Annotated in this window: 58 protein-coding genes and 3 pseudogenes (1 of these 61 only partly in view); 30 read left to right on the plus strand and 31 right to left on the minus strand. The window is 63.5% G+C overall.

The features are described from left to right. The 3 genes and pseudogenes from AC1DYQ_RS17245 to AC1DYQ_RS17255 all read left to right on the plus strand — a co-directional run. Positions 1 to 197, plus strand: a pseudogene (locus AC1DYQ_RS17245) (IS21 family transposase); the annotation flags it as partial. Next, positions 179 to 286, plus strand: a pseudogene (locus tag AC1DYQ_RS17250) (ATP-binding protein); the annotation flags it as partial. The pseudogenes AC1DYQ_RS17245 and AC1DYQ_RS17250, both read left to right, overlap by 19 nt. Positions 287 to 514: 228 nt before the next feature. After that, complete coding sequence (locus AC1DYQ_RS17255) at positions 515 to 1,138, plus strand: DUF938 domain-containing protein (RefSeq protein WP_477687802.1); 624 nt, start codon at positions 515 to 517, stop codon at positions 1,136 to 1,138. 121 nt (positions 1,139 to 1,259) lie between these two features. Here AC1DYQ_RS17255 and AC1DYQ_RS17260 read toward each other — a convergent pair whose 3' ends face one another. Continuing rightward, a complete protein-coding gene (locus AC1DYQ_RS17260) occupies positions 1,260 to 1,982 on the minus strand; it encodes an SOS response-associated peptidase (protein WP_477687803.1) in 723 nt (240 codons plus the stop codon). A 50-nt stretch (positions 1,983 to 2,032) separates the two neighbouring features. On the opposite strand from AC1DYQ_RS17260, the gene AC1DYQ_RS17265 reads away from it, so the two are divergent. Beyond that, entirely contained in the window at positions 2,033 to 2,626 is a 594-nt protein-coding gene (locus AC1DYQ_RS17265) for a pseudouridine synthase (protein WP_477687804.1), read from the plus strand. 30 nt (positions 2,627 to 2,656) lie between these two features. On the opposite strand, the gene AC1DYQ_RS17270 is transcribed toward AC1DYQ_RS17265, so the two are convergent. The 7 genes from AC1DYQ_RS17270 to AC1DYQ_RS17300 all read right to left on the minus strand — a co-directional run bounded on the left by AC1DYQ_RS17270 (position 2,657) and on the right by AC1DYQ_RS17300 (position 5,784). Then, entirely contained in the window at positions 2,657 to 2,983 is a 327-nt protein-coding gene (locus tag AC1DYQ_RS17270) for a DUF2200 domain-containing protein (protein ID WP_477687805.1), read from the minus strand. A gap of 46 nt (positions 2,984 to 3,029) precedes the next feature. Further along, the gene (locus AC1DYQ_RS17275; RefSeq protein WP_457279142.1) at positions 3,030 to 3,356 is read right to left on the minus strand and encodes an ArsR/SmtB family transcription factor; all 327 of its coding nucleotides are present in this window, start codon (positions 3,354 to 3,356) and stop codon (positions 3,030 to 3,032) included. 13 nt (positions 3,357 to 3,369) lie between these two features. Next, positions 3,370 to 3,861, minus strand: coding sequence for an SRPBCC family protein (locus AC1DYQ_RS17280; RefSeq protein WP_477687806.1), 492 nt, complete (start codon positions 3,859 to 3,861; stop codon positions 3,370 to 3,372). A 220-nt stretch (positions 3,862 to 4,081) separates the two neighbouring features. Beyond that, positions 4,082 to 4,489, minus strand: a complete 408-nt coding sequence (locus tag AC1DYQ_RS17285; RefSeq protein ID WP_477687807.1) for a DUF1801 domain-containing protein — start codon at positions 4,487 to 4,489, stop codon at positions 4,082 to 4,084. Between the two features lie 33 nt (positions 4,490 to 4,522). After that, positions 4,523 to 4,987 (minus strand): DUF1801 domain-containing protein, encoded by a 465-nt coding sequence (locus tag AC1DYQ_RS17290; protein WP_477687808.1) that lies wholly within the window; start codon positions 4,985 to 4,987, stop codon positions 4,523 to 4,525. A 30-nt stretch (positions 4,988 to 5,017) separates the two neighbouring features. Beyond that, on the minus strand, positions 5,018 to 5,452 hold the full coding sequence (locus tag AC1DYQ_RS17295) for an SRPBCC family protein (protein WP_477687809.1): 435 nt from the start codon (positions 5,450 to 5,452) through the stop codon (positions 5,018 to 5,020). Beyond that, the gene (locus AC1DYQ_RS17300; protein ID WP_477648908.1) at positions 5,449 to 5,784 is read right to left on the minus strand and encodes an ArsR/SmtB family transcription factor; all 336 of its coding nucleotides are present in this window, start codon (positions 5,782 to 5,784) and stop codon (positions 5,449 to 5,451) included. The genes AC1DYQ_RS17295 and AC1DYQ_RS17300 overlap by 4 nt, the downstream gene beginning before the upstream one ends. Before the next feature lie 257 nt (positions 5,785 to 6,041). On the opposite strand from AC1DYQ_RS17300, the gene AC1DYQ_RS17305 reads away from it, so the two are divergent. Beyond that, positions 6,042 to 6,257, plus strand: a complete 216-nt coding sequence (locus tag AC1DYQ_RS17305) for a hypothetical protein (RefSeq protein ID WP_457279148.1) — start codon at positions 6,042 to 6,044, stop codon at positions 6,255 to 6,257. Here AC1DYQ_RS17305 and AC1DYQ_RS17310 read toward each other — a convergent pair. Further along, positions 6,221 to 6,442: a hypothetical protein gene (locus AC1DYQ_RS17310; protein WP_477687810.1), complete on the minus strand. Its 222-nt coding sequence runs from the start codon at positions 6,440 to 6,442 to the stop codon at positions 6,221 to 6,223. The genes AC1DYQ_RS17305 and AC1DYQ_RS17310 overlap by 37 nt on opposite strands. Here AC1DYQ_RS17310 and AC1DYQ_RS17315 point away from each other — a divergent pair. Next, positions 6,441 to 7,265, plus strand: coding sequence for a peptidoglycan DD-metalloendopeptidase family protein (locus AC1DYQ_RS17315; protein ID WP_477687811.1), 825 nt, complete (start codon positions 6,441 to 6,443; stop codon positions 7,263 to 7,265). The two genes, AC1DYQ_RS17310 and AC1DYQ_RS17315, sit on opposite strands and share 2 nt — an antisense overlap. Before the next feature lie 214 nt (positions 7,266 to 7,479). After that, positions 7,480 to 8,001 (plus strand): hypothetical protein, encoded by a 522-nt coding sequence (locus tag AC1DYQ_RS17320; protein ID WP_457279150.1) that lies wholly within the window; start codon positions 7,480 to 7,482, stop codon positions 7,999 to 8,001. Between the two features lie 157 nt (positions 8,002 to 8,158). Here the strand turns inward: AC1DYQ_RS17320 and AC1DYQ_RS17325 are convergent, their stop codons facing one another. Continuing rightward, the gene (locus AC1DYQ_RS17325) at positions 8,159 to 8,524 is read right to left on the minus strand and encodes an RcnB family protein (protein WP_477687812.1); all 366 of its coding nucleotides are present in this window, start codon (positions 8,522 to 8,524) and stop codon (positions 8,159 to 8,161) included. Between the two features lie 199 nt (positions 8,525 to 8,723). Between AC1DYQ_RS17325 and trxC the strand changes: the two genes are divergently transcribed. Continuing rightward, positions 8,724 to 9,161, plus strand: a complete 438-nt coding sequence (gene trxC / locus AC1DYQ_RS17330) for a thioredoxin TrxC (RefSeq protein ID WP_477687813.1) — start codon at positions 8,724 to 8,726, stop codon at positions 9,159 to 9,161. Positions 9,162 to 9,275: 114 nt separating this feature from the next. On the opposite strand, the gene AC1DYQ_RS17335 is transcribed toward trxC, so the two are convergent. Beyond that, the gene (locus AC1DYQ_RS17335; protein ID WP_477687814.1) at positions 9,276 to 9,830 is read right to left on the minus strand and encodes a DUF2242 domain-containing protein; all 555 of its coding nucleotides are present in this window, start codon (positions 9,828 to 9,830) and stop codon (positions 9,276 to 9,278) included. A 156-nt stretch (positions 9,831 to 9,986) separates the two neighbouring features. Continuing rightward, entirely contained in the window at positions 9,987 to 10,535 is a 549-nt protein-coding gene (locus tag AC1DYQ_RS17340; RefSeq protein WP_477687815.1) for a hypothetical protein, read from the minus strand. A 160-nt stretch (positions 10,536 to 10,695) separates the two neighbouring features. On the opposite strand from AC1DYQ_RS17340, the gene AC1DYQ_RS17345 reads away from it, so the two are divergent. After that, positions 10,696 to 11,364 (plus strand): hypothetical protein, encoded by a 669-nt coding sequence (locus AC1DYQ_RS17345; RefSeq protein ID WP_477687816.1) that lies wholly within the window; start codon positions 10,696 to 10,698, stop codon positions 11,362 to 11,364. 25 nt (positions 11,365 to 11,389) lie between these two features. Here AC1DYQ_RS17345 and AC1DYQ_RS17350 read toward each other — a convergent pair whose 3' ends face one another. After that, positions 11,390 to 12,184, minus strand: a complete 795-nt coding sequence (locus AC1DYQ_RS17350; protein ID WP_477687817.1) for an oxygen-binding di-iron domain-containing protein — start codon at positions 12,182 to 12,184, stop codon at positions 11,390 to 11,392. A gap of 244 nt (positions 12,185 to 12,428) precedes the next feature. Beyond that, the gene (locus AC1DYQ_RS17355) at positions 12,429 to 13,031 is read right to left on the minus strand and encodes a hypothetical protein (protein WP_457279156.1); all 603 of its coding nucleotides are present in this window, start codon (positions 13,029 to 13,031) and stop codon (positions 12,429 to 12,431) included. Between the two features lie 389 nt (positions 13,032 to 13,420). On the opposite strand from AC1DYQ_RS17355, the gene AC1DYQ_RS17360 reads away from it, so the two are divergent. After that, positions 13,421 to 14,077 carry a GDSL-type esterase/lipase family protein gene (locus AC1DYQ_RS17360; RefSeq protein WP_477687818.1) on the plus strand — a complete coding sequence of 219 codons (657 nt, stop codon included), beginning with the start codon at positions 13,421 to 13,423 and terminating at the stop codon, positions 14,075 to 14,077. Between the two features lie 8 nt (positions 14,078 to 14,085). Here the strand turns inward: AC1DYQ_RS17360 and AC1DYQ_RS17365 are convergent, their stop codons facing one another. Next, positions 14,086 to 14,658 (minus strand): CinA family protein, encoded by a 573-nt coding sequence (locus tag AC1DYQ_RS17365; protein ID WP_477687819.1) that lies wholly within the window; start codon positions 14,656 to 14,658, stop codon positions 14,086 to 14,088. A gap of 289 nt (positions 14,659 to 14,947) precedes the next feature. Then, complete coding sequence (locus AC1DYQ_RS17370; RefSeq protein WP_477687968.1) at positions 14,948 to 15,535, minus strand: hemerythrin domain-containing protein; 588 nt, start codon at positions 15,533 to 15,535, stop codon at positions 14,948 to 14,950. Positions 15,536 to 15,788: 253 nt separating this feature from the next. Here AC1DYQ_RS17370 and AC1DYQ_RS17375 point away from each other — a divergent pair, with 253 nt between their 5' ends. Both AC1DYQ_RS17375 and AC1DYQ_RS17380 read left to right on the plus strand, forming a co-directional pair. Continuing rightward, positions 15,789 to 16,226, plus strand: coding sequence for a universal stress protein (locus AC1DYQ_RS17375; protein WP_477687820.1), 438 nt, complete (start codon positions 15,789 to 15,791; stop codon positions 16,224 to 16,226). Positions 16,227 to 16,252: 26 nt separating this feature from the next. Further along, entirely contained in the window at positions 16,253 to 16,453 is a 201-nt protein-coding gene (locus tag AC1DYQ_RS17380) for a YgaP family membrane protein (RefSeq protein ID WP_477687821.1), read from the plus strand. Between the two features lie 21 nt (positions 16,454 to 16,474). On the opposite strand, the gene ylqF is transcribed toward AC1DYQ_RS17380, so the two are convergent. Then, positions 16,475 to 17,449: a ribosome biogenesis GTPase YlqF gene (gene ylqF, locus AC1DYQ_RS17385; protein ID WP_477666347.1), complete on the minus strand. Its 975-nt coding sequence runs from the start codon at positions 17,447 to 17,449 to the stop codon at positions 16,475 to 16,477. A gap of 316 nt (positions 17,450 to 17,765) precedes the next feature. On the opposite strand from ylqF, the gene AC1DYQ_RS17390 reads away from it, so the two are divergent. Further along, entirely contained in the window at positions 17,766 to 18,431 is a 666-nt protein-coding gene (locus tag AC1DYQ_RS17390) for a response regulator transcription factor (protein ID WP_477687822.1), read from the plus strand. Between the two features lie 5 nt (positions 18,432 to 18,436). Next, a complete protein-coding gene (locus tag AC1DYQ_RS17395) occupies positions 18,437 to 19,849 on the plus strand; it encodes an ATP-binding protein (RefSeq protein WP_477687969.1) in 1,413 nt (470 codons plus the stop codon). A 148-nt stretch (positions 19,850 to 19,997) separates the two neighbouring features. On the opposite strand, the gene AC1DYQ_RS17400 is transcribed toward AC1DYQ_RS17395, so the two are convergent. After that, a complete protein-coding gene (locus tag AC1DYQ_RS17400) occupies positions 19,998 to 20,861 on the minus strand; it encodes a MipA/OmpV family protein (RefSeq protein ID WP_477687823.1) in 864 nt (287 codons plus the stop codon). A gap of 270 nt (positions 20,862 to 21,131) precedes the next feature. On the opposite strand from AC1DYQ_RS17400, the gene AC1DYQ_RS17405 reads away from it, so the two are divergent. Continuing rightward, positions 21,132 to 21,407 (plus strand): hypothetical protein, encoded by a 276-nt coding sequence (locus tag AC1DYQ_RS17405; protein ID WP_477648895.1) that lies wholly within the window; start codon positions 21,132 to 21,134, stop codon positions 21,405 to 21,407. Between the two features lie 21 nt (positions 21,408 to 21,428). Beyond that, a complete protein-coding gene (locus AC1DYQ_RS17410) occupies positions 21,429 to 21,653 on the plus strand; it encodes an oxidoreductase-like domain-containing protein (protein ID WP_477687824.1) in 225 nt (74 codons plus the stop codon). 140 nt (positions 21,654 to 21,793) lie between these two features. Here AC1DYQ_RS17410 and gshA read toward each other — a convergent pair whose 3' ends face one another. Then, positions 21,794 to 23,386 (minus strand): glutamate--cysteine ligase, encoded by a 1,593-nt coding sequence (gene gshA, locus AC1DYQ_RS17415; RefSeq protein WP_477687825.1) that lies wholly within the window; start codon positions 23,384 to 23,386, stop codon positions 21,794 to 21,796. Positions 23,387 to 23,743: 357 nt separating this feature from the next. On the opposite strand from gshA, the gene AC1DYQ_RS17420 reads away from it, so the two are divergent. After that, complete coding sequence (locus tag AC1DYQ_RS17420; RefSeq protein WP_477687826.1) at positions 23,744 to 24,481, plus strand: hypothetical protein; 738 nt, start codon at positions 23,744 to 23,746, stop codon at positions 24,479 to 24,481. Between the two features lie 63 nt (positions 24,482 to 24,544). Beyond that, positions 24,545 to 25,834: an MFS transporter gene (locus tag AC1DYQ_RS17425; protein ID WP_477687827.1), complete on the plus strand. Its 1,290-nt coding sequence runs from the start codon at positions 24,545 to 24,547 to the stop codon at positions 25,832 to 25,834. Positions 25,835 to 25,926: 92 nt separating this feature from the next. Here the strand turns inward: AC1DYQ_RS17425 and AC1DYQ_RS17430 are convergent, their stop codons facing one another. Further along, positions 25,927 to 26,589: an alpha/beta hydrolase gene (locus tag AC1DYQ_RS17430; RefSeq protein ID WP_477687828.1), complete on the minus strand. Its 663-nt coding sequence runs from the start codon at positions 26,587 to 26,589 to the stop codon at positions 25,927 to 25,929. A gap of 276 nt (positions 26,590 to 26,865) precedes the next feature. Between AC1DYQ_RS17430 and AC1DYQ_RS17435 the strand changes: the two genes are divergently transcribed. The 8 genes from AC1DYQ_RS17435 to AC1DYQ_RS17470 all read left to right on the plus strand — a co-directional run bounded on the left by AC1DYQ_RS17435 (position 26,866) and on the right by AC1DYQ_RS17470 (position 33,131). Continuing rightward, positions 26,866 to 27,315 (plus strand): peptidase associated/transthyretin-like domain-containing protein, encoded by a 450-nt coding sequence (locus AC1DYQ_RS17435; RefSeq protein ID WP_477687829.1) that lies wholly within the window; start codon positions 26,866 to 26,868, stop codon positions 27,313 to 27,315. A gap of 41 nt (positions 27,316 to 27,356) precedes the next feature. Next, positions 27,357 to 27,974, plus strand: coding sequence for a ubiquinol-cytochrome c reductase iron-sulfur subunit (gene petA, locus AC1DYQ_RS17440; RefSeq protein WP_477687830.1), 618 nt, complete (start codon positions 27,357 to 27,359; stop codon positions 27,972 to 27,974). A 79-nt stretch (positions 27,975 to 28,053) separates the two neighbouring features. Continuing rightward, entirely contained in the window at positions 28,054 to 28,290 is a 237-nt protein-coding gene (locus AC1DYQ_RS17445; RefSeq protein ID WP_477671501.1) for a hypothetical protein, read from the plus strand. 130 nt (positions 28,291 to 28,420) lie between these two features. Then, positions 28,421 to 29,311 carry a PhzF family phenazine biosynthesis protein gene (locus AC1DYQ_RS17450; RefSeq protein ID WP_477687831.1) on the plus strand — a complete coding sequence of 297 codons (891 nt, stop codon included), beginning with the start codon at positions 28,421 to 28,423 and terminating at the stop codon, positions 29,309 to 29,311. An 84-nt stretch (positions 29,312 to 29,395) separates the two neighbouring features. Further along, on the plus strand, positions 29,396 to 29,869 hold the full coding sequence (locus AC1DYQ_RS17455) for a DUF4864 domain-containing protein (RefSeq protein ID WP_477687832.1): 474 nt from the start codon (positions 29,396 to 29,398) through the stop codon (positions 29,867 to 29,869). Positions 29,870 to 30,089: 220 nt separating this feature from the next. Further along, entirely contained in the window at positions 30,090 to 31,139 is a 1,050-nt protein-coding gene (locus AC1DYQ_RS17460) for a class I SAM-dependent methyltransferase (RefSeq protein WP_477687833.1), read from the plus strand. A gap of 147 nt (positions 31,140 to 31,286) precedes the next feature. Beyond that, positions 31,287 to 31,985, plus strand: a complete 699-nt coding sequence (locus AC1DYQ_RS17465; RefSeq protein WP_477687834.1) for a hypothetical protein — start codon at positions 31,287 to 31,289, stop codon at positions 31,983 to 31,985. A gap of 624 nt (positions 31,986 to 32,609) precedes the next feature. Further along, the gene (locus AC1DYQ_RS17470; RefSeq protein ID WP_477687835.1) at positions 32,610 to 33,131 is read left to right on the plus strand and encodes a hypothetical protein; all 522 of its coding nucleotides are present in this window, start codon (positions 32,610 to 32,612) and stop codon (positions 33,129 to 33,131) included. A 63-nt stretch (positions 33,132 to 33,194) separates the two neighbouring features. Here AC1DYQ_RS17470 and AC1DYQ_RS17475 read toward each other — a convergent pair whose 3' ends face one another. Continuing rightward, positions 33,195 to 33,704 (minus strand): DUF1993 domain-containing protein, encoded by a 510-nt coding sequence (locus AC1DYQ_RS17475; protein WP_477687836.1) that lies wholly within the window; start codon positions 33,702 to 33,704, stop codon positions 33,195 to 33,197. Between the two features lie 180 nt (positions 33,705 to 33,884). Between AC1DYQ_RS17475 and argE the strand changes: the two genes are divergently transcribed. Both argE and AC1DYQ_RS17485 read left to right on the plus strand, forming a co-directional pair. Beyond that, positions 33,885 to 35,111, plus strand: a complete 1,227-nt coding sequence (gene argE / locus AC1DYQ_RS17480; protein ID WP_477687837.1) for an acetylornithine deacetylase — start codon at positions 33,885 to 33,887, stop codon at positions 35,109 to 35,111. Between the two features lie 38 nt (positions 35,112 to 35,149). Beyond that, positions 35,150 to 36,109 (plus strand): tripartite tricarboxylate transporter substrate binding protein, encoded by a 960-nt coding sequence (locus AC1DYQ_RS17485; RefSeq protein ID WP_477687838.1) that lies wholly within the window; start codon positions 35,150 to 35,152, stop codon positions 36,107 to 36,109. A gap of 24 nt (positions 36,110 to 36,133) precedes the next feature. On the opposite strand, the gene AC1DYQ_RS17490 is transcribed toward AC1DYQ_RS17485, so the two are convergent. Then, on the minus strand, positions 36,134 to 38,563 hold the full coding sequence (locus AC1DYQ_RS17490; protein ID WP_477687839.1) for a cellulase family glycosylhydrolase: 2,430 nt from the start codon (positions 38,561 to 38,563) through the stop codon (positions 36,134 to 36,136). 296 nt (positions 38,564 to 38,859) lie between these two features. On the opposite strand from AC1DYQ_RS17490, the gene AC1DYQ_RS17495 reads away from it, so the two are divergent. After that, positions 38,860 to 40,062 (plus strand): multidrug effflux MFS transporter, encoded by a 1,203-nt coding sequence (locus AC1DYQ_RS17495; protein ID WP_477687840.1) that lies wholly within the window; start codon positions 38,860 to 38,862, stop codon positions 40,060 to 40,062. A gap of 20 nt (positions 40,063 to 40,082) precedes the next feature. Here the strand turns inward: AC1DYQ_RS17495 and AC1DYQ_RS17500 are convergent, their stop codons facing one another. Next, complete coding sequence (locus AC1DYQ_RS17500; protein WP_477687841.1) at positions 40,083 to 40,943, minus strand: PA4780 family RIO1-like protein kinase; 861 nt, start codon at positions 40,941 to 40,943, stop codon at positions 40,083 to 40,085. A 20-nt stretch (positions 40,944 to 40,963) separates the two neighbouring features. Continuing rightward, positions 40,964 to 42,457, minus strand: coding sequence for a MocR-like pyridoxine biosynthesis transcription factor PdxR (gene pdxR / locus AC1DYQ_RS17505; RefSeq protein ID WP_477687842.1), 1,494 nt, complete (start codon positions 42,455 to 42,457; stop codon positions 40,964 to 40,966). Between the two features lie 128 nt (positions 42,458 to 42,585). Here pdxR and AC1DYQ_RS17510 point away from each other — a divergent pair. Further along, positions 42,586 to 43,287: pseudogene (locus AC1DYQ_RS17510) on the plus strand (GNAT family N-acetyltransferase); the annotation flags it as partial. 86 nt (positions 43,288 to 43,373) lie between these two features. Here AC1DYQ_RS17510 and AC1DYQ_RS17515 read toward each other — a convergent pair. From AC1DYQ_RS17515 to AC1DYQ_RS17545, 7 genes are all read right to left on the minus strand, one after another. Continuing rightward, positions 43,374 to 43,802, minus strand: coding sequence for an RcnB family protein (locus tag AC1DYQ_RS17515; protein WP_477687843.1), 429 nt, complete (start codon positions 43,800 to 43,802; stop codon positions 43,374 to 43,376). A 122-nt stretch (positions 43,803 to 43,924) separates the two neighbouring features. Continuing rightward, positions 43,925 to 44,947: a tRNA dihydrouridine synthase gene (locus AC1DYQ_RS17520; RefSeq protein WP_477687844.1), complete on the minus strand. Its 1,023-nt coding sequence runs from the start codon at positions 44,945 to 44,947 to the stop codon at positions 43,925 to 43,927. Positions 44,948 to 44,959: 12 nt separating this feature from the next. Beyond that, a complete protein-coding gene (locus AC1DYQ_RS17525; protein ID WP_477687845.1) occupies positions 44,960 to 46,207 on the minus strand; it encodes a methyltransferase in 1,248 nt (415 codons plus the stop codon). A 447-nt stretch (positions 46,208 to 46,654) separates the two neighbouring features. Next, complete coding sequence (locus AC1DYQ_RS17530; RefSeq protein ID WP_477687846.1) at positions 46,655 to 48,064, minus strand: efflux transporter outer membrane subunit; 1,410 nt, start codon at positions 48,062 to 48,064, stop codon at positions 46,655 to 46,657. A 30-nt stretch (positions 48,065 to 48,094) separates the two neighbouring features. Beyond that, positions 48,095 to 51,328 (minus strand): efflux RND transporter permease subunit, encoded by a 3,234-nt coding sequence (locus tag AC1DYQ_RS17535; protein WP_477687847.1) that lies wholly within the window; start codon positions 51,326 to 51,328, stop codon positions 48,095 to 48,097. A 32-nt stretch (positions 51,329 to 51,360) separates the two neighbouring features. Continuing rightward, on the minus strand, positions 51,361 to 52,599 hold the full coding sequence (locus tag AC1DYQ_RS17540; protein WP_477687848.1) for an efflux RND transporter periplasmic adaptor subunit: 1,239 nt from the start codon (positions 52,597 to 52,599) through the stop codon (positions 51,361 to 51,363). Between the two features lie 44 nt (positions 52,600 to 52,643). Continuing rightward, positions 52,644 to 53,370 carry the 3' portion of an alpha/beta hydrolase gene (locus AC1DYQ_RS17545; RefSeq protein ID WP_477687849.1) on the minus strand. 134 nt of this gene lie beyond the right edge of the window, so only the last 727 of its 861 coding nucleotides appear in the window; the start codon falls outside the window, past its right edge; it ends in the stop codon at positions 52,644 to 52,646.

The raw sequence follows: 53,370 nt of genomic DNA on the forward strand, positions 1-53,370 counted from the left end.
GTACAGGCCTGGCTCGCAACACCGTGAAGAAGCACCTGCGATCAGAGGAGAGCGAGCCTAAGTACCCAAGACGGGTCAGCTCAAGCAAGCTCGATCCCTACGCCGAGAAGCTGGCCACCTGGCTGGTAATCGAGGCAACAAAATCGCGGAAACAGCGGCGCACTTTGAGGCAGATCCACACAGATGTCATATCCTTGAGACTGGAAACGACAGCTATCGGTTCAAAAACAGCTCTGCAAAGACTCAGCCCAAAAAGGAGAAGATCAAGAACTTATCCACATCGTGAGCACCTTCTGCTCACAAAGAGTGTGGGTCAAGATTCGATGGAAAACTCGGGTCAGACTTCAGTGCAATTCAACAACCTCGAGTTAGTGGGCGTACGTCTGTCAGTAGTTCCACCACCGAGTGGAAAGGTATTTCGTATCCTCTTTCCTTTGCGGACGATGCTTTAGTACAGAAGCACCAACCACGCATAACCACAGCGCGCGATGCTTACTTTGAATTCAGTTCTCCAATGTCTCTTCCCAACTTCAGCCCCGCCGCAGACCGCAACAAGCAGCCCATCCTCGAGGTGCTGCGCGAAGTCTTACCTGCGCATGGCAGCGCACTGGAAATCGCCTCAGGCACTGGCCAGCACGTCACCTGGTTTGCCACTGCCCTTCCGCAATGGACATGGCAGCCCACCGATGCGATGCCTGCCTCGATGGACTCCATTGCAGCCTACATAGCCGAGCGGGGCTTGCGCAATGTGCGCCCTCCCCTAGTGCTCGACGTGATGGCACCCGAGTGGTTGCCGGGCACTGAACAATTCGACCTGATCTACTGCGCCAACATGCTGCACATCTCGCCTTGGGCGACTTGCGCTGCGCTGATGCAGGGCAGCGCACGCCACTTGGCGCCGGGCGGTGTACTGGTGACTTACGGGCCGTATCTGGAAGACGGCGTGCCGACGTCTGAAGGCAACCTCAACTTCGACCAAAGCCTGCGCGCGCAAGACCCGTCCTGGGGCATCAGGCGCAGGGAAGATGTAGAGCAGGAAGCCGCGCGCGCCGGCCTGCAGCTGCAAGCCCGGCACGCCATGCCGGCCAACAACCTGCTGCTGGTCTGGGGAAAATCACAGCAGTCGGCAAAACATTAACTGCGCACTCCTCGGCAGCAAGCTGAGCCCGCTATTATTTTTATAGCTGCTCGCGCTTGTTCATCAAGGGCTGCAGCATCATTTCCGTAAAATTCTCGTTCTAACCCGATTAGCGTGGCGATCAGCGGCTTTTCTCAACCGGGTTGGCGGTCAACCAATTAGCAGGATAGGCCCGCATGAACTCCTTGGCCTTTTCCGTGCGGGCGCTGAGCCAGGCATCGTAGGCGCCCTCGTTCAGGATCGCCAACATGCGTTTTTCGTTGCCGGGCTGTTGGTACCGGCTCATCAGGGCGTGGCTGTTGGCATTCACTGTAAGGAGTGCGTAGCCGACGATGACTTCGCCATCCGCGCCTGTCCAGCTCTCCCACAGGCCCGCCACACCCATGGGTTGGCCATCGACCCGGGCAATGCGGGTGGGCACGGCCTTGCCGCTGCGCCAGTCCTCCTCCATGAAGGCCATCATGGGCACGATGCAGCGCTGCCCGGCCAGCCACGCATCGCGGAAGTTGCTGGACGTGGTGACGGTTTCCGAGCGGGCATTGACCAGCTTGGTCGAACGCAGCTTAGCGTCTGACGCCGACTTGACCCAGCGCGGCACCAGGCCAAACTGCCCGGCCACCAGTTCATGCGAAAGCAGCGCACGCGCGGGCTTTTCAGCGTCTGTGGCCTCTTGAACCTCTTCCGCTTCCTCAGCTTCTTCGGCTTCATCGAGTTTTATCGCGCGGATAAAAACACCCGGCTTGCGCGGCCATACATTGCGTTCCACGGGCGAATCCGGGGCGGCCACGCCGAAGGCATCGGTATAAAGCGTGGCGGTTTTGATGCTCTCGTATTGGGTACTCATGCGGCGATGCTATCGCAGTGGCGCTACCAGGGCATGGTCCAATGACACCCATGCCCAGCCCCAGCTTCACTCTGCCTACCCCAACCGGCATGCCGCCGCGCCTGATCTGCTTCAACAAACCCTACGGCGTGCTGAGCCAGTTCACGCCCGAAGGCCGCTGGCGCGGGCTGAAGGACTTTATTGCCGTGCCGGAGGTGTATGTGGCCGGCCGGCTGGATGCCGACAGCGAGGGCCTGCTCCTGCTGACGAGCGACGGCGCGCTGCAGGCGCGCATCAGTGACCCGCGCTTCAAGATGGAAAAGATTTACTGGGTGCAGGTTGAAGGCGTACCTGACGAAGCTGCGGTGGATGCACTGCGCCAGGGCGTGCAGCTCAACGACGGCATGACGCGGCCCGCCAACGCGCGGCTGATCGACACACCGCTGGGCCTGTGGGAGCGCGAGCCGCCCGTGCGCGTTCGCAAGGCGATTCCGACGGCATGGCTGGAACTTGGCATTCGCGAAGGGCGCAACCGGCAGGTGCGGCGCATGACGGCCGCCGTGGGCTTTCCGACTTTGCGCCTGATTCGCGCTTCCATCGGCCCTTATGCGCTGCAGGGCCTGGCGCAGGGCCTCTGGCGTGAGGTGCAAGAGCAAGCGGAATAGAAGGCGGAATAGGGCAACACGCCGCAGAAGTTACTGCCGCAGGATCTTCTCCATCGCCTTTCCTTTGGCCAGCTCATCAATCAGCTTGTCCAGCCAGCGGATTTTTTGCATCAGCGGGTCTTCTACTTCTTCTACGCGGATGCCGCACACCACGCCCTTGATCAGCGACACGTTCGGATGCATGGCGGGGGCCTGGGCGAAGAAAGTTTCGAAATCGTTTTGCTGTTTGATTTGTTTGTCCAGCCCCTTTTGGTCATAACCGGTCAGCCAGCAGATGATCTGGTCGACTTCTTCTTTGGTGCGGCCTTTGCGTTCGGCTTTTTGAACCAACATCGGGTAGACCTTGGCAAAAGCCATCGTGAAAATCTTGTGCTGGGGCATCGTCATTCCTTCTGCAAACCGGCTATGCCTCTGCCTCGAGCGAGGCCTTCAGCCGGCCCAGGGCCTGGTCCCACTGCTGGGCAATCAGATCGAGTGAGCGGCGGGCTTCGTCGAGCTGCTGTGGGTCAAACTGCCATAGGCGCTCTCGCCCTACTTTGACGTGATGTACCAGCCCCGCGTCGGCCAGCACATGCAGGTGCTTGGTCACGGCCTGGCGGGTGATGTCGGTGGTGGAGGTGAGCTGGGCAATTGACACGGCGCCGCCCACGCAGAGCACCGCCACCAGCCGCAGGCGGGTTTCGTCGCCCAAGGCGGCGAAGACGCCTGCGGGGCCGGGCTGGGGGGTCAAGACTTCAGAGGTTTTAGTGCGAGGTGACATATTTCTGGATATTGTCCATCTGGCCTGCCCAGCCGCCGGTGTTCATCCGAATGGCCTCTGCGCGGCGTGCTACGGGAATCTTGTCAAAGCCTGATTCCACCACGCTGAGCAGGGTGCCCTTGCCCGTGTCTTTGAGGGTGAACTCGACCAGCGTGGTGGGCTCTTTTGAATAGTCGACGGCCGGGTCTACCGCGTAGGGATGCCAGCGGTAAGAGAACAGCTTTTCGGGCTCTATGCGTTCTATGAGCACGTCAAACAGCACATGCTCATAGCCCGGAATGGTGATGTTGCCTTGCACCTGCTGGCCGGCGACAAAGTTTTTGCCCTTGAGCGCCACGCCGAACCAGCCGCCAAATTCTTCGGCGTTCACCAGCGCGCGCCAGACCCGTGACACGGGGGCGTTGATCAAGGTGCTGCGTTCAATGCGATCTGTGCGATCTGTGGATGATGAAGACGATGTCGTTGATGAAGTCATATGCAATCTCCTGGTTGCATTAATTATGCGCAGGTCAATCCAAAACCGCAACAAAATGGTTGCATTAATTTGAAACCATTTTTATCGCCTGCGATAAATTGCAACCAGATGGCGAAACTGCACGCTAAATGCTTCACCAGCGCGTGAGAGCGCTACAGGCCTCAAAGTGGTTCGCCGATCGAGATTCCCCAGGGACGCGCGAAAGTGGCGCCGGAGCCCGCTATTTGGCCGCTGGCTTGTTCAGCGCCGCGGCTTCGCGTATCAGTGCCTTCAGCGCTTTCTCATCGATCTTGTCGCCCTCATGAAAATCAATGGCGCGGCGGGTGTTGCCTTCGAGGCTGGAGTTAAAGAGGCCTGAAGGGTCTTCGAGCTTTGCGCCCTTGGGGAAGGTCAGTTTCACGGCCTTCTTGTAGGTCTCGCCGGTGCAGAGGATGCCATCTTTAGACCACACGGGAACGCTCCACTTCCATTCCTCGACCACATTGGGAACTGCCTGCGTGACGATGGCCCGGACGCGGGCGAGCGTCTCGCCGCGCCAGTCATCGAGGCCTTTGATCTTTGCGTCTATCAACTCAGATGCTGAGCCTGATTCTTTTGCTTCAGCCGGCGCGCTTTTGGTTTTGTTCATGTTGTTGCTCCTTTCTTGATGTCTGGCTGTCGATCACATTTTTTCGCCGGGCAACTGGCTGGCCTGTTTCACCCAGTCGGTTAGCTGCGCTTCGTCGAAGGGGTCGTCTTCATGGATGTCGAGGTAACGCGTGTCTTTGCTTTTCGACTCGCCAGGAGGAACGGGCCGCAGCGACGTGCCGCGAAAGAAAGCCACCTTGACGTACTTCGTGAAGCAATGGACGCTGAGGAACCAGCCCTGGCCTTCGCCCTTCGCGCCGTAGAAGGGCGAGTTCCATTTGACGGCCTTGTGCACACCGGGAACGGTGCGCACGATGAGCGCGTCAAGGCGTTCCCCGATATCGCGCTTCCACCCCGGCATGGCTGCGATGTAAGCCTGTACAGGCGCGTCGCCCTCGCCTTTGGGGATCTGCGGGTTGCCGCCTGCCAGCAGGGCCGGCTTGCCTGCCTTTGCCGGCACCCTGGTCGCGTCGGGCTTCTTTTTGGCCATTGCATTCATCTCAATGCCTCGCGTTGAAGACCTGGGCGGTCAACCTGCCCGCGCCAGAACCTGTTCGAGCTTGGCAAAGAACTGCGGCCAGCCATGCTTGGCGCCCTGGTAGGCCTGCTCCTGGTCCAGCCGGAAGCCTGACTGCTCCATGCGCAGGTGTGTGCCCGTGCTTGTGGGGGTAAGCGTCCAGGTGACGACGCTTTCAAGGCCATAGGCGGCCCAGGTGTAAGACAGTGTTTTGTCGGGCTCAATGGCCAACACCTGGCATTCGACAGCGCCCCAGTCTGCGCGCAGGCTGAAACGCTGGTCCATGACGGGCTTGAAGTCGTTCTTCATGAGCCACTCTTCGATCAGGTGCGGCTGCGTGAGGGCGCGCCAGATTTTTTCGGGCGGATAAGGTATCTCGCGCTCGACGACGACGGCGCGTGTTTCAGCTGAAGCAGTGGTGGTGTTAAGGGTTGCGGCGTTGCTCATTGGTCCATCCTTTTCAAAAGTGATTCGAGATGATCTATGCGGTCGTTCCAGAAGGCGCCATAAAAGCTCACCCAGTCGCGCAGGACGGAGAGCGCCAGCGGCTGGGCGCTGTAATGCGTTTCGCGGCCCTCACGCCTGTCGTCAACCAGCTTTGCCTGTTTCAGGATGCGCAGGTGCTTGGACACCGCCGGCTGCGACACGCCCGCACGGTCCGTCAGCGCACGCACGGTTTGCGCCCCGTCCTGGGCCAGGCGCTCAAAGATCGCCCGGCGTGTCGGGTCGGCCAGGGCTTTGAAAACTTCGTTGGCAACCTCGTTGGAAACTGTTTGCATGCCGAAATCATAACCATATGGTTATTGGTTTGTCAACCCGCCCTGCATCCAGAAAGTGAAGGCCCCGGGATTCAGCCCCGTCAACCTCAGCGTGACCTGAACGTGACAACCCGTTGCCATCATGGAAGGCAGTTCATGAACGCCGCCATTCAACAATGCCGCCTTTCTCTGACAGACAAACGCTTGCGATGCGTGCCAAATGGGTTTCAAGCGCCGCCGTTGGAGGCGCACATAACGACCCCTTCCAGGAGATAGCCATGCCCCAGTTCGCCATGATTACCGGTGACGTGACTTACACACCGGGTGACGGTACGCCCATCGAGATCCCGCGCGTGCGCGTGGAAGTCGCGCTGGAGCCTGACAGCGCCACGCTCAGCTGGGACGCCGGCGACGGTGTTGCCGCCGTCACGGCGATTCCGCGCATCCAGTTTGACGACTACGTGAGCAAAGGAAAAATCACGCTCACGCAGTAAGCGCCGCAGGCGTCGTTCGTCATTGCGGCTTCGTGGCGCCGGCGCTGCCGCAGAGCCGCAATAATCAGGTCCATGTCCGCCAGCCATTCACACACCCGTTCACACACCATCTCCCTGCCGTCCTTGCCCTCTTCACCTGCTTCGCCATTCACCCGCCGCTCGGTCTTGCTGGCGGGCGCCAGCATGCTGGCCTTGCCTGCCTCATGCCTTGCCGCGGCACCGGCGCCCTCGGGCGCCTGGCCCACCGCGTCGCAGGTTCCCGGCGGCATTGCCCGGCTGCCGCTGGGCCCGGCGGCAGTGCGGCCCGTGGCGCAGGCCGGCGGCGTGCCCTTGCTGGTGCTCGGTGACCCTGCGGGGTGGACAGCGCTGGTAGGCATTGCGCTGTCTGCAGAGCCCGGCGAGGCGAGCATCTCGGTGCTGGCCCCTGACGGCAGCCAGCAGCAGCTTGCCTACACGGTGGCGCCCAAGCACTACCTTGAGCAACGCCTGAAAGTAGCACCCGGCACGGTGGATTTGTCGCCCGAAGACCAGGCGCGCTACGAGCGCGAGCGGGCACACCAGGAAGTGGTGATGGCCACCTTTAGTGAGCCTTTGCCGCAAACGCCGCTGCGCATGCAGGTGCCGGTGCCGGGGCGCCGCTCCAGCTCGTTCGGGCTGCGCCGCGTCTTCAACGGGCAGTCGCGCAACCCGCACAGCGGCATGGACATCGCCGCCGCCACGGGCACGCCAGTGGTGGCGCCGCTGCCCGCCCGCGTCATTGACACGGGCGACTATTTCTTCAACGGCAACACGGTGTGGCTGGACCACGGCGGCGGCTTGCTGAGCATGATGTGCCACCTGAGCGCGATTGGCGTGGCCATTGGCGACACACTGAAGACGGGCGAGCGCCTGGGCGCCGTGGGCGCCACAGGCCGCGTCACGGGGCCGCACCTGCACTGGGGCGTGATGCTGAACCGCGCCATGGTGGACCCGGCGCTGTTTCTGGGTGCCCGGGCAGGCGGCGAGTAGCGGTGGGTAGTGGGAGGCCAGGGGCAGGCTATTTAATGAAAAAAGTGGCCAGAACCCAATAAGTACGGGCGCAAGAAGCTATTAAAAACGTAGCACCTCCACACCAAAACCGGCTGTAACCGAATCTGGACGGGCCCCTCTAGCCCGGTAGGTCGCACTCACTAGGGAAAACATTGATGATGAATCATTGTTCAACCCCTTTGAAGGAAACATCATGACCGCCAAAAACCTGTCTACCGTTGCAACCGACCTCATCGAATCTTCCGGCAACACCGCCCGCCACGTGATCAACGCCTACCGCGCCGGCGGCGAGCGCGCAGTCATCCTGCTGGAGCAGCGCTGGAACCGCGCCCTGAAACAGTCGCGCACCGAGCTGACGGCCGAGACGGCCAAAAACGCCACGGCGGCACAACTGGCCTTCAGCGTGTACTACACCAAGGGCCTGATGCTGACGACCAACGGCGCACAGCAAGTGGTGAGCCAGCTGGTCAAGGTTCTGGAGAGCGGCGTGGAGCGTGCTGCCGCCAATGCCAGCCTGTTTGAAGAAAAAACCGGCGTGACCACCCTGAACACGCTGGCCCAGGCCACCGCACCGGGCGCCCTGGCACTGAGCAAACTCGCCGCGCAGATCGAGCAAAAAACCGCCCAGCTCGCCAGCAAAATTGCCGGCGACCAGGCCAGCACCGCCAAGCGCAAAACGGCTTTCAGCCAGCGCCGCACCGCCAAGGCTGCCTGAGCATTTCTGAATAAAAGGGGGCCGTAGCCCTTTACTGACGGGCGCAAGCAGCTATCAAATCAGTAGCGTATTGAAGTAGCGCATTTGATCCCAAAGAAAAAGCCGCCCTTGCAGGCGGCTTTTTCATGCGCGGAATTTGCCGGCTACTGGCTACTGACTACTGGCCCAGATAGATCTGGAAAATAATGCCGGTGTTGTTGGCGACCAGCACATAGTCACCGCCGGTTTGCACCCAGTGATAGCCGGGAGGCGGCGCGCTCAGCCGGTGGCCGCGCCAGTCGTCTACCCAATAGCCCCTGTCGCGGTATTGCGCCGGCAGGCGGCCACCGCGGTAGAAGTTGTGATCGGGGCCCGCACCACGCCCGCCGGCCTGGGAATGCGGTGGCGGGCCGGCATGGTGGTGTTTGGCTTTTTTGTGGCCATGGCCGCGGCCGTGGTCGCCATCCTTCCCCTTGGCCATTGCCAGCCCGCTGAAAGCGAGGGACGCTACCGCCAGGGCGGTCATCAAGGTTCTGGTTTTCATATGGATCCTTCTCTTTGTAGTGAAACTTGATTGTTCGCCCGCAAGAGGCCGGCACGCGTAGGAAAAGCGCCTGTTCACCGCGCTTTACCCGGCGTTTGCACGGATTTAACGCGGCCACCCGGCCAGGCGACCTCCGCCGGGGTAGGGCCGCCACCACCGCCGCGCTTGAAATGCCGGCCACGGCCCCCAGTTGCGCCTGATGACCGACCCTCTCCACATCGTCTGCCCGCACTGCCACACCACCAACCGCGTGCGCGCCGACCAGCTGAGCAGCGAGCCAACTTGTGGCAGCTGCAAGAAGGCGCTGTTTACCGCGCATTCCACCGCGCTGGACGAAGCCGCGTTTGACAAACACATCAGCCGCAACCAGATCCCGGTGCTGGTGGACTTCTGGGCGCCGTGGTGCGGGCCGTGCCGGCAAATGGCGCCGGCCTATGAGCAGGCGGCGGCGCAGCTGGAGCCGCAGGTGCGCGTAGCCAAGGTCGACACCGAAGCGGTGCCCAACCTGGGCGCGCGTTTCAACATCCGCAGCATTCCCACGCTGGCGCTATTCAAGGGCGGCCGTGAAGTGGCGCGCCAGGCCGGCGCCATGGGCGCGGCCGACATCGTGCGCTGGGTGCAGGGCAATTTGCGCTGAGACCATCAGCCGGCGCTATGCTTTTCATAGCTGCTTGCGCCCGTCTGTATTAGCCTGCTGGCACTTTTCTTAATAATTATGCGTGCCCGCGCCGGGGTGCGTTCACCCGCTCAATCAGTCGAGCGCGGCGTCCGCCACCAGGTAGCGCCTCACCAGGTCAAAAAAGCGGTCGTAAAAATCATCGGCCGTGATGGTTTCACTGCCCACCTTGACCATGGACTCATTGCTCGACGTGAAGGGCAGCGAGACGGAGCCGATGGCGCCCACACCCAGGCTGGCGGAGTTGTTGGTTTTTTTCATGGCGTAGCTGTCCTGCAGGGCCGTGACAAAACCCAGGCTTACCTTTCCATCGGGCGTCTCGGGGGCGCACACCACGCGAACCACCATCTGCAGGTGCGCCTCGGGCTCGGGCTGGAAGGCTTTCTGCCCTTCCACCAGTTCGGCGCTGGCCATGTTGATGATGTAGCCCTGGCTCAGCAACGCACGCCGCGAGGCCTCGCAGGTCCGTGCCGGGGTGGCGTCGAAGAGGCGCGAATAGGTCTGAGTGGAGGCAAACTTTTCCTGCAGCGGAAATGCTTTGGCGCCGGTGACGCAGCCTGTCAGCAGGGGCGACAGGCCGCATGCTGCCAGCAGCACGGCGGGGAGTCGGCAGGATTTCCAGAGTTGCATCAAAAGGGAAGTTTCCGCAAGGGTAAGAGGTGTCTCATGCACAAGGTGTCACCATACCTCCAATACCTCCGTTAGAGGCGCCTGCTCACGCATCGGGTGCGTCGCAGTTGTAGCAAATCGTTCGCGAGGCAGGCGGGCACGGCGCAAACCAACCCGCTATTTCCCGTCCTCGTTCGCAGACCAGAAGAGAGAGTTCCATTCCAGCGGATTGAGGCTCCGGTCGCGGTTGTAGTAGAGCGTGCCATTGGGTAAGGTCCAGCCCAGAAACGTAGAATTTGAGCGGTTGGCTTTTCCGTACTGCCCTACCACGCGATCAAGCCACCTGCCGTGCACCCACCAGGGAACATGCACCACGGTGGAAGTCAGGCGGCCCTTGCTGAAAAAGGCCACAAGCATCATGGCGGATTCCCCGTCGGCTTTGTCCACAGCCGCATGACAAAGCCGGTCGGTACCGGCAGGCCCGCTCCGCTCGTTGTAGCAGATCAGGAAAACATCCCCGAAATGCTTGCGCACGGCGGCTTCATCCATCTGACCGGAGAGCTGGGCATAACGCATCGTCACCCCCGGCGAGTCGTCGCGCAGGTAGTAGTAATACGATTCCAGGCGGTCAAGGCTCAAGGCGCCAAGGGCAGCAACCAGGCACACCAACACCGCCAATACCGCCAGCACGCCCCACTTGATCCACTTTCCGGTCACTGCATTCATGATTTAACCCTTGTTGCACCTCTGCTCCAGCCCCAAAGCATATCCGGCATCGCGGCCAGCGCCCGTGGCACACACGGCGGCACGGCAACCGGGCTCACAGGCTCATAATTGGCCCGCCGCACTGAAGCTGACTCCCATTGAAGACACCCGCATCACCTCCATGACCCAAAGCCCGCACCGCCGCCCGAATTCCGGCTTTGTCAGCCTGCGCTTTGCATTGGTGGCCTGTGCGCTGCTGGCGGGGTTGCACTGGTGGTTTTCACCCAGCACCTTCCGCGCGGCGGGTGTGGGCAACGACCTTGCCTGTCCGCTGCCGCCGCAGGTCAGCATCGGCGACGAGCCGCTGCAAACCAGTGTGCCGGGCGGCATGGCACCTTTCGTCCTGAAAGCCGCGACCCTGACACCGCTGGCGGGCTTTAGCGTTGACGCGCGGGTGCTGTCGCGCGAAGACTACCGGATGGACAACGAAGCCACGCTGTCGCCCACCGACCTGGCTTTAGGCTGGCAGCGCATGGCCGACGACAAGGTGTTGTCGCAGCTGAAGATCAGCCAGTCGTCACGCTGGTACTACTACCGGTGGGACAACGAACCGCCGCTGCCGCCGCCGGAAATTGCACGCAGCAGCGCCAACATGCACCTGATTCCGGCCACGGACGCGGTTGCCAAAGCACTGACCCGCGTGAAGCGCAACGACCGCGTGCGCATCGACGGCTGGCTGGTGGAAGCACAGAAACCCGACGGCTGGCGCTGGCGAAGCTCCACCGTGCGGGAAGACACCGGAGCCAGCTCGTGCGAGGTGGTTTACGTGTGTTCCATCAGCCGGCTGTAGCAAACGCCTGCCTTGTCCCGCCGGCTCAAGCCACCGCCCGGCCGTTGATCTGCCCGGTGGGCACCTGGTAGTTGCGCTCGTCAAACAGGTCGATGCCGCATTTCAGCGATTCCGCCCAGTCAAAAAACTGGCCGATGGCCGGGCCTTTGAGCGGCGCGCCGTGCTGGGGCACCAGCATGGAAATATCCAGCCGGCGCGCCATGGCCACCCACAGGCGCAGGACCTTGTTCGACACCATGTAGCGCTTGTGAAAGCCCTCCATCAACGGCAGATGGGGTTTCAGGTCAGTGACGGGCACCTGCGCCGTTCGGCCTGACATCATCGACACGCCGAGATCACCGGTGAACAGGATGCGGCTGATGGGATCGTAAAAATGGAAGTTGCCTTCCGAGTGCAGGAAGTGCGCGGGCAACAGCCACAGCTCGCTCTGCCCCAGCGGCAACCGCCCGCCGCTGTCGGGCACGCCGACCAGGCGCTGCTCGGTCTTGCCGACCTTGGTGAAGTGCGGCACAAAACGCTCCCACACACGCGAGATCACCAGCTGTGCCGGAGTGGACGTGAGCCAGCGGTCCAGCGAGGCAATGATGTCGGGGTCGGCGTGGGAGGCGATGATGTAAGACAGTTTTTGCGGGCTGAAGTGGCGCGACATGCCCAGGAACAATTCGTTGAACGCCAGGTTGCCGCCCGGGTCGATCACGGCGCCGGTGCCGTTGTCGACAATCAGGAACTGGTTGGACTGGACGGCATGCGCGTCTTCTTCGATCAGGTCGGTGAACATCAGGCAGGCATGCCTGTCGTCACGGTAAAGTTCTATGGGCATGGCTGAATGCGTGCGGCGACGCAGAAAAAAAAGCAACTTTATAAGCCGTCCGCTGCTCGCGTATTGATGCAGGTCAATGACACGCCTGAAGCGCGCGCCGCCACCCACACCGGCGCAACACGCGCAATGCCGCAGGCAAAAAAAACGCGCCGGCGCTTCAATAAGCACCGACGCGCCTTGCTTGCGCATGGCAGCTGTCCCGGCACCGCGTGGCGGCGCCCGGAACAGCGCTCTACTTAACCGCTTAACCGCGGCGGCGGTTGTTCATCATGCGTTCCACGTCGTCGCGCAGTGATGTCAGCTCGTTGCGCAGCTGGCGGCGCTCCTGCGCGGTCACCACGCCGTCGGACTTGAATTGGGTCTCATGGCGCTCAATGCGGCGTTCACGCTGATGCAGCTTCGCGGCTTCGCGCTGCGTGATGCGGCCCGTGCGGACGCCTTCGTCAATGCGCTGGCTGATCTGGAATTCACGGTTGTCGATGCCGGGGGTGTTGCCGGCATTGCCAGGCCTGCCCGCCACATCGCGGTTGTTCATCATGCGTTCCACTTCGGCGTTGAGGCCGTCCAGGTCGGCGCGGAGCTGCTGGCGCTCTTGCGGCGTGGCGACGCCGTTGGATTTGAAGCGCGCCTCGCGAGCCGCGATTTCCTGGTCGCGGCGGTACAGCACCTGCGCTTCGGACGGTGTGATGTGGCCGGAGGCCAGACCCTGCTGAATGCGCGCGCTGATGGCTTGCTGCGCCTGGTCAATGCCGGGTGTATTAACACCCTGTGCCATGGCGGGTGCAAACCCCAGGCCGGCGAACAGGGCTGAGGCCAGCAACGAGACAGTGAGGAATTTCGATTTCATGAGGTTCTCCTTGGAATGCTTGTGCGTTTGATTGCCAGCAACCCGGTGGGCAACTTGCGGTGGCGGCGATAAATCTCCGTCTCGGCAAGCGGCTGTCGGGGCTACTCCTGAATCGCTGCTTTCAAAGGCCTTTGCGCTTCAGTGAAACCATTGTTGGCCCGCTCTTGTGAATGCCGTGTAAGGCAAACGGAGCTTTACCCCGTCATTACGCAGTGATTACCCTCGCATTACCTCGCGCTTGCAGTGGTGTCCAGATGCGCTTTGGCATGGTTAGACTGTGCGCATGCTGATCATCCCTTCGCTGAGCCGCAAGCAGCTGCATCCGGAAGACAAGACGCCGGCCGCACACCCGGCTCCACCCGATAACCTGAAATAAACCGGCACGACGCATGGACTCGCATCACCAACCCCTTCGCCGCCAACTCCTGCTGGGTGCTGCCGGCTCTGCGCTGCTGCTGGCTACGGCTTGCTCCAGAAAGGCCGGACCCAAAGGCAAGACCCTGCCCAAGGAGGCCACCCTGCTGTGCCTGGGCGATTCGCTGACCTTTGGCTATGGCGCCCCGGCGGGCAGCAGCTACCCGCAACAACTGGAACTGCTGACCGGCTACGTCACGCAGAACGCTGGCGTCAACGGCGACACAGCGGCCGGTGCACTGGCACGGTTGCCGGCGCTGCTGCAGGAAAACAAGCCCGGCCTGGTGCTCGTGTGCATTGGCGGCAACGACTTCCTGCGCAACATGCCGCTGGACAGCACCCGCGCCGCCATCAGGTCGATTGTGCAAACCGCCGCGGCCAGCACGCAGGTGGTGCTGATCGCGCAACCCAGGCCCGTGCTGCTTTCTGCCGCGATGGGCTCACTGAAAGACCATGAGATTTATGCCGAGGTCGCCGCGGAAACAGCCACCCCGCTTTTTTCAGATGCCTGGTCGTATGTGCTGTCCCGCAGCGAATTGCGTTCTGACCAGATCCACGCAAATGCGGAAGGCTACAAGGTCTTTGCCGGGCGTTTGGCCGACTGGCTGCGCGACAGGAGATTTGTCGCCTGACGAATTTATCAGCCGGTGCGGCCGCGCCTGGCTGCCGTTTCAAGAAACGCCGCGTGGCGCGCCGGGATCTGCGTGAGCGCATAGGCAGCCGCCTGTTCGCGGATGCCGTTGCGGTCACCGCTGAACCTGCGGGTTTCGGTGAACACCGCGTCCTCACGTTCATCACGCCCCGCAAACATCCAGGCAAAGCACTGCGTGCCGGCAGGAATCTTCGGGTCGGTGCCGTCGGTCACGCCGGTGTTGGCGATGGCCATGGTGGCCTCGCTCTTTTGCATCGCGCCGCGCACCATCTCGGCAGCCACCTCTTCACTGGTGAGGTTGCAGCGCTCGATGGTTTCTGCTTTCACCCCGAGGCAACGCTGTTTGGCCCGGGGTGAATACACCACGTAAGCCGACTCCAGCAGGGAACCCGCACCCGGCACGTCCGCGAGATGCGCGGCGATCAGGCCTGCGGTGCAGGACTCGGCGGTGGCCAGCACCAGCGAGTGGTTTTTCATGTAAGCCGCGACAGCCCTGAGCTGGTTGCTGCTGGCGTCGCGGGAAGACTGGCGGGAAGGCGGACTTGCACTCTCAGGGGTCATGGCGTGCGGCCCAGGCGGCACCTGAACCTTTAGCGGAGATATCCTGACTATGCGTTGCCGGCGCCCGCGCGGCCAGAGCCTGTTGCTGACGGCCTTGTAGGAATGATGTGCGCACCAGCGCAGGACCCTGCCCGCTTTCGGCCCCGCCATCACCCTACACAAACAGGAACTCGCAGCGTCATGCTATTGATTTCATAGCTACCTGCGCAATGCCTGACTCGTCCGCAGGCTCACAGGGCTCACGGACTCGCGTCAGGTGCGTATGGCAGGCTACATGCCCGGGCAGGCTTCAGGTGTCGCCCAGCCCGATAGGCGCCGGCGCCTCCATCACAATGCGTGTGAAGAGGCGGTCATACACCGGGTCGGCTGCGTGCTTGCCGGCAAGCGGGTCGCGGTTTTGCTGGAAGGCGGCGTCCAGTTCCTTCCATTCGGCCTCGGTGAGCACTTTTTCAGCCTGCGGCAGGATGACTGTTTCTTCCAGCCGCATGTGCTCCAGGTAGAACTCGACATAACGTTTGCACTGCGCCTCAAACTCAGGCTTTCGCTGCTCGCCCAGCAGCTCCCAGGCCAGCAACAGGTGCTGCAGTTCACGCACGGCCTTCTCGCCGCTCATGTGGTCGCGCTCCAGCTGCTGCACCGTGGCCATGACCGATGGCGCAGAGCGCACCACGCGGGGAAACAGCAGGTCCGACTCCTTCGGGTGATGCAGGCGCTCGGGGAACTCGTCGATATAAAACAGCATGGCCCGAAAGACGTCGAAGAACTGCTGCGCACGGTCACCCGGGCCGCGCGCCACCATGAGCAGCATGGAGCGCAGCATGGCGGAAAGGGAGGCGTGCTCATCGAGGATGATTTGCACGCTGGCATGTTTGTGAATGGCGGTCTCCGGCGGGTAAGTGCCACCAAGAATGCCACCGGGTTCCACCCCGAACTTGATGAAGATCAAATCATGTGGATTTTTCCTTCCGGTATCGCACCGGGGAACGCATACCGCCCCACCCCTTTCCTATTGAGGCGATGGCTTGACCTGCATCAAAGCCGTTTGGCGGCAGCAACCTAAAGTGGGACCGCCCTGCTCAAGGTTTGCCGCGCCGGCGATGAGCCGCCCAGGATGACAAGGAGATTTCCCCATGTTCAAACATATTCTTCTACCCACCGACGGATCGCCCGCTTCGGAACGGGCGATTACACAGGCTGTGACCTTCGCCAGGGAAGCGCAGGCCAGGATCACGGGCCTGCATGTGATGCAGGAGTTCCACCTGCTGACCTACCGGGTCCAGATGCTGGAAGACACGCGGGACCAATTCATGAGGGAATGCCAGGCGCAGGCGGATGCTTTCCTGTCCGCGCTGAAAGACGCCGCCGACAAGGCGGGCGTGCCTTGCGAGACCATTTGTGTTGCAGGCGACCACCCTTACGAAACCATCGTCCGGATGGCGGACGGCAAAGCTTGCGACCTCATCGTGATGGCCTCGCACGGCCGCAAGGGCATCACCGGGTTCCTCCTGGGCAGTGAAACCCAGAAGGTGCTGTCGCACAGCAAAAAGCCGGTGCTGGTGCTGCACTAGAAACCACTTTGCCAAAGGAGCTCATCATGAACAAAAACGCAGGCACCGCCGACCGCGCGGTGCGCATCGTGGCGGGACTCGCCATCCTCAGCCTGTATTTTGTGGTGGAGCCTGCCTGGCACTGGTGGGCGCTGCTGGGGTTGGTGCCGCTGCTGACGGGCTTGCTGGGCTGGTGCCCGGCGTACACGCTGTTTGGCATACGGACCTGCAAAACAGGCCCCACGTGACCCCGTGCGCGATGGCTGGCCTCAGGGTTCGTCGGACCCGGACCTGCCGGATTTATCCGGCCGCGGAATCTTCTTGAACTTGATCAACCGGTTGGTTTCGATCTTGTCTTTTTTCACCTGGCGCTCGGCGTCGAGCAGCCGGCCGGCGGTCGCCCATTCGGCAAATTCGTCAGGCGTTTCCAGGGTCACACGGCCCAGCGTTCCCGCCCGGAATTCGTAGATCACGATCTCGGCGGCCTTTTGCAGGTTGACCCGGCCCTTGGAGAGCACCGCGCCGCGCTTGCGGCCGATTTCTTCCAGCAGTTGCTCGTCGGTGATGTCCGGCGTGACTTCGACCTTGTAGCGCGCCTCCAGCAAGGCCGGGTAGTGCTTGATCAGGTAATCCAGCAGCTCGAGCGCCACCTCTTCCTCATTAAAGGCGTTGCGGCCAATGGCACCGCTGGCGGCCAGGTTGTAGCCGCTTTTGGCCACGATGATGCGCGGCCACAGCATGCCGGGTGTGTCCCATAAATAAAACCCGTCGGCCAGCACCAGGCGCTGCTCGACCTTGGTGATGCCGGCTTCGTCGCCGGTTTTGGTGGCGCGCTTGCCGGTGAGGGTGTTAATCAGGGTGGACTTGCCGACGTTGGGAATGCCGCAGATCAGCACCCGCATAGGCTTGACCATGGTGCCGCGTGTTGGTGCCAGCGCGTGGCAGGCGTCGATGAGGCGGCGGGCGGGCGTGGTTTCGCTGGCGTCGAGTTCGATGGCGCGGGTGGCAGGCAGGCTGTTGTAGTGATCCAGCCAGAGCGGCGTGCGAGTGGCGTCGGCCAGGTCGCGCTTGTTGAGCACCTTGAGCGCGGGCTTGGCGCTGGTGAGCTCGGCCAGCATGGGGTTGGCGCTGGAGCCGGGCAGGCGCGCATCAAGCAACTCAATGACGACATCAATTTCCTTGATGCGCTCACTGATGGCTTTTTTGGTCAGGTGCATGTGACCGGGAAACCACTGGATGGCCATCGGGATCTTTTCTTTCTGGGGTTCGGGTTTGGGGGCATGGGGCGAAGACCCCTGCGATACCCCAATTGTCGCCGCATACCGCAAAATACCCTCCTGGCGAAGAAGGCACCACCAGCAGGGGCCGCGGAACCGGCTCTGCCGGGCCGCAGGCGCCGCCCCCTGCAAGGGGGGAACAGGCTACACGCAGTGAGCCTGGACGGGGGTGTACTTGTTAATAAGTGGTTAATCGGCCATCGGCACGATCAATGCATGGCGTGCACTGCGCCTGGCAGCCCCATCCTGTCACCCCACACAGCGACCCGAAAGAGATAAATCCGTGCACCTGCTCCTGGTAGAAGACGACGCCATGCTGGCCGAAGCGGTGTGCGATGCGGCGCGCCAGATTGCCTGGACGGTCGACCACGTCGGCGATGCGCTGGCCGCCAAGCTGGCGCTGGTGGACCATGTCTACGAAGCCGTGCTGCTGGACCTCGGCCTGCCCGGCGATTCGGGCCTGGCCGTGCTGCGCGCCCTGCGCGGGCGCTACGACGTCACGCCGGTGCTGATTCTCACGGCGCGCGGGCAGCTGAGCGAGCGCATCCTGGGGCTGGACGCCGGTGCGGACGACTACCTTGTCAAACCCTTTCAGCTCGATGAACTGTGGGCCCGCGTGCGCGCCGTGATACGCCGCAGCCAGGGCAAGGTGGTACCGGTGCACACCTACGGCGACGTCAGCCTGGACCGCAGCAAACGCGCCGTCACGCGCGCGGGCGTGCGGGTGGCGCTGAGCGCACACGAATACCGCACGTTGCTGGCCCTGCTGGAGCGACCCGGCCATGTGGTCACGCGCGACCACCTGGAAGATGTGGTCTACGGCAACACCTCGGCGATTGAGAGCAACACGATTGCGGTGTTCATCCACCAGTTGCGCCGAAAGCTGGGCGAGCACATGATCACCACCGTGCACGGCCAGGGCTACATGATCGGCGAGGCGCAACCTTGAAGTGCGTGTTCGTCAGGTCACTCAAGGGCCGCGTGCTTGCGGTTCTGGGCGCGACCATTACCTTGTGCTGGGCCTGCGCGCTCACCGTGCTGCTGGTGTACACCCTGCGCGGCCAGAGTGACCGCTGGGACAGCAAGCTGCAGGCCATAGGCACCAAGATCCTGACGGCCATCCCCAGCGGCGCGAAACTCAAACCTTCCTTCAGCCACGGCCTGCAATTGCGTAACGAGAACATGCCACGCGACGTCAACCTGACCTTCCAGGTCTGGACGAACCGCAAGGAGCTGATCGTTCGGGCACCGGATTCTCCGCGCGTCCCATTGCTGCCGTCCTTCAACGATGGCTTTACCAGTTCCACCGTCAACGGCGAGCGCTGGCGCATCTTCTCGGTGTCCGACAGCACCGGTGAGGTCAGCGTGCAGGTGGCCGTGCGGCACAGCGTGATCGACGAAGAAATACGCAACAAGATCTTTGCGTTGCTGGGCCTGACGACGATGCTGCTGACTGTGGCGGGCCTGCTCATGTGGTTTGCGGTGAACAAGTCGCTGCGCCCCCTGACGGCGCTGGAGGCCGCCGTGCGCAGCCGCCGCAAGTTTGACCTGACGCCGCTGCCGGTGGCGCAACTGCCCAATGAGATCCGGCCGCTGGTTGAGTCCTTTAATCACCTGCTGGACCAGCTGGACCAGGCGATGCAGGGCGAGCGGCGTTTTATCGGCGATGCGGCCCATGAGCTGCGTACGCCTTTATCTGCGCTCCAGGCGCAGGCCCAGGTCGCCTTGCGCGCGGCCACGGTGGCCGACAAGGACGCCGCCCTCGTCAAGCTGCTGGCGGTAGCCGAACGCAGCACGCGCCTGTCTGACCAGCTGCTGGACCTGGCGCGCATGGACGCTGGCGTGCATGCGCCGCAAAAAAGCCTGGCCGATTTGAGCGAGCTCATCATGCATGTGAGCCAGGAGTTCGACATGCAGGCCCAGCAGCAGCGCCGCAGCATCATCCTCGCGCTCACGCCCTGCCCCATTGAATGCGACGTCGACGAGATCGGCATCCTGCTGCGCAACCTGCTGGACAACGCGCTGCGCTACACCCCCGAGGGCGGGCGCGTGAAGATCAGCTGCGGTTACCGCGGCGAAGCCGGCAGGGAACGGGTCTGCCTGGAAGTGGCCGATGACGGCCCGGGCGTGCCCGAGGCTGAGCACGAAGCGATCTTTCGCCGCTTTCACCGCGTGGCGGGCAACGGCGGGCGCGGCAGCGGCATAGGCCTGTCGCTGGTGGCCGGCATCGCGCAGCTGCACGAGGCCGCCATCGAAACCGGGACCGGGCTGGACGGCAAGGGCTTTTGCGTGCGCGTGCTGTTTCCGCTGCCGGCCGAGGGAGCCGGCTCAGCCGGGGTAGGCGCGGTGCCTGCGCAACCAGCTTAAGGAATGTATCCACCCGCGCCAGGCTGCTTTCTTCACGAGATAGATTGTGTCGGTTCGCATGTTTGGTAACTCCTTCGTGTGAGGACCGCCGGAACTTGAAGTGCCGGGCCGCGGCCCGGCAGGCCCTGCAACGGGGTAGTCGAAGGACTCAGAAACGGTAGAGGTAACCCACACGCACACTGCTCTGGCTGGAACGATCCACCAGCGGGCTGTCCTTGATGCTGGAGCCCAGGTTGGTGGTGCTCAGGTCCAGGAAGATGCTTTGCCGCGGCGCGAGCGCATAACCCACGCGCAGCCCGGCTTCCAGGTTGACGGCCGAACCGCCCTGGTAGAAAGCCCGGCCGGCGCGCACCTCGGCAGCGTTCACGCCGTAGTAGTAGGACACGTATTTGTCGTCGAGCCGGGTCGCTGCCAGGCGCGGCGTGATGTCGAAGCTGCCCGCCTGGAAGCGGCGGTCCAGGGTCAGCCTGAACTTCGTGCCCTTGCTGTTGCCAGAGGCGTCGCCCAGCAACTCGGCCGAGAGGTTGGCGATGTCGTTGCGCCAGATGGCCGCACCGCCCAGCCAGATGCCGTCCTTGCGTTCGTCCATGCCGGCCAGGAAAGGGGAGTCGGAAGCCTCGTAGCCTTCCATCGAATAGCGCGCACGCAAGCGGAAGGACACCGGGCCCGCCGAAGGCAGCTTGAAGTCCATGCCCGGGCCGAAGACGCTGACCCATTTGTTTTCATAGGTGAGCAACGGCAAGAGCCGGGTCTTGTTGTCAAAGTCGCGGTAGGGCTTGCGCTCCACGCCGACGCCCAGTCCCAGGCCCCAGGAGGATTCGCCCTCGGCCTGCACGGGCTTCTGCTGGGCGGCGGCCGGTTGCTGCGCGAGAGCCGCGAGCAGGAACAGCGAAAACAGCGGCAGCGAGGCTTTAGCCGCTGTTACGCCAGGGTGATCGGCCGCTTGCCTCGCGCCAGGTTTGAGGCGGGTCGGTGCAGGTTTGGCGGCGGGTCGCGATGGACGGGATGTCATCTTCAGGTTCTCCAGGTGGTTAGGCTGGAATGGATGATGCCGGCGCGAATTTAAGGACTTCTTAGCGGTATTAAGAAATCATTAAGGGCGGCCGGCCTTCCCCACGGCCATCCCTGCGCCCGTTCCCGGCGTGATGGAGGACAATCGGGGGTATGGACATAGCGGCCGCGAGCCAGCCGCTGCCAGCCGCTATGCACGAATACAGGCCGGGGCCGCAGCCAGCCGCCCCGCAACCCTTCCCCTCCTCTTCCCCATCTATCGAGCCCCTCCATGCCCCTGCCCGCAGCCCCTGACCAAAAACCCGTGATCCCGGCCCGCCGCCTGGCCGCTTCAGCCCTCAAGGCCAACAATGAGCTGATGATCAAAGGCATTCTGTGTGTGCTGATCGGCCTGGGTGTGGTGGTGTCGCCCTACTTCATCACCTCACCAGGCATGCAGGGCATCGTCGCCAAATCAGCCCTGGTGGGCTGGTTTGCACTGGTGCTGGGCTGTGCATTCATCGGCCTGTACCTTCGCCGGCGCATGGCAGCCTCCGCCAAACCCTGACACGGCGCCCACACCAGGCCCATGCCCGAAAGCCCTGCTGACCACAGCGCCGCCGTGGCGGTCTTCAGCACCCTGCAGGAGCGCGCCGCCGCTGCGGGCATCCGCTTGCGGCCACCTCCCCCCGAGCCCACCACCTGCTGCGGTCGCGGCTGCAATGGTTGCGTGTGGGAAGGCTGGTACGCAGCCGTGGCGTACTGGCGTGAAGACGCCGAAGAAGCGATTTTTAAATCCAAAATCGGGCTCTAGCCCAATACCAACCTGCGCCACCAGCTATTGAATTGATAGCATGATAGAGGCTCCAGCGATGGTGAGCGATGCCGCCAGCAGGCGCCGTGGAACTGGCTCCGCCAGGCCACTAGCGCCGTCCCCTGCAAGGGGAGAGGGGGCTACACGAAGTGAGCCCCAACAGGGGTGTGCTCAACTTCGCGGCCTGGCATGCCCAGGCGCTCAGCCGACACGTACTGCTGACGGTACACCTCAAACGGCATGGTGTCCGAGGCTTCGATCTTCTTTTGTTCCTGGACGGAAGCCTCGGTCAATGCGGCGAAGTGTGCCAGCTGGCCGGCCGACAGCGGCTGGGCCTGCAGGACGCCTTGCGTCTTTTCAGATTGCGCGCGGCTGAACCGGATGAAGGAGTTGTCGTGGCTGGCGGCCATGGCCGCCAGCACACGGGCAGAAGGCAAGGTGGACGGGTCCAGCAAGGCGGCGCTGGCCAATGTCAGGGCGTCGCTGTACTGCGAGCCGCCATGCGCGGCGTCGAGCGCTGCTGCGATAGGCGCGCATTGGCCCACCACCTCCGCACCCCAGGCCGTCAGCGTGATTTCATGACCGCCGCGCTTGAGTTTCAGGCCGGGCTCGCGCCCGCGCGCCGCCGTCTGGTGCTGGTTGTGCTTGAGCTCGGAAATTTCCTGGGGCGTGTCGTTCGGGCTGTCGCTGAGCAGGCAGTGCAGCAGGAACACATCGAGGAAACGCATGGTTTGCGCATTGATGCCGACGGGCTCGAAAGGGTCCAGGTCCATCAGCCGCACTTCGATGTATTCGACGCCGCGCTCGCGCAGCGCATGCAGCGGCCGTTCGCCGGGGAAGATCACGCGCTTGGGGCGAATGGTGCCGTAAAACTCGTTTTCAATTTGCAGCAGCGTGGTGGCCAGCTGGTTGTAGTCGCCGCCGGGGTTGCGGATGCCCACTGCCTCATAGGCCGGGTAGGGCCGGGTCAGCGCGTCCTGCAGCGAAGCGCCGTAACCATCCAGGCTGTTGTAGCTCACGGCAAGCGAAGCCTGCGCGTCGCTCTGGTAGCCCAGGCGGCCCATGCGCAGCGAAGTGCCGTGGGGCATGTACATGGTGCTGTCGCTCAGGGTTTGCAGCTCGTGCTGGCGCCCTTCCACAAACGTGGAACACACCGCGGGCGAAGCGCCAAACAGGTACAGCAGCAAAAACGCCTGGCGGCGGAAGTTGCGGATCAGCGCGAAGTATTCCTTGCTGCTCACCCCGGGCAGGGACCAGTTGTAGTGAATGCCCGAAATGGTTTGCATGCGCCGGCCGTAACGGTGCGACAGGCCCATGCGGTAAACGCTCTTGGCGCGCCCCACATTGGACGAACCGAAACGCGCGATGGGAATGGTTTCGTCGGTCGGCAGGCCGCAGGGCATGCTGGACACCCAGAGCATTTCGTCGCCCAGCTCTTTCATGGTGCGGTAAGTGAACTGGTGCAGCTCCGTCAGTTCCTGCAGCGTGGCTTCAGGGCTGGGGTGGGCGCCGGTGACCAGCTCAACCTGCGATTCGCTGAAGTCCGTGGTGATGCCCGGATGCGTGAGGGCCGAGCCCAGGGCCGCGGGATGCGGTGTGAGGGCCAGGCCGCCGCCGGGTTTGGCGCGCAGGCTTTCCTTCTCGATACCGCGGCGCATGCCCTTGAGCCGGGCCGGGGTGAGCGCTTTCAGGCGGTCCTGTAGCGCGCCCGCAGGCGCCTGCAACTTGGTCATATCGTCATTCCCCCAGAATCTTGAATTGGCGTGGAAGTTATCACAGCACGGCGCTTTGCGCTGGCGCATCCGGGCTTGCCAGCACAGCCCGGGTGGGGTCTGGCGCGGGGTCTGTGCAGGCCGGCCGGATTTGGGCCATACACCGCACTTTCCGGGCAGAAATCCGCAGTTTGGTGGCCGGGATGTGGAAAGTGAGCGACGCCGGTGCTCCAAGGTGCAGAACTCCCTTGACTTGTCAGACAAGCTGGACGACGATAAAAAACATTCCGTAACACGGCTGTTTTACCCTTCAATTTCCGCCAAACTAAACGGTTTTGCGGTCTTTTAGCCCGAGGCAGCGTAGAGCTTGATCAAAAAATGAAAAAACTGCTAGCCAGCCTTTTCGGCGGTTCAACCCCCGCAGCGTCGCCCAAACGCACAGGCGCGTCCAGCCGGGACAACCCGCTCACCATTGAAGACGGCTCGGACAACGCCACGCGCCGCCACCTGGTGCAGGTGCTGCTGCGCGATGCCATGCGTAAATACGGTATTCCCTTGCCCTGGATCGATTGCCAGATGCTGCTGGTGTCCAGCCGCAGCCGCGGCCCTGGCATGTATGTACGCCTCGTTGTGCGGCATTGGGACGACCGTCTGCTGAAGTACGCCTTCGCCTTCCAGAACGCCCTGATGGAAGAAATCACGCGCTTTGAACCCGGGGCGGCCAAATGGCTGCACGGCATTTCCTGGCAACTGGAAGTGGCAGAAACCTGCCCCAACCCGACCATGCCCGACAAGTCGTATTGGGCCGATCCCGTCCGGCCACCTGCCGGCGCATCGGTTCGCCCGCCACGCAGCGCGCCCCTGGCTTCCCTGGCCCCTCTTCCCGCTGCGGCAACAGCCTCTGCGGCGCCCGTGCCAGCCGCCCCCGTTGTGGCCGCCAGCCTGCCGGCCCAGCCCGCAGCACCGGTGGCACGGCCGGCCCCGGTCTCCGCTGCTGACGCAGACGCCATGAAAGACCTGGAGCGGCTCTTTCGCATCCGCGACCAGGAACTGGGCCAGCCAAGCGACAGCAACTCCGCCGTCGGTTACGAAGCCACGCGCCCTTCCCCGCTGTAACGCACCAGGCCCGGCCGGGCCATCAGCAGCGCAGTGGGGCAGCTGCTGGTGTACGCTTGCCTGATGAGCCCTCCCGTCACGCCCCCAAGCCCCGCAACCGCCGCGCAAGATTCCTCCCTCCTCATCGACTCACGCTACGCCGTAATGCGGCTCATGGTCACGCTGGCGCTGATGACCGTCGGCGCCTGCGGCATGTATGTGGTGGCCGTGGTGCTGCCCGCAGTGCAGGCTGAATTCAGTGTGACGCGGGCCGATGCCTCCCTGCCCTATACCGCGCTCATGATCGGCTTCGGCGTTGGCGGCGTTCTAATGGGGCGGCTGGCCGACCGCTTCGGCGTGATGGTTCCGTTGCTGATTGGCGCAGTGGGGCTGGGCCTGGGTTTTGCCCTGGCCGCCATGGCCGGCAACATCTGGATGTTCTCGCTGGCCCACGGCCTGCTGATCGGCTTTCTCGGCTCTGCCGCCACCTTTGCGCCGCTGCTGGCCGACACCTCGCTCTGGTTTGTACGGCGCCGCGGTTTTGCCGTGGCGGTGTGCGCCAGCGGCAACTATCTGGGCGGCGCGATCTGGCCACCCATCGTTCAGCATTTTGTCGAGGCCGTGGGCTGGCGCCAGACCTATCTGTGGCTCGGCCTTTTCAGTTTCGTCACCATGACGGCGCTGGCCCTTTTGATGCGCAAGCGCCCGCCAGTGGCCGTAGCGTCCGCGGTTGGCAACAGCGGCATCGCCGCCACCACCAGCAGCATGCCTTTCGGCCTGACGCCGGGCTCGGCGCAAATGCTGCTGTGCGTGGCCAGCGTGGCCTGCTGCGTGGCCATGGCCATGCCGCAGGTGCACATCGTGTCGTACTGCACCGACCTGGGCTATGGCGCGGCGCGCGGCGCTGAAATGCTGTCGCTGATGCTGGCCTGCGGTGTGGTGAGCCGGCTGGTGTCGGGCGCCATCTGCGACCGCATAGGCGGGCTGCGCACGCTGATGCTGGGCTCGGTGCTGCAAGGCATCGCGCTGCTGCTGTTTTTGCCCTTTGACGGGCTGGTATCGCTTTACGTCATCGCCGCGCTGTTCGGCCTGTTCCAGGGCGGCCTCGTACCGGCTTACGCCATCATCGTGCGCGAATACTTCGAGCCCGCCGAAGCCGGCGCGCGCGTGGGCACGGTGATCATGGCATCCTTGCTGGGCATGGCGCTGGGCGGCTGGATGTCAGGCAAGGTGTTTGACCTCACCGGTTCCTACCATGCCGCATTCCTCAACGGCATCGCGTGGAACCTGCTGAACTTCAGCATCGCGTTTTTCCTGCTGTGGCGCGTGCGGCGGATGGCACGGGCGGCCACGACGAAAACCGCGGCGGCCTGAACAACGTCCTGGCCTTGTCCGGATCGCTATGCTTTTAATAGCTGTTTGCGCCCGTTTTGTAAGGGCCACAGCCGTTTTTCCTTAAAATACCGTCAGGCCAGAACCCGGCACAACCATTGTTCCAGGTCGGTGATTTCCTGGGGGCAAACCGAGTGCTCCATCATGTACTCGTGCCACTCGACCGCGTAGCCCATGGCGCTGAGCGCATCGCGCGTGGCGGTGGCGCGCGGCAGCACCACCACGCCGTCGCGCGTGCCATGCGCCAGAAAAATGGGTACATCCTGGTTGGCGGCGCTGCGCTCGGCGGCCGTCTTGTCGGCCAGCGGCAGGTAACCCGACAGGCCCGCAATGCCAGCCAGCCGTTCGCCGTGACGCAGGCCCGTCATGAGCGCCATGGCACAGCCCTGCGAAAAGCCCGCCACCACGATGCGGCTGGCAGGGATGCCGCGCGACTTTTCCCGGGCAATCAAGGCCTCGATGTCGCCCTGCGACTTGCGCAGCCCGGCCTCGTCCTGCCGGCTCACCAGGTCGGCGCCCAGCAGGTCGTACCAGGCCGGCATGACGTAGCCGCCGTTGATGGTGACCGGAATGCTGGGTGCGCTCGGAAACAGGAAACGCACATCGCCCACGCTGGACAGGTCCATCTGCTCTGCAATCGGCAGGAAGTCCCGGCCGTCGGCCCCGAGGCCGTGCATGATGAGAACGGTGGCGACGGGCTTGTCGCCCGTCTGGGCTTCAATGACTTCGAGGGGCATGGGGTGACGGGTCCAGGTGGTTGAAGGAACAGATGACGATTGAATGCTGCGGGCTTGAAGCTGCAAAGCATGCCAGCGGGGATTTTAAGACCGGCCTAAGCTGACCCGCGAACAATGGTTTCCGGCAGCGCTGAACACCTGGCGCACAAAGCCTGCTACGGTGTGATGACAAGGTAGCTGGCCAGGCCTTCGCATATCGGCAGGCCGCATGAAAACAGTGCCAGGCAGCACACTGCGCCGACTTGCTGCCCATCGTTGCAGAAGGAGCATGCTGAAATGAAAACCCTGACCCACAAGGCTGCCTCGGCCGTCCTCGGTGCGCTGATGGCGGGTGGCGCGCTGGCCCAGGCAAGCGCCCCTTTGCCGCCGGTGCGCACCAGCGGCCCGGTTGAATACCTGAGCGGCGGCATCGGCGCCGACGAATCCGCAGCGATCCGAAATGCCAGCGGGCAGTGGCCGCTGACACTCGAATTTGCCATCAAGGACAAGCAGCGTGCCGACTTCGCGGCCGACGTGAAGGTGCGGGTGCTCGATGCCCGGGGAAATGAAGTGCTTCAGGCCACGTCGGAAGGCCCCTTCCTGCTGGCCCGGCTGGCACCGGGCAGTTATGCCGTGGAGGCGACGCTCGCCGGCCAGACCCAGCGCAGGAAGGTTGACGTGAAGGCAGGCAAACCCTCCAAAGAGGTGTTCCTCTGGGGCACGGCCGCCGATAAAACCGGGCCGTAAGCACACCGGGCCTGCCTCAATTTAACGTTTCAAGCCAGATCATGCGTAGCGTCACCGAACTGATCCACGCGATAGACAACGGGACCCTGCCGGACGCCGAGCGGCGAGGCCTGCTGGTGGCCGCAACCGGCATCGCCGCCGGCGCCGGCCTGTTGGCTGCGGCCTATCCCTTCGCGGCCAGCCTTGCACCCTCTGAAGTGGCGCGCGCCCAGGGCGGCCCGGTGCTTGTCGATATTTCCACACTGGCGACAGGCGAGCTGCGCACCGTCGCCTGGCGCGGAAAACCGGTCTGGCTGATGCGCCGCAGCGAGGAGATGGTGCGCGCGCTGCAACAGCCCAATCCGGTATTGGCAGACCCGCAGTCCAGGCGATCCGAGCAACCGAAATCGTGTGCCAACGCGACCCGCTCCGAGCGCCCGGAAATCCTGGTGGCGGTGGGGGTGTGCACGCACCTGGGCTGCTCACCGACCCTGCGCCTGGACGACAGCGCGCTGAATGCCGAGCTTCACGCGCCCGGTGGATTTTTTTGCCCCTGCCACGGCTCGCGGTTTGACCTCGCCGGCCGCGTAGTGAAGAACGTACCGGCACCGACCAACCTGGACATCCCGGAATACCAGTTCATCGACGCCACCAAGCTGCAAATCGGCCAGACAAGCTAGTGTCACTGCGGCTTGTGCCACAGCAGAGGCTTTGCTAGCATCTGGCGTCAGCATTTTCTGACGCAGGTTGGAGATTCACATGAAGCTCATCATTGCCGCCGTCGCCCTGGCCACTTCGTCCCTGGCTTTTGCCCATAACTGTCCCAACGAGATGAAGGCGATCGACGCCAAGCTCTCCACCAACCCCAAGCTCTCGCCCGCCGATATGACCAAAGTGAAAGAGCTTCGCGCCGATGGCGAAAAGTTTCACAAGGAAGGCAAGCACGACGACTCCATGAAAGCGCTGGGCAGCGCGAAGAAGCTGCTCGGAATTTAAACCGCGCCGGCACCCTGGCGGTGCAAGGCCGCCGGATCGCCTGAGCAGAAACGGAGAAACGGCAACCCGCATGCCGGGATGCCGCCGCAATGACCTGCACCGCGATAATTCCCCGCAGGAGAATTGCCACATGACAGTGATGACAACCATGCCGCCCTTGTCGGGGCTGCAGTACTACCAGGTGGACGTGTTTACCCACGAGGCGCTGGCCGGCAACGGCCTGTCGGTGTTTCTGCCTGAAAGCCCCTTGCCGGCGCGCCAGATGCAACGCCTGACCATCGAAATGCGGCAGTTCGAGAGCATTTTCCTCACGCCTGACGGCCCCGGAAACCGCTTCGAAGCGCGCATTTTCACGATGGAAGAAGAGCTTGACTTCGCCGGCCACCCCCTGCTGGGCGCAGCAGGTTTGCTGCATCACCTGCATGCGGGGCATCACCCTTCTGCCGGCTGGACGCTGATGCTGGGCACACGGGCAGTTGCCATCAGCAGCACACGCAAAGAAGGCACACCGGGCACTTACGACGCCTGCATGAACCAGGGCGTGGCCCGCTTCGAGGCAGCCCTCAGCCATGCGGACAGCCTGCCGTTTCTCGCGGCGTTCGGGCTGGGCCCGGCACAGCTGGATGTGCGTTTTCCGCTGCAGGTGGTGTCCACCGGCCTGCCCTATCTGCTGGTGCCCGTGGTCGGCGGCCTGGAGCGCGCAAAAATTGTGCACCCTGATTTTGAGGTGCTGCTGGCCACCGTGGGCGCCAAATTCGCCTATGTGCTGGACGTGTCGGCGCGCGAAGGCCGCACTTGGGACAACGCCGGGCTGGTGGAAGACATTGCCACCGGAAGCGCCGCCGGGCCGGCAGGCGCCTACCTGCTGCGCCACGGCGCGGCGAAGGTGGATGAGGTCATCACGCTGAAGCAAGGGCGTTTTGCCGGGCGCCCCAGCCGCATCACGGTAGAGGTCAATGCGGCCGGTGAGATGCTGGTCAGCGGCGGCGTCGTGGTGCTGGCGCACGGCCGGCTGGTTTGAGGGATGGCATCCGTTGGCGCGCCGCTTGCGTACCTTCATCACCTTGAGCCACTGTGGCCATCGAATCCAGGAAAGATTAGCCCTATGACTGCTCGCCTGATCCATTTGAACTGTGTGCTGAACCGCATGGCCCGGCTGCTCGCCGCCGGCAGCGCGGCGCTGTTGCTGGTGTGCGCGGCGGTGCCGGCGAATGCAGCGCCCTTTACCTCGGCCGACGAGAAGACGGTGCGCACCGTGGTGCAGGCCCAGCTGGCGGCCTTCGCAAAGGATGACGCGGCCAAGGCGTTTTCTTTTGCGGCACCCAATGTGCAGAAGGCCGTTGGAACACCCCAGGGATTCATGGCGATGGTGCGCCGCGATTACCCGGTGGTGTACCGCCCGGCATCGGTCGCCTTTCTGAAACCCGACGGCAAGAACGACCAGGTGATCCAGCGGGTGCAAATGGCCGATGCCAACGGTGTTTCGTGGCTGGCGGTTTACAGCCTCGAACGGCAAAGCAACAAAGCGTGGCGCATCACCGGATGCGTGGTGGTCGAAAACAAGGGCCGTATGGCGTAGTACGCCAGTCCGCGGCGCCTGCTGATAACGGTTTTCCCAGAGGCGGGAGCCGTCCCGGGGACAGACATCATTGCCGTGGCCCGCATTGAAACGCTACGCCAACCGGGCGCGTATGCGGCAAAGAGCACCGATACGTGGTTTACAGAGGGTTACCCGCTCCTGCACGCTGGCGGCTAAGGTGTTTGGTACTGCTGCGTTTGCGGCATTCCGGACTCTACCCATGAACATGCCCGCCACCTCACTTGAATTCCCGTGCCTGCCGGGGGATACGGCTTCGCCGTCGCGCAGGGAAAACCTGCAGGCACCACGCTATGCACAGCAGCGTCAGGGTGCGACGCAGCCACGCGAAGCGGCGCTCAAAATCAGGACACAGTGTCCGGGCTGCATGTCGGCGTCCCTCAACGTAATTTACGAGGAACCGTACGCCGGCGCGGGCGTTCAGGCCTATCTTGCAAGGCACTATGAAGGCCACGCGTCAAGGACTGCCGACGCAGGCGTTTATGCGCTGGCACGCTGCAACAGTTGCAGCCTGGTCTTTCAGCAACAGGTGCCCGACGACCCCTTGCTGGGCGAGATCTACAACGACTGGGTTCCCGGCACCGAGCTGGACCGCGAGCACAGAAATTACAGCCTGGACGAATACCGTTACCTGGCCGAGCAGGTCCAGTTCATCATTCAATACTTCGGGCTCCCGCCTGGTGAACTGGACGCGCTTGACTTCGGCTTTGGCTGGGCGCACTGGTCGAAGATGGCCATGGGATTTGGCTGCAATGTGTGGGGTGTGGAGCTTTCTGAAGAGCGCGCCCGTCACGGAAAATCCGTGGGGCTGCGGGTCGTCGGCCTGGCCGACCTGCCGGCCCGGAGGTTCAGGTTCATCAATACGGAGCAGGTTTTTGAACACCTGACGGAGCCCAGGCTGGTGCTTGAAAAACTGCGCGACGCCCTGTCAGGCGACGGGGTCATCAAGATCAGCGTTCCCAATGCGGCCGCCGCGCTGAAAAAAATCGGCCAGGGAAAAAATTTCGGCGCGCTGTCGCCCGACGACCAGATGCCCATTGCCCCGCTCGAGCATATCAACGCTTTCAGCCACGAGTCGCTGGTCGCCTTCGGGAAAGAGTTTGGCCTGAAACCGCTGCGCCCCAAGCTCTACAGGCTGTACAACAGCGCCTCGGGCCTGCTTCAGCCTAAAAACCTGGCGAGGGTCATTGCCCGGCCTGTCTACCGGCATATTTTCCCGGGCACCACGTTCATCTATTTTGTGCGCGCCTAGCGCTGCGGCTTCATTTTTGGCGGGCCTGGCCGTAGGACGGCGCCGGAAGACGGCCGAGCGGTGCCGCACGGCCTTTAAGATAAAAAAAGGCCGCACCGCATGTCGCGGTCCGGCCTGCTTCAGGTTGATTCAGAAAGCGAGGCACCCATGCTGATCAAAAAAACCATCACCATCGCCGCAACGGCCACTGCCATGTTTCTGGCCGGCGGTGTTGTCATCGCCGCACAAACAACAGACGCCGGTGTGAGCACCACGGCCGGGAATCCGGAAGGCGCAAGGCTGGCGAGCCGCTACAGCGCATTTGCCGGCTCACCCCAAAACGCCGAGTCACTGGTCGAGGGGCTGCGCACGGGCACACCGATTTCGCTGAGCCCCAGCCCGACCGGACCCAACGCCACCGCGCCGGCGGCAAGCCTTTCGCCGGCCACCGGAAAAATGGGTTACGGCAACATCAACATCGCGCTGGCGCTGGCCAAGACTTCACTGGCCAAACAAGGCATTACCAACCCTACGCCTTCACAGCTCTCAGCCACACTGGGCGGGTTGCTGTCCCAGAAGGCCGACGGTATTGGCTGGGGCCAGATTGCCAACAGCATGGGCGTGAAACTGGGCGCCGTCGTGAGCGCTTCGCATACCTCCAAAAGTGGCAAGAAAGCCAATGAGAGTGTCCATGCCGTCCATGCCAGCAATGTCGCCACGGCCCACGCCTCCAGCAAAGGCCTGGGCGCCGGAAAAGAGTCCGGTAAAAGCGGCAACAACGGCAATGGCGGCCAGGGCGGAGGCAATGGAGGCGGCCATGGGGGTGGTAATGGCGGCGGCAACGGTGGCGGAAATGGCGGAAAGTAACGCGGGCATCTGTTCAACCGCGCGCCGCTAAACCACAAGCACCTGCGCAAGGCAGCTGCATCGCTATCGATTTAATAGCGGCTTGCGCTCGTCCTGACTGGCCTGCAGGCTCATTTCCCGTAAGAACGGCAGCCGCCCCCTCAACGCTTGCTCAATGGCCGCGCAGGCCGGGGCGCATTCCAGATGGGCCAGATGCAGGCCCCGCTTTCAAGTCGCTGAAGTCCAGTTGTGCAGGCATCGCGCCAGGCTGGATTCCCGTCATGCCGCCGCACTTCTTTCCCCGGCCTAAATCATCAATTGGTTACATAAAGAAACATTTAGCGGGAATTGCCGTTTGCCGAGTGCAAATCCAGTGCAGCCCTCCCGGCGCTGCCAGCGTCTTCGATTGAAAATCCCAGCCGCGGCCAGTTCTCGCCTGTAGCGTCCACGTTGAATACTCACGAAGCACATCATTTTGGCCGCGTTTTCATGAAAAAATTCCGCTTTTAAAGAGCCCTCCGCTTGACTTGCGGACGCCAGTCGTCGACATTGTTAACACTTTGTAACACGCGGTGTTAGCCAAAGACAGAGCGCAAAAATACCTCTTGTCAGACAGCTGGCGCCACAACGCGATGCGGGCACCTCATGAAACTTCAACAGCTCTTTGGACTGAAAAGCCAGCCAAAAACGGCCTCAAGCGCCACCCACCCCGAATCGGAAGTCTCTGTCCCCGGCGACGAACACTCCACCATTGGCGTGCGGCAGCAGCTCATTCAGGTGCTGTTGCGGGACACCGCCCGGCGAGCGGGCATTCCGTCAAACTGGCTGGACTGCCAGATGTTGGTGACCGCCAACCCCACACGCGGCGAAGGCATGTACCTGCGCATCATCATGAAGCAGTGGGACCTGCGCCTGCTGACCTACGCGGCGGCTTTCCAGAAAGTGTTGATGGCGGACATCATGCGTTTTGAGCCGCGCGCCAGTGACTGGCTCCACGGCATTTCCTGGCAGCTTGACGGCGGCGACAGCTGCCCCCATCAGGAAATGCCCGACCCGACCATCTGGATGCAAAGCCCCACCCGGCCGCGCAGCGGCTACGCGCCACGCGCGCCCGTAGAACCGGCTGCGCCCGGAGCGCCCTCGCTGGCACAAAGCCCGGCGCACTAGGCGCACCACCAGGCGCCACCAGGGCCAGGCAGCAGGCACCCATCCCGGGTGCGGGCGATGGGCTCAATACGAGCCGATGTAATCTTTTTTGCCGACTTCCACGCCGTTATGGCGCAGGATGGCGTACGCCGTGGTGGTGTGAAAAAAGAAATGCGGCAGGCCGTAATTCAGCAAATAGGACTGGCCGGTAAAGCGCTTTTCCTTGGGCGTGCCGGCTTGCGTGACGATCTCCCGCGTGGCGGCATCGTCAAATTTCGCCACGTCCAGGCCTTCGACGAAGGCGAGGATGGTGTCAATACGCGCCTGCAGTTCGGCAAACGTCGTTTCCTTGTCTTCGATCTTCGGCACTTCCACGCCTGCCAGCCGGGCCGACACGCTCTTGGCGAAATCGCTGGCCACTTGCACCTGGCGCAGCAAGGGAAACATGTCGGGGAAGAGGCGAGCCTGCAGCAGGGCATTCGGGTCGATGTTTTTGGCGGAAGCGTGGGCTTCGGCTTTGGCCAGGACGCCCTTGAGGCCACCCAGCATCTGCTTGAAAACGGGGATGGACGTGGTGTAGATGCTGCTGGTCATGAAATGCTTTCGGTAAAGGAATGGAGATAGCCTGCCGCGCCCTGCACGCGGCGCCCTGCATTCTCGCCGGATTGCGGCCGGACCGCGCGCAGCCCGCCAATGGCCTTTAAGGACGGCGAAGGCCTTCGCAAAATAGTATGCTGTCATACCAATTTCCGCCCTCCCGCAAAAGGCCCCGTCATGAATGCCCCTCTCCCCGTCGCCACCCGCCAGTCCGTGCAGGCCGCCGACCTCGCCGCCCTGCCACTCATTGAAAAATGGGTATCCTTCGCCTCCGTCTCGCGCGACAGCAACCTGCCGCTTCTTGACTGGACGCAGGCGCGGCTTGAGGCACTGGGCATTGAATGCCGGCGCACTTATGACGACAGCGGCAAGAAAGCCAACCTGTGGGCCACCCTGCCCGCGGAAAACGGCGAAACCAAGGTGGGCGGCATCGTGCTGTCGGGCCATACCGACGTGGTGCCGGTGGACGGCCAGCCCTGGGACACTGACCCGTTCGCAGCGCAAATCATTGGCGGCAAGCTGTATGGCCGCGGCGTGACCGACATGAAAAGCTATGGCGCCACCGCGCTCATGATGGTGCCCGAACTGCTCAAGCGCAAACTCAAGCGCCCGGTTCACCTGGCCTTCAGCTACGACGAGGAAGTCGGCTGCATCGGCGTGCGCCGCCTGATTGCCGACATGGTGAACCAAGGCTACAAGCCCGCCGGCTGCATCGTGGGTGAGCCCACCGGCATGCAGGTGGTGATTGCGCACAAGGGCAAGCATGCCTACAAGACTTCGGTGCGCGGCTTTGAGGCGCATTCATCGCTCACGCCGCTAGGCGTGAACGCGGTAGAAATCGCCTGCGAATTTGTGGCCCACCTCAAGACCATACACCGCAGGCTGGTGAAGGAAGGCCCCTTCGATCCGGTTTACGACGTGCCCTACACCACCATCCACACCGGGGTGATTGCCGGCGGCACCGCGCTCAACATCATTCCGCGCGACTGCGACGTGACCTGGGAGATTCGCCACCACCACATGAATTCACCCGATGCGCTGTTCAACGAAGCCAAGGCATTTGCCGACAGCCTGGTGCCGGCCATGCAGGAGGTGGCGGCCGACACCGGCATCACGCACAAGCTCAACTCGGTGCTGCCCGGTTTCGCCACCGATGCCGACAGCGAGATCGCGCAGCTGTGCTTCAAGTGCGCAGACGTGGGCGCAAGCTCCGGTGCAGGCAAGGTCTCTTTTGGCACGGAAGCTGCATTGTTCCATCAGGCCGGTGTGCCGACCATCGTGTGCGGCCCCGGCCACATCGCGCAGGCACACCAGCCGAACGAATGGGTCACGCTGGAGCAACTGGCCTGGTGCGAGCGCTTCATGCGCCGCCTGGCCGACGAGCTCTGCGTCAATCCGTCGTGAACTGACCCCTGCCCCCCCTACCTCACCCGAAAGAACACATGATGCAACGCAGAGATTTCCTGGGCACCGGCCTGGCACTCACCGCAGGCAGCGCACTGGCGCAGGCCAACCCCAAAATCGCGCGCATCGTGGTGCCTTTTGCACCGGGCGGCGTGCAGGACATCCTGGCCCGGTCCCTGTCGACCGAGCTCGGCCTGGCATTGGGCCAAACCGTGATTGTGGAAAACCGGCCCGGCGCGGGCGGCACCGTGGGCACGGGTTATGTCGCCAAGTCCCCGCCCGACAGCGGTGCGATGGTGTTGGCGGCCGCCAGCCACAACATCGCCGGCACGCTCTACACCAAACTCGCCTACGACCCGCAAAAAGACTTCACGCCCATGGCGCATATCGGCACCGCCGACTACGTGCTGATGATCCACCCCGAGGTGCCCGCCAAAACCGCGGCCGAATACATCCGCTACGCTAAAGCCAACCCGGGCAAGATGAATTACGCGACAGCCGGCGTTGGCAGCGCCACACATCTTTCCATGGCGTATTTCAACGGCCTGGCCGGCATCGACGTGGTGCATGTGCCGCTCAAAGCCACGGGCGAAGCCATCAATGAAGTGATCTCTGGCCGCGCACAGGCTGTGATTGCCGCCAGCATTGGGGCGCTGGCCTTCGCCAAAGACAGCCGCATCCGGTTGATCGGCGTGACCTCACCCAAGCGTTCCAGATACCTGCCCGAAGTCCCCACCATTGCCGAAAGCGGCTTGCCGGGCTACCAGTTTGATTCATGGTTTGGCCTGCTGGGCCCTGCCGGTACACCTGCAGCCGACGTCAACCGTGTCAACGCGGCCATCGCCAAACTGCTCAAGGACCTCGTCATCCTTGAGCGCCTGGACAAGCAGGGTATCGAACCCCTGGCGTTGAGCAACGCCGACTTTGCCAAACTGCTGGCAGTGGACTACAAGCGCATGGCCGAGGTCGTGAAGGCATCGGGCGCCAAGGTCGAATAGCGCCGGCAATACTTCACCGCCGGCCTATGCCAGCGTGACGCCGGCCACGGAGGCCAGGTATTTTTCCAGCACGGCCAGCTCGGCCACGGTGGGGGCGCCCTTGCCCGCGATGACGGCGTAAATGTGTCCCCTGAAACTGCCGCGCGGGTAGTAGCTGAGATAACCCCAGCCGATCAGCATCTGGCTGCACACACCCGGCGCCAGCGTGGCACTGGCGGTGCCCGCCTGCACCGAATTGATACGCAGCCTCTGCGCACCGGGTGCAGAGGTGAGCGCCATCACGGCAGGCACACCCGCAGTGAGTTTCGTGGCGCTGGTCAGCTGCACGGTCTGCCCCGCTGAGTCCACCCATTTGGCATACGGCTGGCTGTTGGTAAAACCCAGGTCCGAGGTGTAGAGCGTCTCGGTCTTTGAGGCCTGGAAAACCACGCCGGTATTGGTGGGCCCCGGAACACTTACCGCGGCAATGGCGAAATGGGGATCTTCAATGTTGTAGGGCACGCGGTTTTTCGGATTGGGCTGGATGCCGGCCATTGGCACTGATTTTTTGCACCAGAAGCCCGCCGTGTCGTAAACACTGTGGTCCGAATACTTTTTGCCGCCAGCGTTGACGCGCATCACCGGCGGCGCCATCGTGCCCATGTTGGGGCCGTCCCTGTTGATCCAGTTGATCATCTCCATGGCATTGCCGGGGCTGGAGCCGTAACCCGAATCCGACACCGCGCGCACCGCCTGCCCGGCCGCGGCGGGCGCACCCAGCAGGTAGTCGGTGTAGCCATTTGCCATGTCCCATTTGCAGGCGTTGTATTTCGCGATGATGGCCAGCGCGGCATCGGCCAGGCTGGTGGCAGCGTAGGCCACCGGATCGGTCAGCGAGAACACCTTGCGCGGCGGCGGCACCTGGCCCGACAGCTGGCCGCCGCTGGTATAGGTCAGCGTAGCCACCCGATTGGCTGCCGGCGTGAAGGTAAAGGTGTCCTGGCCGTTGGCCCCCGCAGGAATGACAAGGCTGGACTTGCTCAACGCACCGCCATTGTTGGAAGCCACCGTCAGCGTCACGGGTTGCGCCAGATTGCCGCGGGCATACACCGTAAACGTCAGCGGTGCACCGGCGGGTGAATAGCCAGGACCGTCGTCGTACACGGTGGCCTGCACAATCCCCACCGCAGCCTTCATCGGCCCCGAGACCAGCGGCTCGAGCGTGCGGTTCTGGTGCCAGCCCGGCACATGGTTGATGGCGTAGTTGTGGATGGGCCAGTGGTTGCCGCCCATCCAGCTATAGACCTCGCAGTTGACCTGGCGCGCATAGTTGACGGCCTGGGCAAACATGGTTTGCCACCGCAGGTCGTCAATCGGCATGCCGATCTCGGTGAGCGCCAGCTTCGCACCCCGGGCCTGTACCCAGTCGGCCGCAATCTTCAGGCGGTCCATGCCCGTGGAAGCCTTGATGGGGCCAACACCAAAACCCGCGCTGTAGTTCTTGGCGACTTCCGTGTCGTAATCGAAAGAGGCACCGTTGCCGAAGGCATCAAGGTAGACGTGTACTTCATACACAAGGTTGGCGCCTGTGACCGGGAAGCCCGGGTTCTTGGTGCCCAGCGATATGGCCGCGCTGTACTGGTTGCCGCCCACATAAATGGGGTTGACGGGATCTATGGCCCGGATCGCATTGATGGCAGCCTGCGAATACGCCGCCATGATCGCCAGGTCTTCACCGCCCTTCACGGTTTCTTCATCCGAGGCGATAAGGCCACCCGGCTTGGGCAGGTCGTGCGGTTCGTTCATGAGGCCATAGCCGCCAAAGCCAGGGTGGCTCTTCCACTTCGTGGCGGCACGCGCCCAGAAATCCGCAAACTGGGACTGCTTGAGCGTGGCGCCTGCGGTCAACGAAAAAATCCTTACCTGCACCTGGCTTGCATCGGTGGTGTAGGGCCGCAGCAGCGGGTCGGACGGCACCGTCAGTCCAAGTACGGATCCGTCGGCCTGGAATTTGAAATCCTGGTAGCGCCCGTAGTTATGGTTGTCGATGATGCACTTCATGCCCGCCGCCGCATGGGCGTCCAGCACACCGGTGATATAGGCTTCATACGCAGCGTGGAAAACACCCGGATTGCCGATCGCCGCTTTGGCCGCAGCGTTGGCCACCGTGTCATGCAGCATGGGCTGCAGCAGTTCCCATTGAATGGGCAGCCTGTTTTTGGTGAAGCCACAGGCGGCAAGATAATCCACGTCGGCCTTGCGCGGCACTGTGAAATGGATGTTGGTTGCAGAACTCGTGTTGCGCCGCAAGCCGGTTTTTGCCCATTCCATGCCGGAAAGATTGGTCCCCATCGCTGGCGAGCCAGCCGCGGCAAGAGGCGCTGCGGCCTGGGCAAGCCGGGCCGTCATGAAAGGCCCAAAGGCGGCCACCGCGCCCGCCGCCACGGCGGCCTGTGAAAATTCACGTCTATGCATCGGGGTGCGCTCCTGTTCGTCCAAAGACCTCAGGTTAAACCCCGTATTGCGGCTTCATTACAGTTTGAATCAACACAGTGTCCCGCTTACATTTCGGCCCCTGTCAGGCCTGACAGGTTACTGCCGCAGTGCAAGCAAGAGACAGCGAGGTCAGCGACAATAAGTCACCGGTAATTTCTTTGCCGCCATTGCGCCCCGCCCTGGTGCGTTTTCAATGGCGGTTTTAACAGTGCCGTTTGGTGCAAGGCCCTCTTCCTTGTTACCGATACACAAAGCGGCTTGACTTCATTTCATTCATGACAAAAAGTTTCTTCCGGGCAGCCCTGGTGCTGGGTTTGCTGTCCGCCATCGGCCCTTTCGCCATCGACATGTACCTTCCCGCGCTGCCCTCCATCGGGCACAGCCTGGGCGCCTCCATGGGCGCGGTGCAAGCCAGCCTGATGGCGTTTTTCATCTCCCTCGGCATTGGGCAAATCATTTACGGCCCGGTCTCCGACATGGTGGGCCGCAAGCCGCCGCTGTACTTCGGCCTGCTGCTGTTTGCCGCGGGCAGCATCGGCTGCGCACTGGCGCCTGACATCCAGACGCTGGTGGTGCTGCGCTTCATCCAGGGCCTGGGCGCCTGCGCCGGCATGGTGGTGCCGCGCGCGGTGGTGCGGGACCTGCATACCGGCCACGACGCCGCGCGCCTCATGTCCCTGCTGATGCTGGTCTTCAGCGTCTCGCCCATCCTGGCGCCGCTGGCCGGCAGCTTCCTCATTGAGGCCTTCGGCTGGCGCAGCGTGTTCTGGGCCGTCACCGTGGCCGCCGCTGCAGGGTTGGTGCTGGTGGCCTTCACTCTGCCGGAAACGCGGCCTGCCGAACAACGCGTGGACAGCAGCTTTGGCAGCGCATTGACCGCCTACGGCGTGCTGCTGCGCGACCGCCATTTCATGGGCCTCGTGTTCATCGGCGCCTTCGGCATCTCGAGCTTTTTTGCCTACCTTGCCAACTCGTCCTTTGTGCTGATCAACCACTATGGCCTGACACCGCGCCAGTACAGCATCGCCTTTGCCGTTAACGCAGCCTCCTTCATCGGAGTTTCGCAGTTCACCGGCAAGCTGGCTGCGCGTTTCGGGCTTGTGCCCATCGTGAAAGTGGCCGTGACGGGTTATGCCGCCGTGATGGCTTTGCTGCTGGTACTCAACTTCGCAGGCATCGAACGGCTGGACGTGATGATTGCGCTGATGCTGGTCGGTTATGGCTTTTTAGGCCTGGTGGTGCCAACCACCGCCGTACTGGCACTGGAAGAACACGGCGCCATTGCCGGCACGGCCTCGGCCCTCATGGGCACCTTGCAGTTTGTCACCGGCGCGGTGGTGATGGCGGTGGTGGGCCTTTTTGTGGACGGTAGCGCCCGCCCCATGGTGGCCGGCATCGCCGGATGCGCCTTGCTGGCGTATGCCACGGCGCGCGTGACGCTGGGTGGCAAGCGCGCTGCCGCTGCACCGGCGCACTAGCGCCTCGCAAAAAGACGCGCCTAACGGGCTTGCTGCATGCGCAACCGCCGTGCTGCATCTTCAGCCCGGGCATCGTCAATCTCGCCTATCACGGCGCCAAGGTTGACCGGCCCGGTCTTGTGGGCAAAGCGGCCCGTCAGCACCGTCTCCGGCTGCAGCACGCCGCGCTGGTACAGGTCCCAGATCTCGCTGCCGTAGTCGGTTTGCAGCAGCTCCGGCGCGAAGCGGCCGAAAAAACCGCGCAGGTTCGCCACGTCGCGCAGCAGCATGCGGCCCGCGTGGTTGTTGCCGGCGGCGTCCACCGCCTGCGGCAGGTCGATGATGACCGGGCCGGGCTGGCCGTCCGTCACGCCCAGCAGGATGTTGAATTCCGACAAATCGCCGTGCACGACGCCCGCGCACAGCATGCGCACCACTTCCGTGAGCAGCGTGGCGTGGTGCTGGCGGGCATCTTCGGGCGTGAAATCGACGTCGTTCAGGCGCGGGGCGGCGTCACCGTGCTCGTCGGTCACCAGCTCCATCAGCAGCACGCCATCGCAAAAGTTATGCGGCCTGGGCACACGCACGCCGGCTGCAGCGAGCCGGTACAACGCATCGACCTCGGCGCTTTGCCAGGCCGCTTCGGTCGCCTGCCGGCCGAAGCGCGTGCCCTTGGCCATGGCGCGCGCCTGCCGGGTGTTCTTGACCTTGCGGTTCTCGGTGTAGTCCACCGCCTGGCGAAAGCTGCGCTCGGTAGCGTCTTTGTAGACCTTGGCGCAGCGTGTTTCGTCGCCGCAGCGCACCACGTACACCATGGCCTCCTTGCCGCTCATCAGTTGCCGTACCACGGTATCGATCAGGCCTTCTTCGAGCAGCGACTGCAGCCTCTTGGGTGTTTTCATGGTGCCATTGTGCGCCGGGCTCAGCCTCCTGCCGTCAGCACCAGCTGCGACAGGCGTTTGACGAGAGGGTCCAGCAGCTCCGTCGCGGTGTTGCCGTAACCCAGCACGAGGCCGTTGTCTTCAGGCGCCGGCGCCATGGCGAACGAAGAAAGCGGCATGGGCGCCATCCCGTACCGCCGGGCAGCATCCGCAATGCGAGCATCCGCGAAGTCCGGCGGCAACCTGACAGCCAGGTGAAGGCCGCCCTGCCCGCCTTCAATGACGTGCGGAACGCGCAGGTGCCGCGTCAATGCTTCCCGCAAGGCATGCTGGCGCTCACGGTACAGCCGTCGCATTCGCCCCAGGTGCCGCACAAACTGCCCGGATTCGATAAAGCCGGCCATGGCAAGTTGCTCATGGCTATGGCCGCCGCGAAGCATCTCGCGCAAGGCGTCCTGCGCTGAAGCCAGCAGTGGCTTTGGCATGACCACGAAACCCAGGCGCAACGAGGGAAACATGGTTTTGGAAAACGTGCCGACGTAGAGCACAGGCGCATCGGCCACCAGGCCCTGCATGGCGCCTATGGGTTCGCCGGTATGCCGGAATTCGCTGTCGTAGTCGTCTTCAATGATCCAGGCGCCGTGCCTGCGCGCGGCAGACATCAGGGCCAGGCGGCGTGCCACCGACATCACCACGCCAATCGGGTACTGGTGCGAAGGCGTGGTGTAAATAAGCCGTGGTGTGCGTGAGCGCCAATCCGCCGCGCCGACGTGCAGGCCCTCGTCGTCCATGCGTTTGGGCACGATGCGCAGGTCACCCGCATGCATCGCTGCCTTGGCGCCCCGGTAGCCCGGGTCTTCCACCCAGGCCGTGTCGCCCGGGTTGGTCAGCAAGCGCACACACAGCATGAGCGCCTCCTGCGCCCCTTCCGTCACGATGACCTGCGCCGGCTCGCAATGCACACCGCGCGTGATTGCCAGGTGGCGCGCAATGGCAGTGCGCAGTTCAGCCTGACCGAAAGGGTCGCCGTAATGCAGCGCCGCCGGCAAGGCCTCGCGCACTGCGCGGTCCAGCGTGCTGCGCCAGACAGCCAGCGGAAAGTGGGAAAGGGCCGGCACGCCGGGCCGCAGGGCGGTGCTGGTGTCGAGCCGTGCGGGGCCCGAGCGGATGCGGGACAGGCGCAGTGCCACACGGGATGGCGCGGTGGCCTCGGGCTGCGCCTGCTGCGTGGCCGGGCGCAACACAGCCGCCACGGTGCTTCCCTGCCGGTCGGCTCGGACATAGCCCTCCGAAACAAGGTGTTCGTAGGCAATCGCCACGGTATTGCGCGAGACCAACAGGGTTTGCGCCAATGCGCGCGAGCCGGGCAGGCGGCTGCCCGCAGCCAGCTGGCCCTTGAGGATGGCCTCCTTGAGCCTGCGGTAAAGCTGGCGCTGCAAAGGCTCGGCGTCGGACCTGTCGAGCGGGGCTTCCAGGAAATCCTGTTGGGCGGAATGCGTTGAAGCGGACTTATTAGCGGGCTGGGTGGAGGGCATCGCGCAAGGGTCGTTGAATGGCGAAGAGTTCGGTCGCAGATCGTGGCACCACGAAATAACCATATTGTGGCACTTTATGAAGAGCCACAAAGATCTTAACCTAGTGCCTCAAACTCACAGGAGCATCGATGACCACACGCACAAACGCCTACGGGCAACCCATTGGCGAACCCATGCAGGGCTGGACAGCAAGGCAAAGGCCGCCGCGCATCACACTCGAGGGCCGGTATTGCCGTCTCGAGCCGCTGGACGCCAGGCGCCATGGCGACGACCTGTTCGCCGCCTACGCCGCCGCTCCCGATGGCCGGGCCTGGACCTACCTGGCCCCCGAGCCATTTACCGCGCGCAGCGATTTCGATGCCTATCTCGAACGCAACGCAGCCAGCGCCGACCCTTTGCATTACACGGTCGTGGACGCCGGCACCCAGCGCGCGGTCGGGACGCTGTCGCTGATGCGCATGGACACCGCCAACGGCGTCATTGAGGTAGGGCACGTCGTCTTCTCGCCGCTGCTGCAGCGCAGCCGTGCCTCCACCGAAGCCCAGTACCTGCTGATGAAGCTGGTCTTCGAAACGCTCGGCTACCGCCGCTACGAGTGGAAATGCGACAGCCTCAACGCGCCGTCACGCAGCGCGGCCGCCAGGCTCGGCTTCAGCTTCGAAGGCGTTTTCCGGCAGCTCCTCGTCTACAAGAACAGGACGCGCGACACCGCCTGGTTTTCCATCATCGACGTTGAATGGCCGCTCTTGAAGAAGGCCTTCGACAGCTGGCTTTCGCCGGGTAACTTTGATGCGGGGGGTGCACAAGTCCGGACGCTGGTTGATATCCGCGATCGCTTGATTTACAAAACTCCTGCGGCGATGGCGGCATAGTGGGAGCGCGCCGGGTATGGATTTCCCGGCGCCGCATCGAAAGTTCAGTTCAGCACCAGTTGCGCGATGACACCGGTGGCAATGGCGATGAGCGCATAGTCAGCACCCACCTGTACCCACTGCTGGCCGCGCGGCGGCGCATGAAGGTGGTGGCCGCGCCAGTCGCGCACCACATACTGCCGGCCGCGGTACTCGCGCGGGATGTGGCCGCCGCGGTAGAACTGACGGCCATGCCCGTCGAAGTGGCGGTCGTTGCGGTCGTTGCGGACGTAACGGCGGTCGTCACGATGGTCGAACCGATGGTCATCTGCGCGGCGATCCACAGGGTGATAACCGGGGCCGACAGACCCGCGCTGCTCAACACGAGGCGACTCACCGCGCTGGCCGCGCCCGTCGTAGCCTTGCGCAAACGAGAGCGAGGCAAAGCCCAGCGACGCTGCGGCAATGGCACACACAATGGCTTTTGATTTCATGATCGACTCCTTTGGATGGAAGAGCCTTCATGGTGTTCCGGTGAAGTGTCGGCGCAGCAAAGCCGCGGGGGTGTTTGTGTAAAGCCTGGTTGCAATCTGTGCAGAACTCAGGTCTTGGCCTTTCAAGCCAGTACGGGCAAAGGCAAGCGCGCGGAGAATTGCTCGCTCCCGGAGTCTTGCAGCAGCTGGGCCAGCCACTCATCAACCAGCACCGGATCATTCACTGTCTTGATCGCCTGGTAGGCGACCTCCGCTTCAGGAAACCGCCGCCGCAAAAAATTGAGCCACTGCTTGAGGCGCCCTGCCCTCGCACGTGTCTCAAGCCGTGAGCAGACGATGTGCCAGAACTCGACAATCAGCGGCAGCAGCGTGGGCCAGCTCACGGTCGCATGGTGGTGCTCACCGGCCATGTCGGCCTTGATCGCCAGCCCCAGGCCCGGGTCGCGCACCGCGCCGCGGCCGATCATCAGCACATCGCAACCCGAAGCTTCACGGCAGCGCCGCGCATCTTCCACTGTCCATATCTCGCCATTGGCCACCACCGGGATCCTGACCGCGGCACGGATGTCGGCGATGCGCTCCCAGTAAGCGGGCGGCTTGTAGGCCTGGGCTTTGGTGCGGGCGTGCACCACCAGTTCGCCGGCGCCGCCGGCTTCGATGGCGAGTGCGCATTCCACGGCACGCGCGTCGTCTTCGTAGCCCAACCGCATCTTGGCCGACACGGGCATGCCGGCCGGCACCGCCCGGCGAACCGCGCCGACAACGGCCGTCAGGGTTTCGGGCTCGCGCAGCAGCGATGCACCGCCGCCGTGGCGATTGACCACCGCGGCCGGGCAGCCAAAGTTCAGGTCAATGCCTGCCGGACCGAGGCTTGCGAGCCGCGCGGCATTCTCGGCCATGCAGCCCGGGTCCGAACCCAGCAACTGCGCGCGCACCGGCACGCCAGCCAGCGTGCGGCCGCCATGGTGCAGCTCGGGCACGATGCGATAGAACACACGCTCGGGCAGCAACTGGTCGGTGATGCGGATGAATTCAGAGACGCAGCGGTCAATGCCGCCAACCCGCGTGAGGATGTCGCGCAGCACGAAGTCCAGCAGCCCTTCCATCGGGGCCAACAGGACGGTAGCGCGTGCTTCAGCCTTCATCGCATGCAGAAGCTATTTGGCGGCCAATCGCCACAAGGACGTGACTTCCGCCGCGCGCGCCGCATGCAGCGCATCGCTCGCGTCCGAGGCCTTGGGGTGATGCGGCTGCGCGTCGAGCCGGTCCACCACCTTGAGGCCTGCTGCGTCGATCGCCGCCAGCAGCCAGGCGCGCGTGCGCAGACCCAGGTGCTCGGCAAAGTCCGACAGGATCAGCCAGCCCTCGCCTTTGGGCTCCAGGTGCGCGGCCAAGCCGTTGAGGAAGCCCAGCAGCATGCGGCTGTCTTCGTCATACACCGCATGCTCCAGCGGCGAGCCGGGACGCGCGGGCAACCACGGCGGGTTGCAGACGATGATGTGCGCCTTGCCTTCGGGGAACAGGTTGGCCTCGCGCACCTCGACTTGCGGAAAGCCCAGGCGCTTGAGGTTGTCGCGCGCGCAAGCCAGCGCGCGCGGGTCCTGGTCAGTCGCCACTACGCGCTGGATGCCGCTGCGCAGCGCCAGCACGGCGGCCAGCACGCCGGTGCCGGTGCCGATGTCAAAACCGGTCAGGTCATCGGTGCCTTCAGGCACGGGCGCCTGCGCCACTAGGTCGATGTATTCGCCGCGCACCGGCGAGAAAACGCCGTAGTGCGGATGGATGCGGTTGTGCGGCCCGTCTTCGCCCAGTGCGGGAATCGGCACGCCCTTGCGGCGCCATTCGTGCGAGCTGATGAAACCCATCAGCTCGCGCAGTGATGCGACGGAGGGAACCGCTCCATCCCGGGCAGGGCCCCAGGCTTCGGCGCAGGCTTTTTTTGCATCCGGTGCGCGGCGCAAGGGGATGCTGTAGTCCGCGTCAAACGGAATCAGCACCATGCCCAGCACACGGGCGCGCTGCGCCTGGGACTGACGGTGCAGGTGAAAGGCTTCCGGAAAAACCGGTGCGGCGGCTGAAGCCTGGGTGCTGGCTTCCCCGGCCTTCTGGTCTTTCACGCGTTTCTCTCGCTTGGGTTTGGCCGGTTTGTCGACGCGGCGCGCCAGCGCCTGCAACAGCAGCCGGGCATTCTGGAAGTCGCCGCGCCAGAGCAGGCCCGTGCCTTCACACGCCAGGCGGTAAGCCGCGTCAGCCGCGAGGGTGTCGTCAGCGATCACCACGCGCTTGGGCGGCGGCGCACCGCGCTCGGAACGCCAGCGCGCAGAACGCGCCTCGCCGCCCTCCGTCCAGTGGATGGTGGCGGGCTCAGGAGAGGAGATAACAGGAACAGCAGGTGAAGCGGACATCAGGGGCAGACACAAAGAAGGAAGAAGAGAGCCAAGTGTTTTAACAGATGGCCAGCCCCAGCGGCTGCAAGCGCTGCCTAATCACTATCAATTTAATAGCTGCTTGCGCCCGTCCTGATTGCCTCTCAGACACTTTCAATCCTGAAAAAACGGCTTTTTTGAGGGTCTCCAGGCTGTTTTGGGCGCTCAACAGGCTCCAAAAAAGGCTTTCAGAGCACTTTTCAGACCATTTTCAAGAACGATTTAGGCCTCAAGCCAAATAGGGACGGGCGCCAGCAGCTATGAATTAGATAGCAGTCGCATTGTCCAAAAAAGAGGTGTATTCCACAAGCAGGGGCCGGGGTCCGGCTTTGCCGGCCCCAAGGCGCCTGTCCCCTGCAAGGGGAAAAGGCGCTACACGAAGTGAGCGCCGATAGGGGTGTGCCTATTTCTCGTCAACAGGGGGGTTCAAGTGCTCCAACCGCCACCCAGCGCCCGGATCAGCCCCACCGTCGCCAGATACTGCGCGGTCTTGACCTGCAGCGCCTGGCGGCGGTTGCGCAGTTCGCTGCGCTGGGCGTCCAGCAGCTCAAGCTGGCTGACAAAGCCGTTGCGGTAGCGCGAATCCGACAGCACCGTGGCGCGTGTGGCCGAAGCGACCGAGCGCGACTGCGCCTCGGATTGCTCGGCCAAAAGGCGCAGGGCCGAGAGCTGGTCTTCCACGTCCTTGAAGGCGACGAGGATCTGTTCACGGTAGTTGGCCAGGGCGATGTCAAGTTCGGCATTCGCGTTCTGCACACCGGCCTTGCGGCGTCCGCCGTCAAAGATCGGCAGCGAGAGCAACGCGCCCACGCCCCATGCCTGGGTCGAGACCTTGAACAGGTCCTTGATCTCGGGCGCGGCATAACCGGCGTTGCCTGTCAGCGAAAAGGTCGGGAACCACGCAGCCTGGGCGACACCAACGCGAGCCTGCGCGGCCTGCATGGTGCTTTGCGCGGCAGACACATCGGGCCTGCGCTCCAGCACGGTGCTGGGCACGCCGGCCGGTATCACCGGCAAGGCCGTCGACCATTCAGCAGGCGCGACGGCAAAGTTCGACGCCACCTCGCCTACCAGCACAGCCAGGGCATGCTCCAGCACGGCGCGGCGCTGGTCGAGTGCCAGTGCATCGGACTCGGTTGAGGCGACCTCGGTGCGCACGCGGGCCACGTCCAGCTCGGCCACGTCGCCCTCCTTGAAGCGCACTTCCGTCAGGCGCAGCGTGTTGCGGTAAGCCTGCAGCGTGTCGCGCACCAGTGTGCGCTCGGTGTCGAGCGCGCGCAGGTTGAGGTAGGTTTGCGCCACATCGGCCTGCACCAGCAGCTGGGTGCTGCGCAGCAGCGCTTCGCGCGATTTCGCGTCCAGTGATGCGGCGTCCGAATTCAGCGACAGCTTGCCGATCAAATCGACTTCATACGAAAAGTTGGCGGCGGCTGTGACCGTGGTCTGCGCGACGCGGTTGGTGGTGATGTTGCTCTGGCGCACGGCGCCGCCGCTCAAACCGACTTGCGGCAGGCGGTCAGCGTCGGTGTTGCGCAGGATGGCGCGCGCCTGGGCCAGCCGGCCCGCGGCCACCTTGACGCTGTTGTTGTTGGCGCCGGCCTGCTCGACCAGCTGGTCGAGTACCGGGTCGGCGAACGCCTTCCACCAGGTGCCTTGTGATTGCGGAGCGGTTGCTGCAGGCGCCGTCGCGACGGCGGCAGCGTTTTCCTTGTAGGCGGAAGGCGCAGCCGGAATGCTCGCCGGGTCAACCGACGCGCTGGTGGCGCAGCCGGCCAGCACCAGGGCGGCCAGCAAAGGCAGCAGCGCGGTGCGCAGTTTCGACGTTGTGTGGTTCATGATGAACTCCTGTACCTTTGATGCTTGTTGTTATTCGTGAAGCTTGAGGGGCGCTGCCGGCTGCGCGTGCGCACCTGCACCACCACTGCCCGCGAAGGCCTCGACGTGCGGCACTTCGCCATGCAGCTTGAGCGGGCGGTTGCCCGTGAGGCGGCGCAGCGTGACGTAGAACACCGGCGTGAGGAAGAGGCCGAAAGCCGTCACACCAATCATTCCCGAGAACACCGCCACACCCATGGCGTGGCGCATTTCGGCACCGGCACCGGAGGACAACACCAGGGGCAGCACGCCCATGATGAAAGCCAGTGAAGTCATCAGGATGGGACGCAGACGCAGGCGGCTCGCTTCAATCGCAGCCTGCAGCGGCGTGCGCCCGGCAAACTCCAGCTCGCGTGCGAACTCCACGATCAAAATCGCGTTCTTCGCCGACAACCCCACCAGCACGATCAAGCCGATCTGCGTGAAGATGTTGTTGTCGCCGCCGGTCAGCTTCACGCCCAGCATGGCGGCCAAGAGGCCCATGGGAACGATCAGCACGATGGCGATCGGCAACGTCAGGCTTTCGTACTGCGCAGCCAGCACCAGGAAGACCAGCAGCAGCGCCAGCGGGAACACCCACATGGCCGAATTGCCGGCAATGATTTCCTGGTACGTGAGGTCCGTCCACTCGTAGCTGATGCCGGGTGGCAGGGTTTCAGCCGCGATGCGGGCGACCGCATCCTGCGCCTGGCCCGACGAATAACCGGGCGCGGCGCCGCCGTTGATGTCGGCCGACAGGAAGCCGTTGTAGCGCATGGCGCGTTCGGGGCCGAAGCTGGGCGTGACTTTCATCAGTGCCGACAGCGGCACCATTTCGCCGGTGGCCGATCGCACCTTCAAGAGGCCGATGTCTTCAGCGCGGGCGCGGTAAGGTGCATCAGCCTGCACCCGCACGCTATATGTGCGGCCGAACTTGTTGAAGTCATTGGCGTACAGGCTGCCCAGGTAAATCTGCATGGTGTCGAACACGTCAGTCACCGGCACGCCGAGCTGGCGCGCCTTGGTGCGGTCGATGTCGGCATACAGCTGCGGCACATTGACCTGGAAGCTTGAGAACATGCCCGCCAGCTCAGGCGTCTGGTACGCCTTGGCCATGAAGGCCTTGGTGGCGGCGTCCAGCGCGGCATAACCGAGCGAGCCGCGGTCTTCCAGCTGCAGCTTGAAGCCGCCGGTGGTGCCCAGGCCCTGCACGGGCGGCGGCGGGAACATCGCAATGAACGCCTCCTGGATACCGCCGAATTTGCCGTTGAGCTGGCCGGCGATGGCGCCTGCACTCAGGTCGGCGGTGGTGCGCTGGTCAAACGGCTTGAGCGAGAGAAACACGATGCCCGAGTTGGAGCTGTTGGTGAAGCCGTTGATCGACAGGCCAGGGAAAGCAATCGCGTGTTCCACGCCGGGTTGTTTCATGGCGATGTCGCTGATCTTGCGGATCACGTCTTCGGTGCGGTCCAGCGTGGCGCCGTCGGGCAACTGGGCAAAACCGATAAGGTACTGCTTGTCCTGCCCGGGCACAAAACCGCTGGGCACTGCCTTGAAGAGGCCCGCCGTGGCGAGCACCAGCACCAGGTAGACACCCAGCATGATGGCCTTGCGCGAAATCGCACCCTTGACACCGCGGCTGTAGTTTTCGGAACCGCGGCTGAACAGGCGGTTAAAGCCTGCGAAGAAGCGGCCGAACACCTTGTCCATGCCGCGGGTCAGCGCGTCTTTCGGTGCGTCATGGCTCTTGAGCAGCAAGGCGGCGAGTGCAGGCGACAAGGTCAGCGAATTGATGGCCGAGATCACCGTGGAGATCGCAATCGTCAGCGCGAACTGCTTGTAGAACTGTCCCGAGAGGCCGGTGATGAAAGCCAGCGGCACAAACACGGCGATCAGCACCAGCGCAATGGCGATGATCGGCCCCGACACCTCCCGCATGGCGCGGTAAGTGGCGTCGCGCGGACTCAGGCCCGCCTCGATGTTGCGTTCGACGTTCTCCACCACCACGATGGCGTCGTCCACCACAATGCCGATGGCCAGCACCAGCCCGAACAGGCTGAGCGCGTTGATCGAAAAACCGAACAGGTGCATCACCGCAAACGTGCCGATGACGGAAATAGGCACGGCCAGCAGCGGGATGATGGAAGCGCGCCATGTCTGCAGGAAGATGATCACAACCAGCACCACCAAGGCCACGGCTTCGAGCAGCGTATGCACCACGGCCTCGATGGAGGAGCGCACAAACTGCGTGGTGTCATAGACGATTTCGTAGTCCACGCCTTCGGGCATGCTCTTTTTCAGGTCCTTCATCACGGCCTGCACGTCGTCAGAGATCTGGATGGCGTTGGAGCCCGGTGCGGCAAACACCGGCACGGCCACAGCCTGTTTGTTGTCCAGCAGCGAACGCAGGGCGTAGTCGGAAGCACCGAGCTCCAGACGAGAAATATCGCGCAGGCGCGTCACGGCGCCGCCCTTGTCGGTCTTGACGATGATGTCGCCGAACTCTTCTTCGCTTTGCAAGCGGCCCTGGGCATTGATGGACAGTTGCATATCCACGCCGGGCAGGCCGGGGGATGCGCCCACGACGCCGGCGGCGGCCTGGATGTTCTGCTCGCGGATGGCGCGCACCACGTCACCAGCGGACAAACCACGCTCAGCCACTTTTTGCGGATCGAGCCAGACTCGCATTGAATAGTCGCCCGAGCCGAACAGCTGCACCTGGCCCACGCCGTTGATGCGCGCCAGGCGGTCCTTGACATTGAGCACCGCGTAGTTGCGCAGGTAGGTCATGTCGTAGCGGTCGTTGGGTGACAGCAAGTGCACCACCATCGTGAGGTCGGGTGAGCTCTTGATCGTGGTAATGCCCAGGCGGCGCACTTCTTCGGGCAGGCGCGGCTCGGCTTGCGAGACACGGTTCTGCACGAGCTGCTGGGCCTTGTCGGGGTCGGTGCCGAGCTTGAAGGTGACATTGAGCGTCATCAGGCCGTCGGTCGTGGCCTGGCTGCTCATGTAGAGCATGCCGTCGACGCCGTTGATGGCTTCTTCCAGCGGCGTGGCGACGGTCTCGGCGATCACCTTGGGGTTGGCGCCGGGGTAGTTGGCGCGCACCACCACGGTGGGTGGCACGACGTCCGGGTATTCGGCGATCGGCAGCGAGCGCAGCGCGATCAGTCCGGCAATGAACATCAGCAGCGACAGCACGCCGGCAAAGATCGGCCGGTCAATAAAAAATTTGGAAAGATTCATGGCAATTCTTCTGGTTCAGGTGAAGGAGCGGCTCAGGACTTGGCCGCGACCTTCACGGCTTTTTCGGTGAGTTCCGACTTGGCGGTCATCTCGACCGGCTGCGGCGTGATCAGCGCACCGGGGCGGATGCGCTGCAGGCCGTTGACCACAATTCGTTCGTTGGCGGCCAGGCCGCTTTTGACGACACGCAGGCCATCGACGGAAGCGCCCAGCGTGACTTCGCGGTACATCGCCTTGTTGTCGGCGCCCACCACGAGCACAAACTTTTTGTTCTGGTCGGTGCCGACGGCGCGCTCGTTGATCAGCAATGCCTTGCCTTTGGTGGCCTGGCCCATGCGGATGCGCGCGAACTGGCCGGGAATCAACTGGCCGTCCTTGTTGTCGAACACGGCGCGTGCGCGCACAGTGCCGCTTCGGGCGTCCACCTGGTTGTCGACCAGCTGCAGCTTGCCTTCAAACGGTGTGTCGGCGCTGGCGGCGGTGCCCATCTGTACCGGAATGCGGTCCAGGTTGCGGCCGCCCGCGATACCGGCGTTGGCGCCCTGCACGTCCTTGAGGGCCTTGACCACGACCTGCTCGTCGGCGTCAAAGCTTGCATAGATCGGGCTCACGGACACCAGTGTGGTCAGCACGGGTGCGCCGGGGCCTGCGGCGACCAGGTTGCCCACCGTCACTTCGAGCTTGCCGACGCGGCCGGCCACCGGGGCGCGGACCTGCGAATACCCCAGGCTCAACTGCGCCGTTTGAAGGGCTGCCTGCGCGGCGCGCAGGTTGGCGTCGGCTTCACCCTTGCCGTTGGTGCGCTCGTCAAATTCGCGTTTGGAAATGGCCTGCTCGCCCCACAGACGCTGTGAGCGCTCGTGTTCGCCTTTGGCCTGGGCCACACGGGCCTGCGCCGCGGCCACCTGGGCTTCGGCGCGCGCCGCTTCGGCGGCATACGGCGCCGGGTCAATCGTCAACAGCAGGTCACCCTTTTTGACCAACGCGCCTTCGCGGAAGTGCACGGCCTGGATGGTGCCGGCCACGCGCGAGCGGATGTCCACGCGCTCGACCGCTTCCAGCCGGCCCGAAAACTCATCCCAGGCGGAGACGTCGCTTTGCACGACGGTGGCCACCGAGACCGGCGTGGCCTGCGGCTCGCCGGACGCTGCGGGCTGGGCACGTGTGCCCGAAACGCCGAAGATGACGGCCGTCACGCCCGTCAATGCCAGTACGGCCACGACGGTTGCCAGCAAACGGCGCTTGTTGTTGTGCAGATGAATCGATGTCATGGTGAAACCCCTCAAAAGAAAAGTAAAAAAAGGAACTGTGAAACTCAGGAATGGGTCGCATGCGCGGCCAGCGCATCAGCGAAAAAACGGGTGTACTGCTCATGCAGGACAGGGCCCCACGCAGCCTTGTGGTCGCAAGGCTGCAGATAGCTGCAGGGCCAGCCTGTCGGCACCGGCAACACGGTCTCGTGCGCAACCAGGCCTGCGGCGCGCAGCCGTGCGGCGTAGGCCAGCGTTTCGTCGCGCAGCGGGTCGTCCTGCGCGGTGATGAGCAGCGTCGGTGCCAGGCCGGCCAGGCGGAATGCGGCGCCGGGTGCGGCGTAAGGATGGCTTGCGTCTTCGGCCCGGGGCAGGTATTTGTGCCAGCCGTCGGCCCAGGTGCAGCCCACGGGCCCGGCTTCGGCGTCGCGCAGCGAAGCGGTCGCAAGGCACGGGTCCAGCATGGGCGACATCAGGATCTGCCCCGCCAGAGCCGGCTCATGCTGGTCACGCGCCATCAGCGCCACGGCTGCAGCGATATTGCCACCGGCCTCTTCGCCGGCCACAAAAACCGGCGCACCGACGCCGACCAGCTTGTGGCGGGCCTTGGCGGCCCAGACCAGCGCGGCATAACCTATTTCGACAGCATTGGGGAAAGGGTGCTCTGGCGCCAGCGGATAGTCCAGCGACATCACCACTGCGCCGGCTTGGGCGAGCAGCCCCGCCACGCAGGAACCGCCTTCCAGGGATCCGCCCACAAACGCGCCGGCATGGAAATGCACCACCAGGGGT

It is taken from the genome of Polaromonas sp. P1_F4 (assembly GCF_056405675.1).

Excerpts from the sequence above, each read along its gene's own strand:
- argE (WP_477687837.1), top strand. The coding sequence starts at position 33,885 with ATGAATGCCCCTCTCCCCGTCGCCACCCGCCAGTCCGTGCAGGCCGCC.
- AC1DYQ_RS17450 (WP_477687831.1), top strand. The coding sequence starts at position 28,421 with ATGACAGTGATGACAACCATGCCGCCCTTGTCGGGGCTGCAGTACTAC.
- AC1DYQ_RS17500 (WP_477687841.1), bottom strand. The coding sequence starts at position 40,943 with ATGAAAACACCCAAGAGGCTGCAGTCGCTGCTCGAAGAAGGCCTGATC.
- AC1DYQ_RS17300 (WP_477648908.1), bottom strand. The coding sequence starts at position 5,784 with ATGCAAACAGTTTCCAACGAGGTTGCCAACGAAGTTTTCAAAGCCCTG.
- AC1DYQ_RS17410 (WP_477687824.1), top strand. The coding sequence starts at position 21,429 with ATGCCCGAAAGCCCTGCTGACCACAGCGCCGCCGTGGCGGTCTTCAGC.
- AC1DYQ_RS17375 (WP_477687820.1), top strand. The coding sequence starts at position 15,789 with ATGTTCAAACATATTCTTCTACCCACCGACGGATCGCCCGCTTCGGAA.
- AC1DYQ_RS17305 (WP_457279148.1), top strand. The coding sequence starts at position 6,042 with ATGCCCCAGTTCGCCATGATTACCGGTGACGTGACTTACACACCGGGT.
- AC1DYQ_RS17400 (WP_477687823.1), bottom strand. The coding sequence starts at position 20,861 with ATGACATCCCGTCCATCGCGACCCGCCGCCAAACCTGCACCGACCCGC.
- AC1DYQ_RS17260 (WP_477687803.1), bottom strand. The coding sequence starts at position 1,982 with ATGAGTACCCAATACGAGAGCATCAAAACCGCCACGCTTTATACCGAT.
- AC1DYQ_RS17295 (WP_477687809.1), bottom strand. The coding sequence starts at position 5,452 with ATGAGCAACGCCGCAACCCTTAACACCACCACTGCTTCAGCTGAAACA.
- AC1DYQ_RS17350 (WP_477687817.1), bottom strand. The coding sequence starts at position 12,184 with ATGCCCATAGAACTTTACCGTGACGACAGGCATGCCTGCCTGATGTTC.
- AC1DYQ_RS17265 (WP_477687804.1), top strand. The coding sequence starts at position 2,033 with ATGCCCAGCCCCAGCTTCACTCTGCCTACCCCAACCGGCATGCCGCCG.
- AC1DYQ_RS17425 (WP_477687827.1), top strand. The coding sequence starts at position 24,545 with ATGAGCCCTCCCGTCACGCCCCCAAGCCCCGCAACCGCCGCGCAAGAT.
- AC1DYQ_RS17310 (WP_477687810.1), bottom strand. The coding sequence starts at position 6,442 with ATGCTGGCGCCCGCCAGCAAGACCGAGCGGCGGGTGAATGGCGAAGCA.
- AC1DYQ_RS17355 (WP_457279156.1), bottom strand. The coding sequence starts at position 13,031 with ATGAAATCGAAATTCCTCACTGTCTCGTTGCTGGCCTCAGCCCTGTTC.
- AC1DYQ_RS17485 (WP_477687838.1), top strand. The coding sequence starts at position 35,150 with ATGATGCAACGCAGAGATTTCCTGGGCACCGGCCTGGCACTCACCGCA.
- AC1DYQ_RS17465 (WP_477687834.1), top strand. The coding sequence starts at position 31,287 with ATGCTGATCAAAAAAACCATCACCATCGCCGCAACGGCCACTGCCATG.
- AC1DYQ_RS17405 (WP_477648895.1), top strand. The coding sequence starts at position 21,132 with ATGCCCCTGCCCGCAGCCCCTGACCAAAAACCCGTGATCCCGGCCCGC.
- ylqF (WP_477666347.1), bottom strand. The coding sequence starts at position 17,449 with ATGGCCATCCAGTGGTTTCCCGGTCACATGCACCTGACCAAAAAAGCC.
- trxC (WP_477687813.1), top strand. The coding sequence starts at position 8,724 with ATGACCGACCCTCTCCACATCGTCTGCCCGCACTGCCACACCACCAAC.
- AC1DYQ_RS17515 (WP_477687843.1), bottom strand. The coding sequence starts at position 43,802 with ATGAAATCAAAAGCCATTGTGTGTGCCATTGCCGCAGCGTCGCTGGGC.
- AC1DYQ_RS17365 (WP_477687819.1), bottom strand. The coding sequence starts at position 14,658 with ATGACCCCTGAGAGTGCAAGTCCGCCTTCCCGCCAGTCTTCCCGCGAC.
- AC1DYQ_RS17475 (WP_477687836.1), bottom strand. The coding sequence starts at position 33,704 with ATGACCAGCAGCATCTACACCACGTCCATCCCCGTTTTCAAGCAGATG.
- AC1DYQ_RS17315 (WP_477687811.1), top strand. The coding sequence starts at position 6,441 with ATGCTGGCCTTGCCTGCCTCATGCCTTGCCGCGGCACCGGCGCCCTCG.
- AC1DYQ_RS17530 (WP_477687846.1), bottom strand. The coding sequence starts at position 48,064 with ATGAACCACACAACGTCGAAACTGCGCACCGCGCTGCTGCCTTTGCTG.
- AC1DYQ_RS17280 (WP_477687806.1), bottom strand. The coding sequence starts at position 3,861 with ATGACTTCATCAACGACATCGTCTTCATCATCCACAGATCGCACAGAT.
- gshA (WP_477687825.1), bottom strand. The coding sequence starts at position 23,386 with ATGACCAAGTTGCAGGCGCCTGCGGGCGCGCTACAGGACCGCCTGAAA.
- AC1DYQ_RS17455 (WP_477687832.1), top strand. The coding sequence starts at position 29,396 with ATGACTGCTCGCCTGATCCATTTGAACTGTGTGCTGAACCGCATGGCC.
- AC1DYQ_RS17325 (WP_477687812.1), bottom strand. The coding sequence starts at position 8,524 with ATGAAAACCAGAACCTTGATGACCGCCCTGGCGGTAGCGTCCCTCGCT.
- AC1DYQ_RS17445 (WP_477671501.1), top strand. The coding sequence starts at position 28,054 with ATGAAGCTCATCATTGCCGCCGTCGCCCTGGCCACTTCGTCCCTGGCT.
- AC1DYQ_RS17525 (WP_477687845.1), bottom strand. The coding sequence starts at position 46,207 with ATGTCCGCTTCACCTGCTGTTCCTGTTATCTCCTCTCCTGAGCCCGCC.
- AC1DYQ_RS17495 (WP_477687840.1), top strand. The coding sequence starts at position 38,860 with ATGACAAAAAGTTTCTTCCGGGCAGCCCTGGTGCTGGGTTTGCTGTCC.
- AC1DYQ_RS17460 (WP_477687833.1), top strand. The coding sequence starts at position 30,090 with ATGAACATGCCCGCCACCTCACTTGAATTCCCGTGCCTGCCGGGGGAT.
- AC1DYQ_RS17420 (WP_477687826.1), top strand. The coding sequence starts at position 23,744 with ATGAAAAAACTGCTAGCCAGCCTTTTCGGCGGTTCAACCCCCGCAGCG.
- AC1DYQ_RS17270 (WP_477687805.1), bottom strand. The coding sequence starts at position 2,983 with ATGGCTTTTGCCAAGGTCTACCCGATGTTGGTTCAAAAAGCCGAACGC.
- AC1DYQ_RS17290 (WP_477687808.1), bottom strand. The coding sequence starts at position 4,987 with ATGAATGCAATGGCCAAAAAGAAGCCCGACGCGACCAGGGTGCCGGCA.
- AC1DYQ_RS17535 (WP_477687847.1), bottom strand. The coding sequence starts at position 51,328 with ATGAATCTTTCCAAATTTTTTATTGACCGGCCGATCTTTGCCGGCGTG.
- pdxR (WP_477687842.1), bottom strand. The coding sequence starts at position 42,457 with ATGCCCTCCACCCAGCCCGCTAATAAGTCCGCTTCAACGCATTCCGCC.
- AC1DYQ_RS17430 (WP_477687828.1), bottom strand. The coding sequence starts at position 26,589 with ATGCCCCTCGAAGTCATTGAAGCCCAGACGGGCGACAAGCCCGTCGCC.
- AC1DYQ_RS17520 (WP_477687844.1), bottom strand. The coding sequence starts at position 44,947 with ATGAAGGCTGAAGCACGCGCTACCGTCCTGTTGGCCCCGATGGAAGGG.
- AC1DYQ_RS17540 (WP_477687848.1), bottom strand. The coding sequence starts at position 52,599 with ATGACATCGATTCATCTGCACAACAACAAGCGCCGTTTGCTGGCAACC.
- AC1DYQ_RS17345 (WP_477687816.1), top strand. The coding sequence starts at position 10,696 with ATGACCCAAAGCCCGCACCGCCGCCCGAATTCCGGCTTTGTCAGCCTG.
- AC1DYQ_RS17340 (WP_477687815.1), bottom strand. The coding sequence starts at position 10,535 with ATGAATGCAGTGACCGGAAAGTGGATCAAGTGGGGCGTGCTGGCGGTA.
- AC1DYQ_RS17380 (WP_477687821.1), top strand. The coding sequence starts at position 16,253 with ATGAACAAAAACGCAGGCACCGCCGACCGCGCGGTGCGCATCGTGGCG.
- AC1DYQ_RS17490 (WP_477687839.1), bottom strand. The coding sequence starts at position 38,563 with ATGCATAGACGTGAATTTTCACAGGCCGCCGTGGCGGCGGGCGCGGTG.
- AC1DYQ_RS17285 (WP_477687807.1), bottom strand. The coding sequence starts at position 4,489 with ATGAACAAAACCAAAAGCGCGCCGGCTGAAGCAAAAGAATCAGGCTCA.
- AC1DYQ_RS17470 (WP_477687835.1), top strand. The coding sequence starts at position 32,610 with ATGAAACTTCAACAGCTCTTTGGACTGAAAAGCCAGCCAAAAACGGCC.
- AC1DYQ_RS17320 (WP_457279150.1), top strand. The coding sequence starts at position 7,480 with ATGACCGCCAAAAACCTGTCTACCGTTGCAACCGACCTCATCGAATCT.
- AC1DYQ_RS17335 (WP_477687814.1), bottom strand. The coding sequence starts at position 9,830 with ATGCAACTCTGGAAATCCTGCCGACTCCCCGCCGTGCTGCTGGCAGCA.
- AC1DYQ_RS17360 (WP_477687818.1), top strand. The coding sequence starts at position 13,421 with ATGGACTCGCATCACCAACCCCTTCGCCGCCAACTCCTGCTGGGTGCT.
- AC1DYQ_RS17255 (WP_477687802.1), top strand. The coding sequence starts at position 515 with ATGTCTCTTCCCAACTTCAGCCCCGCCGCAGACCGCAACAAGCAGCCC.
- AC1DYQ_RS17435 (WP_477687829.1), top strand. The coding sequence starts at position 26,866 with ATGAAAACCCTGACCCACAAGGCTGCCTCGGCCGTCCTCGGTGCGCTG.
- petA (WP_477687830.1), top strand. The coding sequence starts at position 27,357 with ATGCGTAGCGTCACCGAACTGATCCACGCGATAGACAACGGGACCCTG.